This window comes from Amycolatopsis sp. NPDC043887 (assembly GCF_056435665.1).
In genome coordinates, this window is sequence record NZ_JBWKEB010000005.1 from 1 (window position 1) to 54,669 (window position 54,669).

Below are 54,669 nucleotides of genomic sequence, written 5' to 3' on the forward strand. Positions count from 1 at the left end.
GGATGTCGAAACCGACGCTCCACCCGCGGCAACAACGGCTCGATCCGTTCCCACAGACCGTCGTCGACCTCCCACGGACGCCGCTGCCCCACCCAGCCCACCTCTCACCGAAGATCAACGAGACACGGCATCAAACCACACCCCAAAGGTCATTCTGTTAGGACCCCTTAGTCCTCTGAATGCGTAGAGGGGGCGTCCAGATCGCGGGACGCGGAGCCCGCGGATTGGCCGGTCCGGTGCGGGGAGCCGAAGCTCGGAACCGTGACGCTCAAGCTGCATTGGTTCCTCCCCACCACCGGCGACGGCCGGACGATCGTTGAGCACTTCCGCGCCGCCGGGGCGTCCGCGGCCCGCGAGCCGAGCCTCGGCTACCTCGCGCAGGTCGCCAGCGCCGCCGAGGCGAACGGCTTCGAAGGCGTGCTGACACCGACCGGGACCTGGTGCGAGGACGCGTGGCTGACGACGGCCGCGCTGATCCGCGAGACGAGAAGCCTCAAGTTCCTGGTCGCGTTCCGGCCCGGGACGATCTCCCCGACACTGGCCGCGCGGATGGCCGGGACGTTCCAGCGGATCTCGCAAGGACGGGTGCTGCTCAACGTCGTCACCGGCGGCGATACGGTCGAACAGCGCCGTTTCGGTGACTGGCACGATCACGACCAGCGTTACGCCCGCACCGGGGAGTTCCTCGAGATCGTTCGCGGTGTGTGGAGCGGCAAGCCGTTCGACTTCGACGGCGAGCACCTCAAGGTCGAGGGCGCGACCACGCGCGCGGCGCCGGATCCGGTTCCGTCGATCTATTTCGGTGGTTCGTCCGCGGCGGCGCTGCCGGTCGCGGCGAGGCACGCCGACGTCTACCTCACGTGGGGCGAGCCGCCCGCGCAGGTCGCCGAAAAGATCGCCAAGGTCCGCGAGCTCGCCGACGAGCAGGCACGGAAGCTCCGCTTCGGTATCCGGCTGCACACCCTTTCCCGTGACACGTCGGCCGAAACCTGGGCGGAGGCGGGCGAACTGCTGGACGCGATCGACCCGGAGCGGATCGCCCACACCCAGGAACAGTTGTCCGCCAGCGAATCCGTGGGTCAGCAGCGGATGGCCGCGCTGCACCGCGGGAAGACCGGCGGCGGCGTCCGCGGTTTGGAGGTGTACCCCAATCTCTGGGCCGGGATCGGCCTCGTGCGCGGTGGCGCGGGCACCGCGCACGTCGGCAGTCATGGGGAGGTCGCCGACCTCATCGAGGAGTTCGTCCTCTCCGGCTATCCGGATCTGGAGGAGGCGTACTGGTTCGGTGAGGGTGTGCGTCCGGAACTGGTCCGGCGAGGGCTCGTCGCGTAGAACCCCTTACAGGGTGCGGGAAAGAGCCAAGGCGGCGGTCCGCACCGCGGGTGCGACCCGGTTGGTGTGCATGCGGTTCGCCCAGCCGGAGATCGACAACGCCGCCACCGCCACCCCTTGCGCGTCGAGCAGCGGGCTCGCCGCGCAGACGACGCCGACGCCGGATTCCTCCCGTTCGAACGCGATTCCCTCACCGTGGATCTTGGCGAGCTGACGGCGCAGCAGGCCCGCGGCGGTGATCGTCCGTACGCTGACGCGCGGCAATCCGGCGTCGATCACTTGTGTCACCACGGATTCCGGCGAGAACGCGAGGATCGCCTTGCCGACGCCGGTGGCGTGCGCGGGAAAACGGCCGCCGATCCGGGACGGCAATGACGGCGCGTCGGGCCCCCGCAGGATGTCGAGGTAGACGACCTCGGTGCCTTCCAGGACCGCCAGATGCACGGTGTTGCGGGTCGCTTCGCGGAGATCGGCCAGATACGGACGCGCCGCCTCGACGAGTCCCCGGCGCCGTACCGCCAGCTGGCCGATCTCGAACAGTTTCAGCCCGAGCCGCAACGCCGCGCCCTCGCGTTCGAGGAGGGCGGTCGCGACCAGGTGCCCGGTGAGCCGGTGGACGGTCGATTTCGCCAGGCCGGTCCGCCGCGCCAGCTCGGAAACGCCGAGCGCGTCGTCACCGGGACGGAAAGCCGAGAGCAGCGCGGAGATCCGGGCGGCGACGAGGCCGTCCGCTCCGGTTCGTTCCGGGTCGTCGTTCCGCCCAGCGGCACGCATGGGTTGAGTGTGCCCTATCCGCTCGGGGAGCGTCACCTGGCATGGCGCAACGGAAAGCGGTGGCCGCGATCGTCGGTCCCGGGAACATCGGCACCGACCTGCTCGCGAAGCTGAGGCGCAGCGAGCACGTCGAGGTGCGGTACATGGTCGGCGTGGACCCGGAGTCGGACGGGCTGGCCAAGGCCGCGGAACTGGGACTGGAGACCTCCGCCGGCGGCGTCGACTGGTTGCTGTCGCGCGACGAGCTGCCGGACCTGGTCTTCGAAGCGACCTCGGCGAAGGCGCATCTGGCGAACGCGCCGCGGTACGCCACCGCCGGGATCCGCGCGATCGACCTGACCCCGGCCGCGGTCGGCCCGTTCACCTGCCCCGCCGTGGGCTTGCCCGAACGGCTGGACGTGCCGAACGTCAACCTCATCACCTGCGGCGGCCAGGCCACCATCCCGATCGTGCACGCGGTGTCCCGGGTGACGCCGGTGCCCTACGCCGAGATCGTCGCGTCCGTCTCGTCGCGCTCGGCGGGGCCGGGCACCCGGGCGAACATCGACGAGTTCACCGCGACGACGGCGCGCGGGATCGAACTCGTCGGGGGAGCGAGCCGCGGCAAGGCGATCATCATCATCAATCCGGTCGAACCGCCGATGATCATGCGCGACACGGTGTTCTGCGCGATCGACCCGGACGCGGATTTCGACGCGGTGAGCGAATCCATCCACCGGATGGTCGAGACGGTCCAGGGTTACGTGCCCGGTTACACGCTCAAGGCGGATCCCCAATACGACCCACCCCGCCCGGGGTGGAGCGGGCAGGCGCGGGTCGCGGTGTTCCTGGAGGTCGCCGGGAACGGGGACTTCCTGCCGAAATACGCCGGGAACCTCGACATCATGACGGCTGCGGCCGCCCGTGTCGGTGACCTTCTGGCCACTCAGGAGGTGGCGGCATGAGCTGGGACGACGTGAACCGTGAGGTCCGACTGGTCGACACCAGCCTGCGCGACGGCAGCCACGCGATGGCGCACCAGTTCACCGAGAAGAACGTGCGCGACACCGTCCGGGCGCTGGACGACGCCGGGGTCTCGCTGATCGAGGTCAGCCACGGCGACGGGCTCGGTGGCTCGACGTTCAACTACGGCTTTTCCCTTGTGGACGAACGAAAGCTGATCGCCGCGGCGGTCAACGAGGCACGGCACGCGAAGATCGCCGTTCTGCTGCTGCCGGGCCTCGGCACCGTCGGCGACCTGCGGGTGGCGGCCGACCTCGGCGCGGGCGCGGTCCGGATCGCGACCCATTGCACCGAGGCCGACGTGTCCGTCCAGCATTTCGGCGCGGCAAGGGAACTCGGGCTGGAGACCGTCGGTTTCCTGATGCTGTCCCATATGTCCACGCCCGAGGCACTGGCGAAACAGGGCCGGATCATGGTCGACGCCGGGTGTCAGTGCGTCTATGTCGTCGATTCCGCCGGGGCGTTGATCCTGGAGGACGCCGGTGAACGTGTCGCCGCGCTGGTGGCGGAATTCGGCGACGAGGCGCAGGTCGGTTACCACGGACACCAGAACCTGAGTTTCGGTGTCGCGAACTCGGTGCTCGCCTACCGGGCCGGCGCCCGGCAGATCGACGGTTCGCTCGTGGCGCTCGGCGCGGGCGCGGGCAACTCGCCGACCGAGGTTCTCGCGGCGACGTTCGAGCGACTCGGGATCCGCACCGGCGTCGACAAGGACGTGCTGATGGATGCGGCCGAAAACGTCGTGAAGCCCTACATCACGCGGCTGCCGGTGATGGACCGGTCGTCGATCGTGCAGGGCTTCGCAGGGGTGTACTCGAGTTTCCTCCTGCACGCCGAACGCGCCGCCGAGCGCTACGACGTCCCGGCGCACGAAATCCTGTATCGCGTCGGCGCCGCGAAATACGTGGGTGGGCAGGAGGACATGATCATCGACATCGCCCTGCAGCTGGTCGCCGAACGCGGTCAGGGTTGACGGTCGGCCCCGAGCACGAGGCGGACGCAGTGGTCGATCAGGCGCTCGCGGCTCACCTTGAGCGAGCCGTCGAGGTAGGCGATGAACACGTTGCTCAGCGCGCCGACCAGCCCGATCGACGTCATCTGCCGTTCGGCCGCGTCACCATGGGACAGCTGCCCGCTGACCAGTTCGGCGAACGAGGGGAGGAGCGCGATGCCGCGCGTGGTCAGCGCGGGGTCGGTGATCGGCGCGAGCAGGAGCACGCGGCCTTTGCGCGGATCGTCGAGCATCAATTCGACGAAGGCGCGGACCGCGGCCTTCGCTCGTTCGGCGGGTTCGGCCGTGTCGCTGACCGCGTCGACGAGGGCCTGCCGCGCCTGCGCGCCGATGTGCTCGTAGACCGCGACGACGAGTTCCTCGCGGTCGGCGAAGCTCTCGTAGAAATACCGCTCCGTCAGCTTGGCGTGACGGCACACCGCGCGGACGCTCACCCCGGCGCTGCCCTGGGTCCCGAGCAGGTCGAGGCCCGCGTCGACGAGTTGTCCCCGCCGTGCGGCCTTGCGGTCGTCCAGGGTCGTGCCTGCCCAGCTGCGGCCGGCCATGATCGGCTCCTCTTGTTGACTACGGCCGTTGTCAACTTTAACCTGACAACAGTTGTGGTCAATTTAACCAGCTCAGTGAGGAGACCGGGGATGACACAGCCGCGGCCGCTCGGACCGGATTCGCTGACCTGGAAGTACTTCGGGGACTGGCGTGGGCTGCTCATCGCGCTGTGGGCCGGATCCATGCAGAACATGCACCCTGAGCTGGGCGCGGGCGTCGAGGAGCACTCGCGGTTCTTCGAGGAACGCTGGCAGCGTCTGTTCCGCTCGCTGTACCCGATCGGGGGAGTGATCTACGACGGCCCGCGCGCCCGGCAGACCGCGCTGGAAGTGCGTGGCTACCACGATCGGATCAAGGGCGTCGACAAACACGGGCGGCGCTATCACGCGCTCAACCCGGACACGTTCTACTGGGCGCATTCGACGTTCTTCGTGAGCGCGATCCTCATCGCCGACAACTTCTGCGGCGGGATCGGCGAGGCCGAGAAGCGGAAGCTGTTCGACGAGCACGTCCAGTGGTACGAGATGTACGGCATGAGCATGCGCCCGGTACCGGAATCGTGGGAGGACTTCCAGCTGTACTGGAAGCGCATGTGCGAGGACGTGCTGGAGGACAACAAGGCCACGCGCGACGTCCTCGACATCAAGGACCTTCCGAAGCCGAATTTTCTCCCGTGGCTGCCGGACTTCGCCTGGCACCTCGTCCGCGGGCAGGTGGCGCGGAACTTCGTCTGGCTGACGGTCGGCCTGTACGACCCGCCGATCCGCGAGCGGCTCGGCTACACCTGGACCGAACGCGACGAGCGACGCCATCGCCGGGTGGGGAAGCTGATCAACGCGGCGTTCAAGCTGGTCCCGCGAGACCGCCGCTATCACCCGCGTGCCAGGGCGGGCTGGCGCCGGGAGCGTGGCGAACTGGCCCCGGACGCGCCGTTGGTCGAGACTCCCGCGAGGAACCTTCCGCCGCTTTCGGAGCGGGGCAAACCCGAGCACTACTCACCGAACGTCTGACTAGGAGCCTCGATGAAGCTGGGTTACCACCTCGGTTACTGGTCGTCCGGCCCGCCGGAGGGCGCGCTGGACGCGGTCTCGCGGGCCGAAGAACTCGGCTTCGATTCCGTGTGGACCGCCGAGGGCTACGGCTCGGACGCGTTCACCCCGCTCGCCTGGTGGGGCGCGTCGACCAGCCGGATCAAGCTCGGCACCAACATCGTCCAGATGTCGGCGCGTACCCCGACCGCGACGGCCATGCACGCGCTGACGTTGGACCACCTGTCCTGCGGCCGGTTCGTGCTCGGGCTCGGCGCGTCCGGGCCGCAGGTGGTCGAAGGCTGGTACGGGCAGCCCTATCCGAAGCCGCTCGCCCGCACCCGCGAGTACGTCGACATCGTGCGGAAGGTCGTCGCGCGCGAGGCGCCGGTGACCCACGACGGGCAGCACTTCCAGTTGCCGCTGCGGGGCGGCACGGGGCTCGGCAAACCGCTGAAGTCCACAGTGCATCCGTTCCGCAAGGAGATCCCGATCTTCCTCGCCGCGGAGGGGCCGAAGAACGTGGCGCTGTCGGCGGAGATCTGCGACGGCTGGCTCCCGTTGTTCTTCTCGCCCAAGAGCGACGCCTTCTATCGGGCAGCACTGCAGGAGGGCTTCTCGCGTCCCGGTGCCCGGCACGGTTTCGACGACTTCGAGGTCGCCGCGTCCGTCCCGGTGCTCGTCCACGACGACGTCGAGGAGGCCGCGAGCTGGATCAAGCCGTCGCTCGCGCTGTACATCGGCGGCATGGGTGCGAAATCGGTCAACTTCCACCACGACGTCTTCGCCCGGATGGGGTACGAGGACGTCGCCGACAAGGTGCAGGAGCTGTACCTGGCAGGCCGCAAGGACGAGGCGACCGCGGCGATCCCGACGTCGCTGGTCGAGGACACCTCACTGATCGGACCGGCGGAAAAGATCCGTGACGAACTCGCCGCGTGGGACGAGACCGTCGTGACCACGCTGCTTTTGCGGGGCGATGCCGCGACGCTCACGAAGGTCGCGGAGACCCTTTCGTAGCGGTTCTCATGAGAGGTAAGGGCGGTCGTGAGTGGCAATGATCGTTCTAACCCTCTTCGCCACTCACGACCCCCGCGTGGGAACGGACTAGCCCTGGTCTCGGCGTGCGGTCGGCTGGAGCCGAGGCGAACTCGCGTTGATGAAGGATTTGGGACGTTGAGTGTCTCAAATCCTTCATGGACGATCCCAGGGGCCGCCTCGTCGGTAGCGCCCTTCGTCCCGCCTTTCGTGGGGTTGCGACAGTGAGGCCCATCACGTAGCGTCCCGGCCACGAACATGAAGTCGGTTCATGTTCGTGGCCGGGAGGTGCGACTCATGACGGTGAGCCGGAGGCGGGTTCTCGCGGGTGCGGCGGCGTTGCCCATCGCGGCGAGCATGCTCGGCGCCCAGCAGGCGCAAGCGGCGTCGGCGAAGGGTTTCCGTGTCGGCGTCGGCATTTCCGACGTCACCGGACCGGCCGCCGAGAACGGCATGATGGGCTACTCGATGCCGCAGCAGCAGACCGCCGGCATCCACCTCCGCACCCGGGCGCGCGCTTTCGTGGTCGACGACGGCGCCAAGCGGATCGCCTTCGTCACCGCGGACCTCGGCGCGCTGTTCCAGTCCGTCCACCAGGGCGTGCTGCGCAAGCTCCAGGCCGCGTACGGCGACCTGTACACCGAGCAGAACGTCCTCCTCAACGCCACGCACACCCACTCCGCGTGCGGCGGGGATTCCCATTACGCCGCCTACGATCTGGCGATCCTCGGCTTCCAGCAACAGGTGTACGACGCGCACGTCGACGGGATCTTCGAAGCGATCAGCCGGGCACACTCGAACCTCGCGCCAGGGGCGATCCGGCTCGGCCGTGCCGAGCTGACCAAGGCCAGCGTCAACCGCTCGCGCAAGGCCTTCGACCTGAACCCGCAGGCGGACAAGGATCATTTCCCGCAGGCGATCGACCCGGCCGTCACGGTCCTGCGCTTCAGCCAGAACGGCGTCGACGTCGGCGCGATCAGCTGGTTCGCCACGCACGGGACGTCGATGAGCAACGGCAACCACCTGATCAGCGGCGACAACAAGGGGTACGCCGCCTACGAATGGGAACACGACCACGCCGGCGTGCGGTACCTCGACGGGAACCCGCGGTTCGTCGCCGCCTTCCCGCAGACCAACACCGGTGACATGAGCCCGAACCTGAACCTCGAACCCGGCACGCCCGAAACCGAGTTCGAGAACACCCGCACGATCGGTGACCTCCAGTTCCGCGCGGCGAAGAGCGCCTTCGACGCCGCGGCCGAGGCCGTGACGGGCGGCGTCGACCACCGGATGTGCTACGTGGACATGTCCGATGTGGCCGTCGACGCGAAGTACACCCCGAACGGGCGGCCGCAGCGCACCTGCACGGCCGCGATCGGGGTGTCGATGCTGGCGGGCAGCCGCGAGGACGGACCCGGCCTGCCGCTGCCCGAAGGCGTGAAGAACCCGTTCATCGACTGGCTCGGCGGCATCGACGCGCCAATTCCGCAGGCACTCGCCGACGCGCACGCGCCGAAGGTGATCGCGGTGCCGTTCGGCGCGATGAAGCCGTATCCGTGGGTGCCGGAGGTCCTGCCTCTGCAGCTCGTCCGGATCGGGCAGCTGCACCTCGTGGCCGTGCCCGCCGAGCTGACCATCGTCGCCGGACTGCGCCTGCGCCGGACCGTCGCCGCCGAACTCGGTGTCCCGCTGGAGAACGTGCTCGTCCAGGGGTACGCCAACGCGTACAGCCAGTACGTCACCACGCCCGAGGAGTACGACTCGCAGCAGTACGAAGGCGCGTCGACCCTGTACGGCCGGTACACACTTCCGGCGTACCAGCAGGAATTCGCCAAACTCGCGGCCGCGATGAAGGTGGGATCGGCGGTGCCGCACGGGCCGACGCCTCGCGATCTGCGCGGCAAGCTGATCAACTTCCAGCCCGGGGTCGTCTTCGACAGCCCGCCCGCGTTCAAGAACTTCGGTGACGTCCTGGTCGACGCGAAGAGCACCTACGCGCGCGGCGAGCAGGTCGCGGTCGAGTTCGTCACCGGGCATCCGAAGAACGACCTGCGGCGCGGCGGCACGTTCCTGGAGATCCAGCGGCTGGCCGACGGCAAGTGGGTCCGGCACGCCGACGACGGCGACTGGGACACGAAGTACCACTGGGCGCGGACGTTCGTCGCCGAATCGAAAGCCGTCGTCCACTGGAAGATCCCCGCGAACGCCCCGATCGGCAAATATCGCGTGATCCACTTCGGAAACTGGAAGAACGGCTGGAACGGGGCGATCTCCGCGTTCAGCGGGACTTCGCGGACATTCGTCGTCTCCTGACACCGGAAGGGTCTTTCGTGCGGAAGCTCGCCGTACTCGCCATCGCCGCCGCGATGTTCGCCGGAACCGCCGTGCCCGCCCAGGCTGCGGTCTCGGTGAAGGTCATGGCGTTCAACATCTGGCAGCTGCCCTGGATCGCCAGTCCGAACACTTCGGACAAACAGGCCAGGGCTCGCGCGGCGGAGGACGTCATCCGCGCGAACGACGCCGACGTCGTCGTCCTGGACGAGGCTTTCAGCGCCCAGGCGGAGGAACTGCGGAACCGGCTGAAGGACGCCTGGCCGCACCAGACCCCGCTCGTCGGCCAGTACTGTTCCACGTCGCCCGGCTGGACCACGGTGAACGGGAACTGCTCGAATTCCCCCGTAGTGGTCAACGGCGGGGTCACCGTGCTCAGCAAGGCGCCGGTGACCGAGCAGCACCAGCTGGTCTTCCGCAATTCCTACTCGGGCACGGCGGACTACCTTTCCAACAAGGGAGCCGCGCTCGCCCGCCTGGTCGTCAACGGGAAGCCGGTGTGGATCGCGGGTACGCACCTGCAGGCGGACGAGGGACCGGAGACGCTGCCGAAGGCGCACGAGATCCGGATGGCGCAGCTGGGCGAGATCCGGGACCTGGTCACGAAATACGCTCCCGCGCGCGAACCGGTCGTCATCGCCGGCGACCTGAACATCGAGTACTGGGCGGGACAGGCGCGCAAGGATTCCCTCGGCCGCACCCAGGCCCAGCAGGGCGAAGCCTTCCTCGACGGCATCCTCCGCACGACGGGCGAAGGCGCGTACACCTTCGATGCGGCCACCAACCCGAACGCGGCGAAGTCCGTTCCGGCGACCTACCGCGACTCGCTGGACTACGTCGGCGCCGTGCGCGCGGGCGGCCGTCCACTCGCCGCTGTCGGCCCGGTACAGCTCGTGTATTACGACGGTGGCACGATTCCCTCCGACCACTACCCGGTGGTGGCCAAGATCCAATACTGAGGCCTTCATCGGGAGAACCGCCTCGAGGAGGATCATGGCAGCCCTGCCAGCACGGACGAGGTACCGCTACTCGCTCGGCTCGTTCGTCACCGGCCCCTTCGGCACGGTTCCCGGCCTGCTCCTCCTGAAGTACCTCACCGACACGATGGGCGTCGCCGCGGGCGTGGCCGGCGCGATCGTGTTCATTCCCAAGGCGTGGGACGTGCTCTTCAACCCGATCGCGGGAAGGCTGTCGGACGCGGACATGGTCCGCACCGGCAGCCGCCGCCGGTTCCTGCTCTTCGGCGGTATCGGCGTGTCGATCCTCTTCGCAGCCCTGTTCGCCCACCCCGGCTTCGGCGGCCCGGTGCCCGACGCGATCTACGTCGTCGTCGTGTTCCTGTTGTGCGCCACCGCGTACGCGTTCTTCCAGGTGCCGTTCAACGCGTTGCCCGCCGAACTGACCGACAACGCCGAGGAACGCACGAAGCTGACCAGCATCCGGATCGGCTTCCTCGCGGTCGCCATCCTGATCTGCGGCGGCGGGGCCCCGGCGATCACCGAACTCGTCGGCGGCGTCACCGGTTACCGCGTCATGGGCGTGTTCATCGCCGTGATCATCCTGCTGGCGACCCTCGGCGTGTACTTCGGGCTGAAGGACGCGCCGGTCGGCGCACTGCGGCCGAACACGGTGAGTCCGCGTGAACTGCTCCGGACGCTCGCGCAGTGGCGGCCGTTCCGCTGGCTGCTCGGGGTCTACTTCGTCCAGGCGCTCGGAATCGGCACGGTGCTGGCCGCGATCCCGTTCTTCGCCGAACGGATCCTCGGCAGCTCCGGCTATTCCACGGTCCTGTTCGTCGGTTTCGTCGGCCCGGCGCTGCTGACCATGCCGCTGTGGCCCAAACTCGGGGCGAGTGTCGGGAAACTGGTCGGGTTCCGGCTCGCCACCGCCGCGTTCGGCGTCGGTCTGTTCGGGCTTCTCGGCGCGAAGGTGTTCCCGTTCCCCGTCACGATGGTGTTCGTCGCTTTCTGCGGCGTCGGCTACGCGGGGATCTCGGTGTTCCCGCTGGCGATCCTGCCGGACCTGATCAGCGACGAAGAGGAGCGGACCGGGGAGACCAGGGCCGGGGTCGCGGCCGGTGTCTGGACGGCGTCGGAGACGCTGGGGCTCGCGCTCGGACCGGGGCTCTGGGGGCTGGTGCTGCAGTTCGGCGGCTATCAGTCCAGCCTCGACGCCAAGGTCGCGCAGCCGGACAGCGCGCTCACGGCGATCCTGCTCGGCGCGTCGATCCTCCCGGCGGTGCTGATCCTGTTCGGCATTCCGCTGCTGCGGAAGTCGGTACTGGAGCGCCGGTCGTGACCGCCGAGGACATCCTGAAGGAGCTTCGGGAACTGCGGGCGGGCGACCTGCCGACCCACGGCGGCCGGACGCTCGCGTACGTCTACGACAGCGGTCTGTCCGAAGTGGACGAACTCGGCGCGGCCGCGCACGCGCTGGCGTCGTCGGCGAACGGCCTCGACCCGACGGCGTTCCCGAGTCTGCTGCGGATGGAGAACGACCTCGTCGGCGCCGCGGCGCGGCTGCTGGGCGGTACGGCGGAGACGGCCGGTTCGGTGACCTCGGGCGGCACGGAGTCGTGCATGCTCGCCGTCCTGGCCGCCCGCGACGCGCGTCCCGACGTGTCCACGCCGAATATCGTGCTGCCCACGACCGCGCACGCGGCGTTCCACAAGGCGGCGCATTTCTTCGGCGTCCGCGTGGTTTCGGTGCCGATCGATCCGGTGACCTTCCGCGCGGTCCCGGAGGCGATGGCCGCCGCGGTCGACGACAGCACGGTGCTCGTCGTCGCGAGCGCGCCGTCCTACGCCCACGGCGTCCTCGACCCGATCCCCGAGATCGCCGTGCTGCTCGACGGCGTCCGCTTCCACGTCGACGCCTGCATCGGCGGCTGGGTGCTGCCGTACTTGGGGCTCGGCCCGTTCGGTTTCGACGTCCCCGGTGTCACCAGCGTCTCGGTCGATCTGCACAAGTACGCCTACTGCCCGAAAGGCGTGTCGGTTCTGTTGCACGCCAACGCGGACCTTCGCCGGCCGCAGTACTTCGCCAGCGCGGACTGGCCCGGCTACACGATGCTGAACACCACGCTGCAGAGCACGCGATCCGGCGGCCCGCTAGCCGCGGCCTGGGCCGTCGTGCGTCACGTCGGCGACGAGGGTTACCGGAAGCTGGCTTCGGCGGCCCGTGACGCGGCCGTCGAGATCCGGGCCGGGATCGAGGCGCTGGACGGGTTGCGGGTCCTCGGCGATCCAGTGTCGACCCTGCTGGCCCTCACCGTGGAGGACGGCGCGGGTTTCGACTTGTTCACCGTCGCGGACGAGATGCGGGAGCGCGGCTGGTACGTCCAGCCGCAGTTCGCCCACGAGTCGTCGCCCGCGAACCTGCATCTGACCGTGACGGCCGCGAACCGCGGGAGCGAGAAGGACTTCTTGGCCGATCTCGCCGCGTCGGTCGTGGCCGCCCGCGAAGCGGGGCCGGTCGTCGTCGACCCGCAAGTAGCCGAGTTCGTCGCGGCGCTGGACCCGGCGACGTTGACGCCGGAGCAGTTCGCCGGACTGCTGGCGGCCGCGGGTCTCGGCGGCGCGGCCGGATTGCCCACCCGGATGGCGGAGATCAACGCGCTGCTGGCCACGGCACCCGGTCCGTTGCGCGAACGGCTGTTGCTCGAATTCCTCGGCTCGCTGTACGCGGCTTCCTGAAACCAGTCTTGACGCAATCGGCCGGTTGCTATACAAAGTTATAGCAACCGATTGATTGCTACTTGAGGAGGCTGTCGTGGGATTCCCCGACCGAATCGAACGCACCGTCGAGATCGCCCATCCGCCCGCGAAGGTCTGGGCCGCGCTGACCACGGCCGAGGGCCTGGGCACCTGGTTCGGGAACCAGGCGAGCATCGACCTGCGGCCCGGCGGTGAGGCCGAGATGAAATGGGACGAGGGGCACAAGGCGAACATGCGCGTCGAGCGCGTCGAGGAACCGGAGATCTTCGGCTTCACCTGGAACATCTACGGTCTGCCCGACGACGATCCTCGTCGCACCTATGTCGAGTTCACGCTCGTCCGGAACGGGGAAGGTACGCGGCTCACCGTCGTCGAGTCCGGCTTCTCCCAGCTGCCGGACGACGCACACCAGGTCGCGTTCGAAGGGAACACGAACGGGTGGGCGGCCGAGCTGGGCGAACTGATCGAATACCTCGATGCCGCCTGACATCGAAACGATCGCCGAACAGGTCTTCGTCGCCTTGGCCGACCCGAGCAGGCGGAGCATTCTCGCCGTCCTCGCCTCGGGCGGCCCGGCCACGGCGACCGACCTGGCGGACCGGCTGCCGATCACGCGGCAGGCCATCGCCAAGCACCTCGCACTGCTCACCGACGCGGGGCTGGTGATCCCGGAACAGGGGGAGCGGCGCCGCGTCCGCTACCGGCTGCATTCGGCCCCGATGCAGGTCGCCCAGCAGTTCCTCGCCGCGCTCGCCCGTGATTGGGACGGGCCGCTCGCGGCTCTGAAAGACCATCTGGAGGGTTCATCATGAGCTTCACGACGAGTTTCACCGTGGATCAGACGCCGCAACAGGTCTTCGACGCGTTCAACGACGTACGCGGGTGGTGGTCGGAAGAGGTCGTGCACTCCGGCGACGAGTTCGAGTACCACTACGAAGAGGTCCACCGCTGCCGGATCCGGATCACCGAGTCCGTGCCGGGCCGCAAGGTCTCCTGGCTGGTCCTCGAGAACCACTTCGACTTCACCCGCGACGAGACCGAATGGGTCGGCACCACGATCACGTTCGAGATCGGCGAGAAGGACGGCAAGGCCGAAGCGCGCTTCACCCACCACGGGCTGGTCCCGGAGTACGAATGCTTCGATGTCTGCCACAAGGCATGGACCTTCTACGTCGGCACCAGCCTGCGGGAGCTGATCACGACCGGCGAAGGACAGCCGAACCGGCAAAGTGTCCTGCCCGCGGAGCTGGCGGGATGAACACGGTGTCCGCGACCGAATGGGAAGAAGCGCGCCTTCGGTTGCTGGTGAAGGAAAAGGAACTGACCCGAGCCCGCGACGCGCTCGCCGCCGAGCGGCGCCGGATGCCGTGGCTCGCGGTCGAGAAGCCGTACGAGTTCGAAGGGCCGTCCGGCGCGGTGAATCTGCTCGACCTGTTCGAGGGACGCCGTCAGCTGATCGTCTACCGGGCCTTCTTCGACCCCGGTGTGGAAGGGTTCCCCGACCACGCCTGCAAAGGCTGCTCGCTGGTGGCCGACCAGGTGGCGCACGTCGCGCATCTGAACGCCCGTGACACCACCCTGGCCTTCGTTTCCCGGGGCGGGCAACCGGATATCGCGCGGATGAAGGCGCGGATGGGCTGGACGATGCCGTGGTACACGATCGCCGGCGACTTCGACGTCGACTTCGGGGTCGGCGAATGGCACGGCACCAACGCCTTCATCCGTGAAGGCGACCAGGTGTACCGGACGTACTTCGTCAACGATCGCGGCGACGAGGCGATGGGGAGCACCTGGAGCTACCTCGACATCACCGCGCTGGGGCGGCAGGAGGCGTGGGAGGATTCGCCGGAGGGCTATCCGCAGACGCCGCCGTACGAGTGGTGGAACTGGCACGACGCCTACGAGGGTGCCGCTCCGGCCGGTGGCTGCTGCTCGGGGTCTTGACCCTGGGTTAGGGTCCGGCCGGTGGAGAGTCTGTTCTTGACCCGTGTGCTGGCCGCGCTGCGCTCGGGAGGCGACGAGGTGCTGTTCGTCCAGGACGGCGTGGAGACCGGCTACGGGCAGGCGCTCGACTTGGTGCGCCGGATGTACGCGGGACTGCCGGAGGGCGGGGTGGTCGCCATCGACGCCGGAAACCGGCCGGAAACCGTCCTCCTGCAGATCGCCGCACAGCTACGGGGTTCGACGGTGCTGCTCGTGGCGGCGTCGGCGAGTTCGCCGGATCGCCTCGCCGCGGTAAAGGCGGCCGGTGTCACGACCCTGGTGACCGAGCAGCCGGCGGACTGGCCCGTCGACGTCGAGCGGGTGATCACGCTCGACGAACTGATGGACCGCGACGGTACCGACCCGGCGGGGCTGCCGGGTTCGGTCACCGTCATCTTTCCGACCGGGGGTACCACCGGGGCGCCGAAACTCATCCGGCACAGCGGGATCTACGACGGGATGGCGCATATATTCGCGCCGGATCCGGCGGGGCCGGGACGCACGCTGCTGATCGCGCCGATGACGCATATGACCGGCAACGCCACCGTGCTGGGGGCGATCCTGCGGCGGGAGAGTGTCGTCCTGCTGCGGGGCTTCGACGCGGGTACGGTACTCGACGCGATCGTGGAACACCGGATCACCGCGTTGTCCCTCACGCCCGCGCGCCTGGCCGAGGTGCTCGACCATCCGGCCATGACATCGAGCGATGTCAGCAGTGTGCGGCAGCTTTCACTGGGTGCCGCCCCGCTTCCGCCGAGACGGCTGGCTCAGGCGCTCGAAGTGTTCGGGCCCGTGGTCGGGCAAGGATACGGGCTCACCGAGGCGCCGATGATCGCGAGCATCTCCGCGGCGGAGCTCGCCGGGCGGCCGGAGCGGCTCGAGTCCGTGGGCCGGATCGTGCCGGGCATGGAGGCCAGGATCGACGAAGGGGAGGTCCTGGTGCGTGGACTGTCCATGATGGTCGGTTACCACGGGGCGGCGCCGATCGGGGACGGCTGGCTGCGGACCGGTGATCTCGGGCGGTTCGACCACGAGGGGTACCTCTACCTGCTGGACCGGGCGAACGACGTCATCATCACCGGCGAGCACGGCACCAAGGTGTATTCGACCGTGGTCGAGAACGCGCTCGCGCGGCATCCGCTGATCCGCTCCGTGGCCGTGTTCGGTGTGCCTGGCGACGGCGGTGAGGGCGAGCGGGTCCACGCCGTGGTGGTGCCCGCCGTTTCAGGTGCTTTGACCGCCGAAGAGGTCCGGATTCAGGCCAGGGTGTTCTTCGGGCGCGAGCATTTCGTCCCGTCCGATGTGGACTTCGCCGACGCGCTGCCGCTGACGGCGATCGGCAAGGTCGACAAGCGGGCGCTCCGGGAGCCGTTCTGGGCCGGGCACCGCCGCCGCATCGCCTGATCGCGGCGCCTTGACCTCCAGTCGAGTGGAGGTCGCACGATGGGCTCATGAAACTGGGTGTGATCCTCCCGTCCGGCGACCTCCGCGTCTCCGCCCGGCAGGCCGAGGACGCGGGCCTCGACAGTGTCTTCCTCGGCGACCACCTGATGACCGGCCGTCCTTCGCTCGACAGCACGGTCGGGCTGGCGGTCGCCGCCGCGGTCACGACCCGCATCCGGATCGGGCTGAGCGTGTTCGTGCCGGCGATGCGGCCGTTGGCGTGGGCGGCCAAGCAGATCGCCTCGCTGCAACAGGTGTCGGGCGAACGGCTGATCCTCGGCATCGGCTCGGGCGGGGGAGAAGCCCAGTTCGCCGCGGCCGGGGTCCCCTTCGGCGAACGCGGCCCGCGCACCGACCAGGCGCTCCGCTTGCTGCCGGATCTGCTGGCGGGCAAAGAGGTGCGAATCGGCGACGCCGTCGTCGAATTGGCGCCGGCGGTGGCGGTCCCGCCGATCTGGGTCGGCAACCGGGGCAGGCTCGTGCTCCGGCGCGTCGCGGAGCACGGCACCGGATGGTTCCCGTCGCTCCTGCCGCCGGACGCCGTCGACGACGGACGGCGACGGCTGACGGATCTCGGCGTCGCGAACCCGGTGATCGCGGTCGGCGCCACCGGCGCGCTGGGCGAAGGCGCGGACCTGCCGACGGCGGCGGATCTGGCGACAGGGATCAACGACGCCTATGGGATGCCGCTCGAACAGGCGCTCGCCTTGCCGCTGACCGGTTCCGCCGAAGCCGTCGCCGAACGGCTGGCGGTGTACCGGGAGGCGGGAGCGGCCCACATCGTCGTGGGGCTGGCGGGCCCGCGCTGGGCCGACCAGGTGCGGGCACTCGGTCGGGTGAGAGCGCTGCTGGGCCCGTAGACCGGTGCTACGGTCCGCCTGATCAGGCATTCCGATCAGGAAGGACCCGGTGATGACCGCCGCGCACACCGAACACGCCGGCCATACGCACGCTCACGGCGAAGGATGCGGCCATGTCGCCGTGCCCCACGGCGACCACGTCGACTACGTGCACGACGGGCACCTGCACCGCGCACACGACGGGCATTTCGACGAGTGCGAGACCGGCGACCACATCCCGCACCAGGGTCACGACCACGCCCACGGCGAGGGCTGCGGCCATGTCGCGGTGCCGCACGGCGACCACGTCGACTACCTGCACGACGGCCACCGCCACGCCGCGCACGGGGACCACTACGACGACCACTGACCTCGCGCTGGCTTGCCCGCCACAGTGGCGGAAGTGCGCCAGATGAGGTGGTCGTGAGCGGCGAGCGGCATCGCCAAGACCTGACGCGCGTCCTCGACCGTCCACAAGGGACATCTCCCGTGCTCGGCGCGCCCGATTTGATCACTTTGCCCGACTGGGCGAGGGGGTCGTGAGTGATAAAGAGGGTTAGAACCCTCTTTATCACTCACGCCCCCCTGATGGAACTGTGCATACGTGCCTAAATCGGGCATTCGGTGGCCCGGAAGCGTCCCCTGTGGACACTCGGGCCACTCACGACTTCAGTGGACGTGTACCGCTTCCCACTCCGGGAATGGATCCGCTCCGGCCGAACCGGCGGCCAGGCAAGACCGGAGCGAGTCCAGCAGGGCGTCCTCCTCCAGCCCCACGCCGATGAACACGAGCTCCTGCCGAGGCACCTCCTCGACACCCTGCGGTTCGAACCGGGCGACCGAACCCGCCTGCGACCACAGCCCGGTCACCCCGGGCCGCGACGCCAGCGAGAAGAACCCCTTCGACCGCAAGACCGTCCCGAACTCCCCGGAATCGAGCCGCCCGACGAAGTCCCACAGCCGCTCCGGATCGAAAGCGACCTCGGCGCGGAAGACCACGCTGGAGATCCCGTACTCCTCCGTCTCCGGAACGTGATCGCCGTTGAGTTCCGCCACCCAGCCTGGTGCCTCCTGCGCCCGCTCGACGTCGTAACGCCCGGTACCGAGCACCCGGCCGAGCGGCACCCGGCCGTGGGTCGAGACGACGACGTCGGCGGCCGGGTTGAGCCGACGCAGCACCGCCGTCAGCCGTTCGAGCGATGCGGCCGGAACCAGGTCCGCCTTGTTCAGCAGGAGGACGTCCGCGAACTCGATCTGGTCCATCAGCAGGTCGCTGACCGTCCGCTCGTCCCCGTCGTACTGGTCCAGACCGCGTTCGGTCAGCGCGTCCCCGGCCGCCAGTTCCCGCTCGAAGTTCACCGCGTCGACCACGGTCACCATCGTGTCGAGCCGCGCGGAGTCCAGCAGGGTCGCGCCGTCCTCGCGGGCGAAGGAGAACGTCGCCGCCACGGGCATCGGCTCGGAGATCCCACTCGATTCGATGAGCAGGTAGTCGAACCGGCCGTCCTCGCACAGCCGCGAGACCTCCTCCAGGAGGTCGTCGCGCAAGGTGCAGCAGATGCAGCCGTTGGTCATCTCGACGAGCCGTTCCTCGGTGCGGGACAGGCTGTTCCCGTCCCGCACCAGCGCGGCGTCGATGTTGACCTCGCTCATGTCGTTCACGATCACCGCCACGCGAAGCCCGTCCCGGTTGGCGAGGACGTGGTTGAGCACGGTCGTCTTGCCCGCACCGAGGAATCCGGACAGCACCGTGACCGGCGTCGTCATTCCCCACCTTGGTGAAAGTGCTTCATGAGCTTGCGCGGCACGAGTTTCGTCTCACCGTTCACCTTGATCGGCACCAGATCCGGCACGGCCGCCTTCCACTGCGAACGCCGGGACCGGGTGTTGCTGCGCGACATCTTGCGCTTCGGGACGGCCATTACTTCGATCCTCCGCGTCGTCCGTAGCGGCGGTGGAACTTCTCGACCTGGCCGGCGCTGTCCATGATCCGCTGGTTTCCGGTCCAGAACGGGTGCGACCACGAGCTGATCTCGACGTTCACCACCGGATAGGTGTTGCCGTCGCTCCACTCGATGGTCTGGTCCGAGGTGGCGGTGGAGCGCGTCAGGAAGGCGTCCCCGGTGGAGAGGTCCTTGAACACCACGGGGTGGTAGTCGGGGTGGATTCCCGGTTTCACTGCGTTTCGTCCTTTCGGTTCGACGTGTTCACGTCGTGCTTCTCGGGGTCGGTTTCCGTGTCCTCGCACGGTTCTTCGTGCCATTCGCCGAACGGATCCGGGTAACGGAGCCATTCCTGCTCACCTGCGGCGAGTTCCTCCTCGGTCAGCAACGCCCCGTTCAGGGCGGCTTCGATCTCGTCCGGGGTGGCCTGATCGGTGACGACGACCAGTTCCTGCGCGCGGTCGCCGAACAGCGGGTCCCAGCGCAGGGAGGCGAGGGTGCGGCGCTCGGGGGAGACCGCGGCCCAGTCCGGACCGTCCGGGGCGGCGAGCCACGGTCCGGCGTGCCCGACGCCGAGGCCGCCACCCGCGGATTCGATCCACAGCGCCATGTCCGGCTGGCTCGCCACCCAGAGCCGTCCCCGGGTGCGGACGACGCCGTCGAGCAGGACGTCGATCGCGTCGTGGAGGCGCTCCGGGTGGAACGGGCGCTGCGACGTGAAGGTGAGCAGCCCGATCCCGCAGTCGGTGTGCAACGGCGGCTGGCCGCGCAGCAGGGGGCCGTGCATGTCGGTGACCTCGCCGCGCCGGGCGTCGGCGGGGACGGCGTCGAGCACTGTCTTCCCGTCCACGGAGGACAGTTCGACGCGGGGGATCGACGGCGCGACCCGGTCGAGCACGGCCGAGGCCTTCGCCGCGGACCAGGCGTCGGTCGCCGCTCCGGCGAGGACGAGCAGATCGGCGAACTCGACCTGGGACAGCGCGACCTGCGCGACGGTGCGCTCGTCCTCGGGGCTGGCCCGCAGGTTCCGCTCGGCCAGCGTGTCGTCGCCGGTGCTGTCGGCCAGCCAACCCGCGCAGTCGACGACCGTCAGCACGGCCCGCAGGTCGACGTCTTCGATCACCGGACGCTCACCGACGAGAACGTTGTGCAGTGCCCAGCTGACCGGCTCGGGCTCCATCGCCTCGTCGAGCCGCACCACGATCCGCCGCACCTGCGGCATCTGGGAGAGCTTGCGCAGCAACGGCAACAGGTCTTCGCGCAGCGTGCACGAAACGCAGCCGTGCGCCAGTTCGAGAACCGTCAGCTGGTCGCGGTCGCCGAGCCGGATCCGGCGCCGGACCACTCCGGAGTGAATCTGCCTCAGGTCGTGATGCACGACGGCGGTGCCGGGTTCGGCGAGGCGCAGCCGCTCGGCGAGATCGGCGTTCGGTCCCGGTGCGAGGCCACTGATCAGGACGAGGGGCACACGGGGGTTGTCGGTCACTGAAGCTCCGGGGCGTCGAGGGCGTTCTGGTTCGGCTGTGTAGAGTAAATGAAAACGACAACCGATATCAACTTGGGAGGGTATATGTCCGCCGTGTGCCAGGTCACCGGCCGTAAACCGGGCTATGGGAAGCAGGTGTCGCATTCGCATCGGCGCACGTCCCGGCGCTGGGAGCCGAACCTGCAGGCCAAGCGGTACTTCGTGCCGAGCGAAGGACGCTGGGTCCGCCTGCGGGTCTCGGTGAAGGGCATGAAGACCATCGACAAGCGGGGGATCGAGGCCGTCGTGGCCGAGCTCCGTGCGAAAGGGGTGAAGCTCTGATGGCCAAGAGCACCGACATCCGGCCGATCATCAAGCTCCGCTCGACCGCCGGCACCGGCTACACCTACGTCACGAAGAAGAACCGCCGCAACGACCCGGACCGCATGGTGCTGCGCAAGTACGACCCGGTCGCGCGCAAGCACGTCGAGTTCAAGGAGGAGCGCTGATGGCCAAGAAGTCGAAGATCGCCAAGAACGAGCAGCGCAAGGTCGTCGCCGCCCGTTACGTCGAACGGCGGCGTGAGCTGAAGGCCACCATCGCCTCGCCGTCCGCGTCGCCCGAGGAGAAGGCGGCGGCCGTGTCGGCCCTGCAGGCGATGCCCCGCGACGCGAGCGCGACCCGGATCCGCAACCGCGACGCCGCCGACGGCCGTCCTCGTGGCTACCTGCGGAAGTTCGGGCTCTCGAGGGTCCGGATGCGGCAGATGGCGCACAACGGCGAACTGCCCGGCGTCACGAAGTCGAGCTGGTGAGCGCGATGGGCAAGGCGAACCGCGACCGTCCCTTCAAACGCAAGACGAACCTGTTGCACGCCAACAAGATCACCGAGGTCGACTGGAAGGACGTCGATCTGCTGCGGAAGTTCATCTCCGACCGCGGCAAGATCCGCGCCCGCCGGGTCACCGGGCTGACGCCCCAGCAGCAGAAACAGGTCGCCACGGCGATCAAGAACGCCCGCGAGATGGCGTTGCTGCCCTACCCCAACGCGGGGCGCTGACGCCGCCGGTCCGGGCGGTGCGGCCCGCCGCCCGGACCGCGTTCCTGTGGAAGAATCGGCCGCATGACGGAGAACCCCGGACAGGCCGAGGAATTCGATCCCGAACTGCTGGAGTTGTGGGCCAAGGTGTTCGGCTTCGCCCGCTCGGGCGCGACGGCCGAGATCGTCGCGTACGTCGACGCCGGCATCCCGGCGAACCTGACCAACGACCGGGGCGACACGCTGGTCATGCTCGCCGCCTACCACGGTCACGCCGAGACCGTCGCGGCGCTGATCGAACGCGGCGCCGATCCGAACCGCGAGAACGACCGTGGGCAGAGCCCGCTGGCCGGCGCGGTGTTCAAGAACGAGCCCGAGGTCGTGAAGGCGCTCCTGAAGGGCGGCGCGGACGCCACGGCGGGGGAGCCGTCGGCGATCGACGCGGCCAGGATGTTCGGCAACACCGAGCTGCTGGCCCTGCTGGAGAGCTGAGGCGGTTCTCACTCGGATCGCGGTCAGGGGCTCTGAATCCTTACACTGCCCCGCATGGATGACCCGCATTACCTCTCCGGCCTCGACCTGGCCGGCCGTCGTGTCGTGATGATCGGTGGCGGGACGGTCGCCCAGCGCCGCCTGCCGCGGTTGATCAGTGCCGGCGCGCGGGTCGAACTGGTCTCGCCGCACACCACGCCGTCGGTGAGCGCCATGGCCGACGCAGGCGAGATCGTCTGGCACGAGCGCCGCTACGCCGAGGGCGACCTCGCCGACGCCTGGTACGCGCTGGCGTGCACGAACGATCCCGAGGTCAACGCCGCCGTGTGCGCCGAAGCCGAACGCGCGCGGGTGTTCTGCGTCCGCGCCGACGACGGGGACCTCGGCAGCGCGGTCACCCCGGCCTCGGGCAGGCACGGCGGGCTGCTGGTCGGCGTGCTCTCCGGCGGCGAGCCGCTGCGGTCGGCCACCGTCCGGGACAGCATCCTCGACGGCCTCCGCGCCGGCACCGTCGCCGACGGCCGCGTCCCGGACGTCCACGGTGACCTCCCGGGTGTCGCCCTCGTGGGCGGTGGCCCCGGCGACCCGGAACTGATCACCGTCCGCGGCCGCCGCCTGCTCGCCAGGGCCGACGTCGTCGTCGCCGACCGGCTGGCTCCGCGCGAACTGCTCGACGAACTCTCGCCCCACGTGGAGATCGTCGACGCCGCGAAGATCCCGTACGGCCGCGCCGCCAGCCAGGAAGTGATCAACTCCACGCTGATCGAGCGGGCCAAGGCGGGCAAGTTCGTCGTGCGGCTCAAGGGCGGCGACCCGTACCTGTTCGGCCGCGGCTTCGAAGAAGTCCTCGCCTGTGCCGAAGCGGGTATCCCGGTGACGATGGTCCCCGGCATCACGAGCGCGTTCTCCGTTCCCGCCGCGGCGGACGTTCCGGTGACCCATCGCGGCGTCGCCCACGAGGTCGTCGTGGTATCCGGCCACGTCGCGCCGGACGACGAGAAGTCGCTGGTGGACTGGGATCTGCTGGCGAAGATGCGCGGCACGATCGTGTTGATGATGGGCGTCGAGCGGCTCCCGCTGTTCGCGAAGGCGCTCCAGGCCGGGCGCCCGGGCGACACGCCGGTGGCGATCGTCGAGGACGGCACCATGCGCACGCAGCGGGTTCTCCGTTCCACTTTGGACAAGGTGGTCGAAGACGCCGCCACGGCCGGGGTGCGGCCCCCCGCGGTGATCGTCTTCGGCCCGGTGGCGGGGCTGGCTCAGCCCTCGTAGCCGGGGTCCGAGACGTAGAACCAGTCGGTCCCGTCCTCGCCGGGGGAGTCGAGGTGCTCCGCCCGGACGAGGCCGGCCCGCAGCGCCACCCGCTGCGACGCCACGTTCCCCGGCCGGACGCGGGCGATCACGAGGTCGTCCGGCCGGTGGACACGGGTCCAGTCCACCGCCGCTGCGGCGGCCTCACTGGCGTAGCCGGAACCCCAGGACGAGGGGAAGAAGCGGTAGAAGAGGTTCAGGACTGGGCGTCGCCGGAAGCCGACGATCTTCACCCCGCAGAACCCCAGCGGTTCCGCCGAGTCGTGCCGCCGGATCGTCCAGTACCCGAAGCCGTACCGGTTCCACTGATGCGACCAGCGGAGCAACAGCAACTCCGCCTCCTTCCGCGTCTCCAGCAGATCCGACGGGTTATGCGCGCACGCCTCCGGATCGGTGTGGAGGGCGAAGATCGCGTCGAGGTCTTCGGGACCCGGGCGGCTCAAGAGCAGGCGCCCGGTCCGGAGTTCTTCCGCGCCCACGTCCCGGGTCGGCGCCGGATCAGTGGTCATGACAGCGCGCGGAGAACTCAGCGATGGTGTCGGTCAGGCGAGTCGGATCGAAGCGCAACTCGACCGGGCTGCGGGCCTGGACGAACTCGGCCGCCGGCATGTCCGCGGCCAGTGTGTCGGCGTCGCCGAAGGGGTGGATCGGATCGCGTTCGTGCCCGATGACCAGCGCCGCGGTCTCGATCTTCCGCCGGATGGACTTGGGCGGCGCGATCCGGCCGAAGAGCACGCCGTGCAGGAGCGCGGCCATCGGCGCGGGCTCCTGGGACAGCGTGTCGGTGACGACGTCGACCCACTGGTTGCCGTGCGGCACGAGTTTCGCCGCCAGCGCCACCCCCTGCACGGTCACCGGCAGGAACCGGGCGGCCATGAGCAGCGGCGCGAACGTGATCAGCCCGGCGACGATCGCGTTGTCCAGCACGGGCATCTCGACGACCAGGCCCAGCGCGCGCTCGGGGGCGGCGACGCCCACTTCGAGTGCGACGTTGGCACCCAGGGACGTCCCGCCGATGACGGCGGCGTCGATCTCCAGGTGGTCGAGCAGCGCGACGGTCTGCTCCGCGAATGCGGGCATCGAGTACAGCCACGAGTCGGTGGGCCGGTCCGAATCGCCGTGACCGAGCAGGTCGAGGGTCACCGCGCGGAAACCGGCCCGCGCCAGCCTGCGGGCGAGCGGAGCGTGCATCCGCCTCGTCAGCATGATGCCGTGGGTGAGGACGACCACCCGGTCGCCGGAGCCGAACTCGGTGTAGGCGAGCCGGTGACCCTCATGGGTGAAGGATCCCGACAGCTCGATCGGCCGGGAGGATCGTTCGTGCCCGCGCGTGGTGCTCGGAGCGGGCAGGTCGGCGACCGCGGTGGCGCTGCTGGCCGGGCTCATATCCCACCGTCCTTCGTCGATCGTCGGTACTCACCGGTAGTACTCGCTGGTACCAGGAAAGCATCTCAGGGGCGGCCGGGCACAGTGGCCGTTGGCAGCCTGTCAATCACATGAGTCAAGATGACCCCATGACCGCTACAGCTGACAGTCTTCCCGATCTCGTTTCGCTCAAGGTGGACATCGACGGGCACGTCGCCGAAGTGACGCTGCTCGGTCCGTCCAAGGGCAACGCGATGGGCCCCGATTTCTGGCGAGAGCTGCCGATCGTCTTCCGTGCGCTCGACGCGGACCCGCAGGTCAGGGCGGTCGTGCTGACCGGGAGCGGCAAGCACTTCTCCTACGGGCTCGACCTGCCCGCCATGATGCCCAGCTGGGGCGAAATGCTCGGCGGCGACGCTCTCGCGGGCCCACGGACGAAGTTCCTCGACGAGGTCAAGACCCTCCAGGCGAGCGTGTCCTCGATCGCGGAATGCCGCAAACCGGTCATCGCGGCCATTTCCGGCTGGTGCATCGGCGGCGGTGTCGACGTGATCGCGGCCGCGGACATCCGCCTGGCGAGCGCCGACGCGAAGTTCAGCGTGCGCGAGGTCAAGGTCGCGATCGTGGCCGACCTCGGCAGCCTGCAGCGGCTCGCGCCGATCATCGGCGAAGGACACCTGCGTGAACTGGCCCTGACCGGCAAGGACATCGACGCCGCCCGCGCCGAGAAGATCGGCCTGGTCAACGACGTCCACGCGGATCAGGACACCTTGCTGGCCGAAGCTCGCAAGCTGGCGGCGGAGATCGCCACGAACCCGCCGCTGGTCGTGCAGGGCACCAAGAACGTGCTCTCGGCCAACACCGAACGCCAGGTCGCGGACGGCCTGCGTTACGTCTCGGCCTGGAACGCGGCGTTCCTGCCCAGCAAGGACCTCGGCGAGGCCGTCCAGGCGTTCCTCGAGCGCCGCGCGCCCGAGTTCAAGGGGGAGTAAAAAGAACCGGCGGCCCTATCAGCGGACCAGGAGGACGATCGTGAGCGCTTCGGAGGCATACCGCACGTTCCGCGAGGCACGGGACTACCTGCAGGCCCATCGCGAGGACTACGAGACCGCCTATCGCGACTTCACCTGGCCCCGGCCCGCCGAGTTCAACTGGGCGCTGGACTGGTTCGACGTCGTCGCGGCCGACCCGGCCAACCAGGACCGGTACGCGCTGTGGATCGTCGAAGAGGACGGCATCGAGAACCGCTGGACCTATCCGGAGATGGCGCGGCGGTCCAACCAGGTCGCGAACTGGCTGCGCTCACTCGGCGTGGCCAGGGGCGACCGGCTGATCCTGATGCTCGGCAACCAGGGCGAGCTGTGGCAGACGATTCTCGCCGCGATCAAACTGGGCGCCGTCATCATCCCGGCCTCGACGCTGCTCGGCCCGGCGGACCTCACCGACCGGGTCGAGCGGGGCGCGGCGAAACACGTGGTGATCCGGTCCGTCGACGCGCACAAGTTCGAGAACGTCGAGGGCGGCTACACGCGCATCGCCGTCGGTGAACCGGTCGAGGGCTGGCGGTCCTTCGTGGACGCCTACGAGGAAGCGGACATCTTCACGCCCGACGGCCCGACTGCGGCGGAAGACCCGCTCCTGCTGTACTTCACCTCGGGGACCACCGCGAAGCCGAAACTCGTGCAGCACACGCAGGTCTCGTACCCGGTCGGCCATCTGTCCACAATGTACTGGATCGGCCTCGAACCGGGCGACGTCCACCTCAACATCTCGTCGCCCGGTTGGGCGAAACACGCGTGGAGCAACGTTTTCGCGCCGTGGAACGCCGAGGCGACGGTGTTCCTCCACAACTACGCGCGGTTCGACGCGGTCTCCTTGATGGCGCAGATGGACCGGTGCGGCATCACCAGTTTCTGTGCCCCGCCGACGGTGTGGCGGATGCTCATCCAAGCGGATCTGACCGTGCTGAAGACGCCGCCGCGCAAGGTGGTCGGCGCGGGCGAACCGCTCAACCCCGAAGTGATCGACCAGGTCGAAAAGGCTTGGGGCGTAACGATTCGCGACGGTTTCGGCCAGACGGAGAGCAGCGTCCAGATCGCCAACACGCCCGGGCAGGACGTCGTGCCGGGGTCGATGGGCCGCCCGTTGCCGGGCTTCACCGTGGCGCTCGTGGACCCCGTCACCGGCGAACGCGCGCAGGAGGGCGAGATCTGCCTCGACCTCGAGAAGCGACCGGTCGGCCTGATGGCCGGATACGCGGACGACGAGGAACGTTCCGCCGCGGCCTTCGCGAACGGCTTATACCACACCGGGGACGTCGGATCGATCGACGAACGCGGCTACATCACCTACGTGGGCCGCACGGACGATGTCTTCAAGGCGTCGGACTACCGGATCTCGCCATTCGAGCTGGAAAGTGTCCTGCTGGAACACGAGGCGGTCGCCGAAGCGGCGGTCGTCCCGGCGCCGGACCCGATCCGGCTCGCGGTGCCGAAGGCCTACGTCGTCCTGACGAACGGGCACGAGCCCACGGCAGACACCGCGGTGTCCATCCTGGCCTTCTGCCGGGAGCATCTGGCGCCGTACAAGCGAATCCGGCGGCTGGAGTTCACCGAACTGCCGAAGACGATCTCCGGCAAGATCCGGCGCGTCGAGCTGCGCGGGCGGGAGAACGAGGCCGACGGACGGCCGGCGGGGGAGTTCCGCGAGGAGGACTTCCCGCAGCTGAAGGGCTGACGGCCCGGCCCCGAACTCCGAACTCGCGTGTTCGGAGCCGGAACTCGCGTGCTTGGACACGGAACTCGCCCGGCCCGGAGTGTTCCGCCTCCAAGCACGCGAGTCACGTCTTCAAGCACGCGAGTTCCGGCTTGGGCGTGTGGGTCGAACGACCCACAGCGCGGTAACCGGAACCGCGTTAGCATCCTCGGCAGTGAATCGTTGACAACCCGTGGGGGTCACGGGTCTCACCTTCCCTGCTTGAAAGGTGTTCCTGTCATGCGCATTCGTTTCCTCCTGCCGATGCTCGCCCTGGTGGCCGGGCTCGGTACCGCGGTGGCCACTCCGGCCGCCGCCGATCCGGGCCCGGTGACGGCGGGCGAAGTGTCCGTCGCCGACGCCTGTTACTCCTGGGGACGCACGTTGTCCCAGGGCGCGTCCGGTGAGGACGTCCGGCAACTGCAGATCCGGGTCGCCGGGTACCCCGGTTACGGTGGTGTGCTCGCCCTCGACGGCCAGTTCGGCGCGGGGACCAAGGCCGCGGTCACCCGCTTCCAGCAGGCGTACGGGCTGGCCGCGGACGGCATCGCCGGTTCGGCCACGTTCTCGAAGCTCTACGCGTTGCAGGACGACGACTGCACGCCGATCAACTTCACCTACGCGGAACTGAACCGGTGCAACTCAGACTGGTCGGGCGGCAACGTCACACCGGCGACGGCGAAAGCCAACGCGCTGGTCTCGATGTGGAAGCTGCAGGCGATGCGGCACGCCATGGGCGACCGGCCGATCGACGTCAACGGCGGCTTCCGCAGCGTCGCCTGCAACAACGCGGTCGGCGGCGCGACCAACAGCCGTCATCTCTACGGTGACGCCGTCGATCTCGGTGCCGGCTCGCAGGGCTTCTGCGGATTGGCGAAGCAGGCCCGTAACCACGGGTTCGCGGAGATCCTCGGGCCGGGCTACCCCGGCCACAACGATCACACCCACGTGGCACACCGGTCGACGCGGTTCTGGTCGGCCTCCTCCTGCGGGATCTGACCTCGTCACTCCCAGCGCCACAGCGACGGCGGCCGTCCTCCCTTGGGGAGGGCGGCCGCGTGTTCGGTGGTGCGCCGCAAACCGGGGACCCGCTCCATGGTCCGGCCGAGGTTGGCCGGATAGGGGCGGTCCCCGGTCAGCGCTTCGGTCGCGTCCAGCGCCTGGGCCGTCGTGAAGATCGGACCCAGCAGCCCGGCCGTGAACGCCACGTCCCGCCACAGCCGCTCGGCCAGCATCGGGCGGCAGTCCGCCACGATCCGGTCGTGGTCGAACGCCAGCGGAGGGACCTCGTCCAGCGGAACCCACACCACGTTCCCCGGCTCGTCGAGCGCGGGATCCACCGTTGCCCACAAGGCGACGGAGAGCGTGGGACCGCGGGGATCACGGTTCGGCTCGTCGAAGGTGGCGAGCTGCCCGGCCGCCGAGAGCGCGTCGGACGGCAGGCCGAGTTTGCCGGCCACCGCCCGGTGCGCCGCCTCCCTCAGCCGTTCCCCGAGCCCGAGCAGCACCCCTGGCAGGGCGAGTTCTCCCGCGAAGGGCTCGGCGGCTCGTGGCGCGATTCCCAGCAGCACGTTCCTGGTGCCGGGGGCGAACCGCACCACGAGCACGTCAACGGACACCGGCGTCGACTCGATCACGCGTAGATTGTCGACCTTGCCTCCGCGACCCGGTAACCGGCCCTGTCCGGGCCGTACCCGGTGACGGCCACCGGCAGCCGCGCACCGAACCACGCCAGCGGATCCGTCAGGTCGACGGCGGGAGAGCCGTCCTTGGGGACGACCTCCAGCCCGGTCGCGTCGAGGTGGGTCACCGCGAGCGCGTCGACGCCGTCGCAGGCCGCGATCGCGTAATCGAGCAGGGCCGCGTCGAGATGACCCGCCCGCCACGCGCCCTGGAATTCGCCGGTTTCGTTGTGCGCCTCCGGAAAGCGGGCGAGCACGGCGGCGGACTCGGTCGGCAGCGGTCCCGCGCCGTGCCGGGTGAGGTACGTCCGCGTGACACCCAGGACGGCGTGCGGGCGCCCGCCCAGCAGGTCGCGGGCGTTGTGCGGCGTGGTGGTCGACCAGGTCGTGTGCGGATGGAACCCGTGGTGCTGGTCGAGGAGAGCCCCCTGCGCTCCCTCGAACACCAGCCGCCCGGAATCCGCCAGCCGTCCCGTTTCGTCCCCGTCGGTGATCCGCACCGCGTCCGCGAAATCGCGGTACAGCGCCACCAGTTCGTCGACGCCGTGCGGTGGTGTGGCGAGCGGGGCATAGAACCGCGCGAGCGCGTCCAGCTTGCGCCGCAACACCGACGGCCGGGCACAGTCGGCGACCGTGGGCGCTTCCCCCGGCGTCCCGATCACCTCCTGGCTCTCCACCACGTCACCCGGCTCGGCCCCGGGCAGCAGCGAGTACCAGACGGTCTCGCCGATGCCCTTCCCGCACGAGCCGTGCCGGTTCACGCCCCGGGCCTCCTCCCTTGCCCGGTTGGCGTGGATGTGGAACGGGGTGGTGAGCAGGGCCTGGCCGTCCATACTCAGCAGCGAGAGCGGATTCCGGACACCTGCCGCTTCCAGCCGCCGCGCTTCGGCGGCCAGCGCGAACGGCTCGACCAGCACGAACCGCGACAGATGGGTGGGCACGCCGGCGAACGTGCCCGCCCCGAACTGGCTGAACGTGTGGTGCCGCCCGTCCACGACGACGTTGTGCGCGGCCTGCGCGCCCCCGTTGAAGCGGACCACGGCGGTAGTGGGCCGGTCGGCGCAGAGCGCGTCGACAACCGCGCCCTTGCCTTCGTCGCCGAAGCCGAGCCCGACCACCACCACGTGACCGTCCAGGCGACTCATCGCAGCACCACGTCGCTCGGCCCCTCGGCCTCGGGCACCGCCGACGTGACGACCGTCTTGGTGCCCAGCTTCGCCAACGCCTTGCCGACCGCCTTGCTTTCGGCGACCGAGCCGACGTCCGCGAGATCGGCGAGCGCACGGTCGACGTCGACGACCCGCTCTTCCAGCCCGATGGTGGCCGCGATCAGTTCGCACACCGCGCCGGGATCGTCGAGCTTCAGGAAGTTCTGGCCGAGCAGGCCGCTCCAGTGTTCGCCGATCTCCGGGTCGTTGTAGTACGACGACTGGTTCGGCAGCACGAAGAAGACGTGCCACTTACGGGAAAGCTCCCGGTACACCGAAGCCGGGTCGATGTCCTCCCGCACGTCGTCCCCGATCACCCGGCGGATGTGGCGCGCCTCCAGCGCGGGTTTGTTCAGCTCGTCGCCGATGATGAACAGATAGCCCTTGCGGCCGCGGTTCTGCCACGCGTCGGTCACGACGTGCCGGGCCATGAAGTAGGCGGCCAGTTCGTAGGACTCGCTCTTCTGCCCGCCGCCACCGCCTTCGAGGAAGATCGTGCGCAGCTGCTCGTCCATCCGGTTGTCCGATTCGAACTGCCCGACCTGCAGCGGGACCCGGTCGCTGTCGGCGTCACCGATCGCGCCGAACATCACCTGCGGGTCGGCCAGGTAGCCCCGGCGCTTCAGCAGGCCGTGCAGTTTGCCGAGCTTGCCCTGCATGACCCGCGGCACCCGGCGCATCGAGCCGGTGACGTCGAACAGCACCGCGATCGGCGTCGAATCGGTGTGGTCGGCCGAATCCCGGCATTCCCGGACGGCGTTCAGCGGGTCGAGCGCGGGCGCGACCTTCCAGTCTTTCGCGGGCTTGGAGCGCAGATCGGCGGTGTAGCCGAAGTCGTCCTCGCCCTTGGCCCGCCGGAAAGTCTTCGCGGCGGCGTAGGCGTTGTCGTCCCAGTGTCCGTGTCCCATGGTCAGGCTCCTGTCTCGGGGATGGTGAAGGGGCGGAAGGCGCGGGGGCCGTACAGGTCGTCGAGCAGCGCGTCGTACTCGTCGAGCAGGTCGGCGGCGTCGGGTCGTTGTGCCGGGGCTTCCTGTGTGCACCAGGTCGCGAATTCGCGTTGGCGGGTTTCGTGCGGTGCCAGGAGTTCCAGCATCATGCGGTGGAGCATGTGGACGTCGGTGGCCACGGTCACCGGTAGTCCTTTGTGGACTTCCGGCGGGTAGTCGACGGACTTGTCCGCCGCCAGCGGGAGCACACCGTCTTCGACGGCGAAGGACCAGCCGACGACGACGATGCCGTGCTGTCCGGGATGGACGAGCACGTTGTCCGCGGTGAGGTGGCCGTGGACGACACCCGCCCGGTGCGCGCCCGCCACGGCACGCAGGAGGCGGCGGTGCATCCACGCGTAGTCGCGGCCGTCGAGCCCGCCGGGGAAGGCTTTCCCGATATCGGCGAGGGTGACGAAACCGTCGACGAGCGGATCGAGGACGCTGAACGCGCGGTCACCTCTGGCCACCGGACCGGAAGTGTCCAGCAGCCGCGGGTAGTAGGGGCGCAGCCACCGGTGCCGTTCGGTGAAGCCGTCGAGCGCGCGCAACGCGTCCCATTCGGCGTGGATCAGCGGATTGAGCGCCGGGTCGCGGACGAGTTTCACCAGGTGTGGCCCGGTGGTCCGGTACGTCGTCGCGACACTGCCCACCGCGTGCGGCGCGGTGAGGGCGTACGCCGACGTCGCCGTGGTGACCGTCTGGCGCCTGGCGCGTTTCCAACTGTCGTGAAGGCGGTTGAGGGTGGCGGCGGCACGGTGGGCGCGCTCGTCGCCGGGGTTGCGGTCGGGGTGGAGCGCGGCCGCCAGTTCGCGGTAGCGATGGCGGGCGAACAGAGCGGCCGCGTCGACCGCGTTCTCGACCGCCTTCACGGCGTCTTCCCTGGTGAGCATAGTTTGAGTCTAGACGACTCTTACTTCGGATCGCAAGGGGTGGGTACAAATCCCGTGCCGTGCGGCGGCCTCGGCCTATAGGCTGGGCGAGCCGGACAGGGGGTGTTGGTGGTCTTCCTCGAACTGGATCGGAAAGACGGGCAGCGCACGAACGCGATGATCATCGCGTTCGTGATCGGGATCGTCTGGGGTTCAGTCGCGGCCTTCGCCGGACGATGGGCCGTCGAAGGATTGGCCGGCACCTACGATGTGCGCGCGGTGATCTCCGAAACGAACTCCACGACCACCGAAGGACAGCACGGCCCGCGTACCTCCTACGAGGTTCTGGCGATCACCGAAGACGGCCGCGCGATCGAAGTGCCGACAAGAGACGCGTTCGGCCTCGCTGATCCGGTGGTCGCCCGGCTTTCGTCGGTGACGGACCGGGTTCTGTCCGTGCGCGGGGCCGCCGACGTCGTGGAAGCCCACCATCCGTGGGAGAAGATCACGGCGATGTCCCTCGGCTGGGCGCTCCTGGCGCTCGCGGCCATCGTGCTGGTCAGAGTGGCGAGACCGGGGATCGCGTGGAAGTCCCTGCCGTTCCTGGCCGGGCTGGCCTTCGCCGCGTTAGTGGTCCTGACGCCGGTCGGCTTCGGCGGGAAGGCCTACCGTGAGGCGGCCGACCCCGTCCCGAATCTCTGGGAACACCGTCGCGACTTATGGGGACCGCCGCCGGTGTTCGCCCGTGGGCAGACCGCCGTATCCGGGGAGGCGGTCGTGCGGGTGCTCGACAGCAGGACCGGGCCGCCCGAGGGAGCCGAGGCGTGGTTGAGCGGATTCCACGTCCTCACCTTGCGGATCGAGGCGTCCCGCCTCGGCGACACGCCGCTGGAACTGTCGGCCGACGAACACGGTGAGCCGGAGCGGGTCAAGGACTGCGCGGGCGCTCCCGGCGCTTTCGGCGGCACCACGGGTCTCGTCTGTTTCGTGGTCCCGCCCGGATATCGGCCCGAGTACCTTCTCGTCGGCAAACTCGAACACGAAGTCCTGCTGAGGCTCCAGTGAACGACGAAAGGACTCGTGTGTCGGAAAAGGCGCGGAAACCCGGAGGCCTTTCCCAGGTACGCGAGCAGCCACAGCGGCCGCGGGTGAAGGACCCTTCCCTCGGCTGAGCCGAGGAAACTCGACCTTCATGTACCTCAGACGGAAACCGGCGCCGGTACCGCGCCCATCGACACACCTTCGAGTTCGTGAAGGGTGACGATCTGTCCGGTTTCGGCCTCGCCTTGCGCGACCTTCTCTCCGGCGGCAAGCAGGGCGGCACGGCCCTGGTGGGCAAAACCGCCGACTGCGGCAAGGTGACGTGTCGCGGGACGGCGGGTTCTCGAAACCAGGACAGAGGTTCGAGGCCTGCACCATGTACGGCCAACTGGGGCGACTGAGGCTCAGGAGCGGGTCGCTTCGATCTGGCGCTCGTCTTCGGTCGAACAACTCGTCACCGGATCGTTCGGCCCGCTCCCGCACGTCCAAGCCCCGACCACCACGGGGCCGGGCCCTTGCGGTGACGCCGCCTCGGCGGGCGTCAGCTTGGCGAAGTAGTCCGTGAGCACCTGCGTCGCTTCGGCGCACTCGGCCTTCCCGCGCACGACGACCTTGTTCTTCGCGCCCTGGAACCCGGTGACCTCGCCACACGGCGTACCGGCCAGGACCTGGTCGGCCGTGGGGGCGGGGGAGGGCGGCGGCGCGGCCGCGGGAGCGGGATCGGCGCCGCAACCGCTCAGCAGGACGACGGCGAACGCGGCGGGGAGCACGGCGAGGCTCTTCATGGGCCCTTCTTCTCGAGGATGGTTCATTCGACGGGGACGACGGCGGCGAACACGTTCTGTTCGCCCTTGCTGCAACTGGTGCCGCCTTGCGCGGCGGGAGCGCCGGAGACGCACAGCCAGCCGTCCACGGTCTCGCTGACCGGTTCGTCCGAGCCCGCGGACTGCCGTCCGGCGATCCTCTGGTGGAACGAACCGACTATCCCGGTCGCGTCCGCGCACGAGACCCCGGGGCCGTTGAGCACCTGGAGGGTCAGCCCGCTGGCCGCGGTGACCGTGCCGCACGAACCCTGAACCGGTTCAGCGGGTTTCGGCTGGGAAGTGGGAGGCGGGGCGGCGGAGGGACTCGGCGGGGTCCGCGACGGGATCGGCGGCACCGGCACGCTGGACACCACTGTGGGGAGTGAGGGCGGCGAGACCGACATCGAGGTGACAGGCGGTGGCGGATCTTCGCCCGAACAGGCGGCGAGCGTTCCGGTGACGGCGCAGGCCGCGAACAGGCGCCGCCACGTTCCCGTGGTGGTCGAGACGCGCAAGGCGATCCTTTCGTCGGCCGGTCGTGGCCGGCCCATTCTGACCCGGCCGGGCCCGATGCCGTGGCATTGAGCCACGTTCGATTCGCGGGAGGCTATCGCGACCCCGCCGCCGCGGTACGCGAGGACCGCCCACTGACTGTCCATTGTGGACGATTAACATGCCGTTCACAGCGCGACAACATCCTGCTGTCGTCGCGAACCGATCGGACGAATCCATGCCGGATCCGTTAACGCGCGGACCCGTCCTGCCGAAAACAAAGGTAGCGCTCCGGCGTGTCCCAGTCCCCGTCACGAAACCGTGAGAGTGATGAAGACCGACGAACAGACCGACCCCGCGTCACCCCAGGCCGCCGCGCCGGCGAGCGCGGAGCTGCCACCGACGGCGCCGTGCACCGTCGTCTGGTGTAGTGGCCGCCCGTACGTCCTCGAGACCTCCGCCGGCCACAACCGCTGGATGGGCACCGACCACCGAGGCAGGCCCGTGGCGCTGACCAGCGCGGACCTGCAACGCCGCGGCTGGACCCACACCCGGGCCAGCTGACGGGGGAGGACCTGCCGCCGCTGGATAGGCTGAGCGGGTGAGTACGCCCCCCGAACCGAGCGTGACCAGCGAAGAGCCTTCCCTGCTGCGGCAGGCCCTGAACGTTCCCAACATGCTTTCGATCCTCCGGCTCGCCGGGGTGCCGGTCTTCCTGTGGCTGCTCCTCGGCCCGAAGGAGGACGGCTGGGCGCTCGCGCTGCTCGTGTTCAGCGCGCTCACCGACTGGCTCGACGGCAAACTCGCCCGCTGGCTCAACCAGATGTCGCGGCTCGGCCAGCTGCTCGACCCCGCCGCCGACCGGCTCTACATCCTCGCGACCCTCATCGCCTTCCTGATCCGCGACATCATCCCGTGGTGGCTGGTGGTTCCGCTGGTCGTCCGCGAGGCGGTACTGGGCGTCTGCGTGTTGCTGCTCCGGCACCGCGGCTTCGCCCCGCCGGAGGTCACCTACATCGGCAAGGGCGCCACTTTCGTGCTGATGTACGCCTTCCCGTTCCTGCTGCTCACCCAGGGCGGTTCCGACATCGCCGCGATCGCCAGGCCGATCGGCTACGCCTTCACGGCGTGGGGTGCGGTCCTGTACGTCTATTCGGGCGTGCTGTACGTCGTCCAGACCGCACGGGCGCTACGACCGGCCGGACCCGTCGAGTTGCGGGAGGCGCCGGGCGCGTGACCCGGCGGGATGCGAAACTGCGCGCGTCGGTTTCGAGCGAGGGCGTCAGAAAGGGGAGCGGCGTTGTCCACTCCAGAAGAACTGCGGTACACCGAGGAACACGAGTGGGTCTCCGTGCGCGACGGAGGGCTCGTGCGCGTGGGCATCACGGAGTACGCCCAGGACCAGCTCGGTGACGTGGTGTTCGTCGAACTGCCCGAGGTCGGCAAGCAGGTCGGTTCGGGCGACGCGTTCGGCGAGGTCGAGTCGACCAAGAGCGTTTCGGAGCTGTTCGCCCCGCTCGACGGCGAGGTGGTCGCGGTCAACGACGCGGTGACCGAGTCGCCCGAGCTGATCAACAGCGACCCCTACGGCGAGGGCTGGCTGATCGAGCTCCGGCTCGACGACGCGAGCTCGGTGGAATCCCTGCTGGAGGCCGAGGCGTACCAGGCCCTGATCAAGGAATAGCCGCAGGCCGCGGCCCTTCGGGAAGAGTAGGGGGAGCCGCGGGCCGGAGATTCGATCAGGCACGGTACGTTTGACCTCCACACGTTCTTGAGTAGTGGCAACACACATGCGTTAGGAGAGCTCAGGTGAGCACGAACGACGGGCCCGGCGTTCCCCCGGAGCAGTCTCCGGAGCGGACTTCTGTCTTCCGGGCCGACTTCCTGGCCGACGTCGAAGGCACTGAGGCTCCTCCGGCTGCCGAGGCCCCCGTCCAGGGTGTGGACGCGCTGCCCGCGGGTTCCGCGCTGCTGGTCGTCAAGCGGGGTCCGAACGCGGGCTCGCGCTTCCTGCTGGACCGCGACACCACCAGCGCGGGACGGCACCCGGACAGCGACATCTTCCTCGACGACGTGACGGTCTCCCGGCGGCACGCCGAGTTCCGCCGTGAGGGTGGCGAGTTCGTCGTCATCGACGTCGGCAGCCTCAACGGCACCTACGTCAACCGCGAGCCGGTCGACCAGGCCGTCCTCGCCGGTGGCGACGAGGTGCAGATCGGCAAGTTCCGCCTGGTCTTCCTGACCGGCCCGGGTCACGGGGGCCAGGGGGCACGGTGACGGCGGCCGGGCGGCCTGATCGGGACGCGTCGCAGCGCGATGGGTTGAGCATCGGAGCCGTGCTGGCACAGCTGCGCGGCGACTTTCCCGATGTCACCATCTCCAAGATCCGGTTCCTCGAGGCGGAGGGTCTGGTCCAGCCGGGCCGGACCCCGTCGGGGTACCGGCAGTTCGCTCCGGCGGACGTGGAGCGGTTGCGGTTCGTCCTTTCCGCCCAGCGGGATCACTACCTCCCGCTGAAGGTCATCAAGGAACAGTTGGACGCGGCGGATCAGGGCGCCGCGCCCTCGGCGGCGATGCCGCGGCCGCCGCGGAAACTCGTGTCACTCGACGCCCCCGGGGAGAACGGCGGACTGCCGTCCCCGGGGGACTTCGAGACCGACCGCGAGATCAGGCTGACCGAGGAAGATCTGCTCCGCCAGGCCGGCATCGACGCCGCCACCCTGGCTGAGCTGCGGCAATACGGTCTCGTCCGCCCCGGGGCGGCGGGGTTCTTCGACCCGGACGCGGTGCTCGTGGCGAAGACCGTGAAGGCGATGACCGAATTCGGTATAGAGCCGAGACATCTGCGTGCCTTCCGGGCCGCGGCCGACCGCGAGGTCGGCCTGCTGGAGCAGATCGTGACCCCGGTGTATCGGCATCGTGACGAGGACGCCCAGGCGAGGGGTGACGAGGTCGTCCGGGAGCTGGCCGCCTTGACCGTGGCGTTGCACACGCTCTTGGTGAAGGCCGGAATACGGGCTGTCACGGGCGGTTGAACGGCTTCGGGGGCCGGGAGCGGTTGTGCGGTCACTTGTCAATGCCTGAATGTTCGGCACCCTATGCCGTACCGTGAGAGTCGGGTTTGCCACGGGCGAACCGAGAATGTCGGAGACAGCGAGCACAGCGCTCGGAAGACGGGTAGCGTCGGGACTACCGTCGCTTGGTCGTCGAGACAAGCGTTGCAGCCCGTGCGCACGAGAGGGAGGCGAAGCCCGATGAGCGAGATGCGCGTCGTCGGCGTGCGGGTGGAGCTACCCGCGAATCAGCCGATCTTGTTGCTGCGGGAAACCGAAGGCGAGCGTTACCTGCCGATCTGGATCGGCTCGGTCGAGGCCACCGCCATCGCCTTGGAGCAGCAGGGAGTCCGCCCGGCCCGTCCGCTCACCCATGACCTGCTGAAGGAGGTCATCGGAGCGTTGGGCCGTGAGCTGGAACAGGTCGTCATCACCGATCTGAAGGAAGGCACGTTCTTCGCGGAACTGGTCTTCGACGGGGACATCCGGGTTTCGGCGCGGCCGAGCGATTCGGTGGCGCTGGCGCTGCGGGTGGGAGTGCCCATCCACGCCGTGGACGCGGTGCTGGAGGAAGCGGGTCTCATCATCCCCGACGAGCAGGAGGACGAGGTCGAGAAGTTCCGCGAGTTCCTCGACTCGGTCTCGCCGGAGGACTTCCGCGGCGCCGACACCTGATCACATCCTGGGATTCCGCGCGAAGGGGCGGTGCCGGTGGCGCCGCCCTTCTTCGTGCGTGCGTTTAGTCCTCTGAATGCGTGGCGCGGCGGCCGGCCGCGCCTCAAGTACGTGAAGGACCCCTTTCCTCGGCTGAGCCGAAGAAAGGGGTCCTTCACGCGCGGTTGCTGTGACTGTTGGTGCACCTGGGGCCAACGTCCGGTCACGGCGACCGTGAGGGCCTCCTTCACTACCTTCAGGGTAGGCAAGGAGGCCTTCACGGACTTCTCCGATCGGGGCGAGCCGACCTCAGGCGGACCGAAAGGTGCCCTTCGCCTCGCACTCGCGACTCACGCGACCCAGTCAGGCGGCGGTCGCCTTGACGAACAGGTCCGCCAGTTCCCGCCCGTACCGCTCCAGGTCCAGTTTCGGATCCGCCGCGAACTTCGCCGCGACACCGTCGATGGCCTGCGCGATCGACAGCGCCATCACGTCCGGCGCGAACTCGCCGAAAGCGCCTTCCTGCTGCCCCTGCCGGAGCTGACGTTCGAGCCTGCCGGTCCGGAACTCCTCGACCAGCGGTGCCGACATGAACCAGCCCTCGGCGTCCGAGCCGCTCGAGCCCATCTCGACCATGACCCGCACCAGTTCCGGGTACGAGCCCAGGAACGCGATCTCCGACTCGATGTAGCCGCGCAGCAGCCCGGCCCGGTCGGTCGTGCCCTGGATCCGCTCCTCGAGGAACTTGTCCTTCATCCCGGTCGCGGTGGTGACCACGGCCTGCATCAGGCCTGCCTTGTTGGTGAAGTGGTACGAGATGATCCGGGTGCTGGACAGCCCGGCCCGCTCCTTGATCTTCGCGAACGACGTCTTGTGGTAGCCGAGGTCGGAGATCGTCGCGATCGTGGCTCCGATGATCTGGGCCCGCCTGGCCGCCTCGGCGACCGACAGCCCCAGCTCCGCCTGGACCTCTTGCATGGCGCTCTGAGTGGAGGGAGTTACTTGCATGAGTAAAAAATAACACGGCTGAGTAAAAGTGGCAACCATGCGGCCGAATGGGGGACTGTGCTCGACAAGCCTCAAGAAGAGCTTGAGGTGGCCCGCGCGTCGCGTTGACCGCTTTGCCGGACGCGCTTACCGTCAATGAAGGTGAATCGCCAAGGTGTGATTCGGATGTCTGGGGCATTCGTCTTGACGAGGAACTCCGGTGCGGACTCACGTGGGTCCGCGCGGCTTTGTTCGCCGGCCGCCAGGTCGGGCGAGGGGAGGCATGGCGTGGTCGAGGCTGGTAGCCCTCAAGAGCCGCTCGTTCCGGTCGCTGACGGCGAGCAGGGCGAGCTGTTCCCCGACTCTTCCCTCCCGGACGAACTCGTCGGCTACCGAGGCCCCGCCGCCTGTCAGATCGCCGGGATCACCTACCGGCAGCTCGACTACTGGGCCCGCACGAAGCTGGTCGCGCCGAGCATCCGCACGGCGCACGGCTCCGGTTCGCAGCGGCTCTACTCGTTCAAGGACATCCTCGTCCTGAAGGTCGTCAAGCGGCTGCTGGACACCGGTGTCTCCCTGCAGAACATCCGCGTCGCCGTCGACCACCTGCGTCTGCGCGGCGTCCGTGACCTCGCCAAGGTCACCCTGTTCTCCGACGGCACCACCGTCTACGAGTGCACCTCGCCCGAAGAGATCGTCGATTTACTCCAGGGTGGGCAAGGTGTCTTCGGGATCGCGGTCAGCGGCGCGATGCAGGAGATCAGCGGCACCATCCACGAGTTCCCGGCCGAGCGGGCCGACGGCGGCGTGATCGAAACGGTCACGCCGGACGAGCTCACACAGCGCCGTAACGCACGTCGCACCGGCTGATCATGAAGCCGTGCGGGCGGCAGGGTAGGCTCACTTCCGCGGTCGACGAATCCGCGCGGGAGAGACCGAGCCGATAACCGTTGAGCTCGGCGCCGAAGGAGCAAGTCCTCCCCGGAACCTCTCAGGCACCCTGGACCGCGCGGAAGAGACGCCTCTGGAAAGTGGTTCGCCAGGTCACAGCCTGGCGGCCCCGCCGACGGTGCAAGCCCGGCTCAACACTCGGGCGAAACTCTCAGGCGCCCCCTCGGGGGTACGGACAGAGTGGGGAGGGCCAGGACAATCGTCCCGGCCCCACCCCCGCGTCTTGGGAGGTCCCCGATGGAGCCCGTATCACTGGCCGCTCTCGAATCCGGGACCCCCTTCGCGGACCGGCACATCGGTCCCGGCGCCGAGGAGCTCGCGCGCATCCTCGACGTCGTCGGCGTCGCTTCCCTGGACGAGCTCGCCGAGCGGGCCGTCCCCGCGTCGCTGCGGGAGTCCGCGACACCGCCGGATCTGCCGCCGCCCGCCACCGAGACCGGCGCGCTCGCCGAACTCCGCGCGCTGGCCGCGCGCGACCGGCCGATGGTCCAGATGATCGGCCTCGGCTACCACGGCACCGTGACCCCGCCGGTGATCCGCCGGAACGTGCTGGAGAGCCCGGCCTGGTACACCGCTTACACGCCGTATCAGCCGGAGATCTCGCAGGGCCGCCTCGAAGCGCTGCTGAACTTCCAGACCATGGTCGCCGATCTGACCGGCCTGCCGATAGCCAACGCCTCCATGCTGGACGAGGCGACCGCCGCGGCGGAAGCGATGACGCTGGTCCGCCGGGCGGGCAAGGCGAAGTCGAACCGGTTCGTGGTCGACGAGGACACCCTTCCGCAGACGATCGAGGTCCTGCGCACCCGAGCCGAACCGCTCGGCATCGAGCTGGTGACCGCGGATCTGTCCCAGGGCATCACCGGACTGGGCCTGGGCGGCGACTTCTTCGGGGTGCTGCTGTCGTATCCGGGCGCGTCGGGAGTCGTCCGCGAATGGGACCACACGATCACCGAGGCCAAGGCACTGGGCGCGGCGGTGGTGATGGCCGCGGATCCGCTGGCGCTGACCCTGTTGCGGTCGCCCGGTGAGCTCGGCGCCGATGTCGCGATCGGATCCACGCAGCGGTTCGGGGTCCCGATGGGCTTCGGCGGGCCGCACGCCGCGTACCTCGCGGTTCGGCAGGGTCTCGAACGGCAGCTGCCCGGCCGTCTGGTCGGGGTGTCGAAGGACGCCGACGGCGCTCCGGCGTACCGGCTCGCGCTCCAGACCCGTGAGCAGCACATCCGCCGCGAGAAGGCGACGAGCAACATCTGCACCGCCCAGGTGCTGCTGGCGGTGATCGCGTCGATGTACGCGGTGTACCACGGTCCCGAAGGCCTGCGCGCCATCGCGAACCGCGCGCACCGGATGGCCACCGTGCTCGCGGCAGGACTCGCCGAGAGCGGTGTCGACGTCGTGCACTGCGAGTTCTTCGACACCGTGATGGTCGCCGTCCCCGGCCGCGCGACCGGGGTCGTCGGCACCGCCCGGGAACTCGGGGTCAACCTGCGGCTCGTCGACGCGGACCACGTCGCCGTCGCCTGCGACGAGACGACGTCCCGTGAGCACCTTTCCCTGGTGTGGAAGGCGTTCGGGGTCGCGGTGTCCGATGTGGACTCGCTCGACGCGGACACCGCGGACGGTTTCCCGCCGGATCTGCGCCGCACCAGCGACTACCTGACGCATTCGGTCTTCCACGCACACCGCTCGGAGACGGCACTGCTCCGGTACCTGAGGTCGTTGTCCGACAAGGACGTCGCGCTCGACCGGAGCATGATCCCGCTCGGCTCCTGCACGATGAAACTCAACGCCACGGCCGAAATGGAGCCGATCACCTGGCCGGAGTTCGCCGGCCTGCACCCGTTCGCGCCCGCCGAGGACGCGGCAGGGCTGCTCACCGTCGTGAAGGATCTGGAGCGGTGGCTCGCCGGCATCACCGGCTACGACGCGGTCTCACTGCAACCGAACGCCGGCAGCCAAGGCGAGTTCGCCGGATTGCTGGCGATTCGCGCCTATCACCGCGAGCGCGGGAACGAGGCGCGTGACGTCTGCCTGATCCCGTCCAGCGCGCACGGGACGAACGCCGCCAGCGCGGTCATGGCGGGGATGCGCGTGGCCGTGGTGAAATGCGACGACGAGGGCAACATCGACCTCGGCCACCTCAGGTCCACTGTGGACGAGCACGCGGACGACCTCGCCGCGATCATGATCACCTATCCCTCGACGCACGGCGTCTACGAGGACACCGTCCGCGAGGTCTGCGCGCTGGTGCACGACGCGGGCGGTCAGGTGTACGTCGACGGGGCGAACCTGAACGCGCTGATCGGAGTCGCGCAGTACGGGAAGTTCGGCGCCGACGTCTCCCATCTGAACCTGCACAAGACCTTCTGCATCCCGCACGGTGGCGGCGGGCCGGGCATCGGCCCGATCGGTGTCCGCGCGCATCTGGCGCCGTATCTGCCGAACCACCCGCTGCAACCGGACGCCGGCCCGGCCACCGGCGTAGGCCCGATCAGCGCCGCGCCGTGGGGGAGCGCGTCGATCCTGCCGATCTCCTGGGCCTACGTCCGGATGATGGGCGCCGACGGCCTGCGGAGGGCGACGCTGACCGCGGTCGCGAACGCCAACTACGTCGCGAAACGTCTCGCCGCGCATTATCCAGTGCTGTACTCCGGGCACGAGGGACTCGTGGCGCACGAGTGCATCCTCGACCTCCGCGCGATCACCAAACGCACCGGCGTCACGGTCGACGACGTCGCCAAACGGCTGGCCGACTATGGCCTCCACGCGCCGACGATGTCCTTCCCGGTCGCGGGGACACTCATGGTCGAGCCCACCGAGAGCGAGGACCTCGGCGAACTCGACCGGTTCTGCGACGCGATGATCGCGATCCGCGCCGAGATCGAGAAGGTCGCCGCAGGGGAGTGGCCGGTGACCGAAAGCCCGCTGCGCAACGCCCCGCACACCGCGCGCTGCCTCGCTGGGGAGTGGGATCGCCCGTACAGCAGGGAGATCGCGGTCTTCCCGGCCGGGTTCACCGCGTCGAAGATCTGGCCCCCGGTGCGGCGGATCGACGGGGCCGCGGGGGACCGCAACCTCGTCTGCTCCTGCCCGCCACCGGAGGCCTTCGCCTGAACCCGCTCCCGATCGCGGTCGCGGGTTCACTGGCATACGCTGCAGCTCAGCCGGGCATCTTGTCGAGAAATCCCAGCACCTGCTTGATCCGCCCGTCCTCGACGGTGATGACGTCGAAACCGATCGCCAGCGGCTCTTCCGCGCCCTCCGGGCCGAGGTGCCACTGGAACCGCGCGATGTCGTGATGCGCGTCGGGCGCCGACGGCAGGCTGAACTCCAGGCCCGCGAACTGGGCTTGCGCGCCGGCGATGAAGCCGTCGACACCGTCGTGGCCGGTGACCGCGCCGAGCGGGTCGGTGTAGGCGGCGTCCTCGGTGAACACTTCGGCGATGAGCGCGCGGCGCTTGTCCGCGTCGGTCTCGTTCCACACGGCGATGTACTGCTCGGCGACGCGCTGGATGTCCGACATGGTGTCTCCTCGTTCTGTTGTGGGGTAACCGATGCCGCAACTCTGTCGGCTGAAGGTGGGGCCCGTCGATTACGCGGGAGGTAATGGCGGCTCCGCGCGCGTGGCCGTAGGTTCGTGATCGTGACGACCACAGTGACCGCGAGCCGTGCGGGCCGCCCCGTCGGCGAACTCCTCCGCGAATGGCGCGACCGCCGCCGGATCAGCCAGCTGGATCTCGCCATCTCGGCGGACATCTCCACCCGGCACCTGAGCTTCGTGGAGACGGGCCGGTCCAAGCCCAGTCGCGAGATGGTGCTGAGGCTCGGCGAGCACCTGGAGGTGCCCTTGAGGGAACGCAATCAGCTGCTGCTGGCGGCGGGTTACGCGCCCGCGTACGCCGAAAGCGGTCTTGGCGCCCCGGAAATGGCGGCCGTCCGCAAGGCGGTCCGTCAGCTGATGACGAGTCACGAGCCGTATCCGGCCGCCGTCGCCGACCGCTGGTGGAACCTGGTCGATGCCAACGCGAGCATCTCGATCATGACCAGCCTGGTCTCGCCCGCCTTGATGACGCCTCCGGTCAACGTCCTGCGGGTGACACTGCATCCGGAGGGGATGGCGCCGCACGTGCTGAACCTGGGGGAGTGGCGCGCTCATCTGCTCGGCAGGCTGCGGCGGCAGGTGACCCAGACGGCCGACCCGGCGCTGACCGAGCTTCTGGAGGAACTGCTGTCCTATCCGTGCGCGGATCCCGTCCCCGAGGTGGAGGTCCCCGGACCGGGCGACATCTTCGTCCCGTTGAAGCTACGCCACGAGGACGCGGAACTCACGTTCTTCAGCACGGTCTCCACCTTCGGGACGCCGTTGGACGTCACGGTGGCCGAGCTGGTGATCGAGTCCTTCTTCCCGGCCGACGCGGACACGGCGGAATATCTGCGCGCGTACGCCGCGCGCGGGGTGGAATGATGCGGGACAAGAAGTCCTGCCACAGACTCCAGTGAGGATTCCTCTTCCATGGCCGTGCCTTCCGTCGTCCTGAACAACGAGGTAGCCATCCCCCAACTCGGTTTCGGTGTCTGGCAGGTCCCCGCGGGCGACACGGCCAAGGTCGTCCGGACCGCCATCGAGGCCGGGTACCGCAGCATCGACACCGCCGCGTCGTACCGGAACGAAGCCGGTGTCGGCGAGGCGATCCGCTCATCGGACGTGCCCCGCGACGAACTGTTCATCACCACGAAACTGCCGAATCCGGGCCACGGCTACGACGAGGCGCTCCGTGCGTTCGACACGAGCCTCACGGAACTCGGCCTGGACCGCGTGGACCTGTACCTGATCCACTGGCCGACGCCTGCCCGCGGGAAGTACGTCGAAACCTGGCGTGCGCTGGAAAAGCTCTACGCGGACGGCCGGGCGCGCGCCATCGGGGTGTCGAACTTCCACGTCCCGCATCTGCGGCGGCTGTTCGACGAAACCGGGATCGTGCCCGCGGTCAACCAGGTCGAGCTGCACCCGCGGCTCCAGCAGAAGGCGCTGCGGGAGTTCCATGCCGAGCACGGCATCGTCACCGAGGCCTGGAGCCCGCTCGCGCAGGGGTCGCTGCTCTCGGACCCGACACTGACCGCCCTCGCCGCCAAATACGGGAAGAGCCCCGCGCAACTGGTGCTGCGCTGGCATCTGCAGCTCGGCACGGTCGCCATCCCGAAATCCGTGACCCCGTCCCGGATTCGCGAGAACTTCGACGTCTTCGACTTCGAACTGGCCGAGGATGATCTCGCGGCTCTCGCCGAGTTCGACGACGGGACGCGCACCGGCCCGGACCCGGACACCTTCGGCTCGTGAGTGGTAACGACGGTTCTAACCGTCCTTACCACTCACGAGACCGATGTGACCGCTGCTGCGCGTGGGAGTCCCAGAGGTAGTGAAGGCCTCCTTGCCTACCCTCAGGGTAGGCAAGGAGGCCTTCACGGACCGGCTGCGGCCAAGTCCTGAGCACGGTTGGCCCTAACGTCCTTGCCGCTCACGAGAGTCGAGGTACGGGAAAGGCCCCTTCCCGAGCGGTGAAGGGGCCTTTCCCGTAGGTTCGTGGACTCTCAGGTGGCCTTGATACCGGCGGCGGCGAAGTCGGCCTGCTGGGCGGGTTGCTGCAGGTACTGCCGGAACGTCTGCGAGGCGCGCATCTGGACCTCGTCGATGCTCTTGCCGGCGAGCCCGACGAGCGGGTAGTCGGCCGAACGCGCCGTCGCGACCGACTGGGCGGGTGAACCGACCAGCTCGGGCTTGGCGGTGTTCAGTTCGGTCACCCAGTAGGTGGACTCTGGGATCCAGGCGGCGGGGAGGCCGCCGATCGAGTCCAGGTTCGTCCGGCCGATGAGGCCGTCGAGCACGGAAGCGGAGGACAGCGCGTCGACCTGGATGACCACGCAGTGGTCGCGGACCACGGTCGCGGCGTTGTTCCACCGCTCGGCCGCCGCTCGCACGGGCTTTTCGATACTGGGGGTGACGATGATCCGCATCGGGGTGTCGCCGGCGCTGCACGCCTTGGCCTGGGCTTCGGCGCGGGTGTTGAGCTCACCGTCGGCCCAGTTCCAGCCGAAGACGCCGATCGCGACCAGGACCACGAGGACCAGGCAGGCGATCGGCCACTTGGCGATCCGGCGCCGCGGGGCCTTCTTCCCGACGATCCGGTGTGAACCGGTCGCCTCACCGCGACCCTGAGGCCGCTTCGGCGGGTCGAGGGGATGCGGCACCGGCTCCTCGGCCACGCTGTGTCGCCCCATCGTTGTCCTTTCGAAACGTGCGCGCTCGCGCTGCGTATGCAATCAAACCGTTATCACTCTAACAGGGGAGGATGTTACGGGGAATGCGACGACTCACAGTTGTTTGCCGCGTGTCGCGGGCACCTTCTTTAACTCGGCGAGGAGCCGTTGGCAATGCGCTATCAGGTGCTCACGCAGCGGCGCCGCCCGGCGGGCGAAAGCGGCTTGCGCGCGGGCGTACTCGGCCCGGCCATCCGGGCTCTCGATCCGCACGGGCGAGTACCCGAACTCCGCCAGATCGTACGGGCTCGCCCGCATGTCCAGTTCCCGGATGTCCGCCGCCAGCTCGAAGCAGTGCCCGACCAGCTCGGCGGGCACGAACGGATCGAGTTTGTACGCCCACTTGAACAAGTCCATGTTGGCGTGGAGGCAGCCCGGTTGCTCGAAGTCGATCTGGTTCTCCCGCTCCGGTCGCAGGGCGTTGAGCGGCCGGGCGGGCTCGGTGAAGAACCGAAACGCGTCGAAATGTCCGCATCGGATCTCCAGCGACTCGACCACGCCGTCGGTGCCGGCCGAACCGAGCCGGAGCGGAAGTTGTGAATGACGAACCTCGTTCGCTGATTCCCGGTAAACCATTGCCCATTCGTGAAGGCCGAAACAACTGAGTCTCGGAGAGCGGGACGCGGTCGCGGAAAGCAGTCCGAGGACGAATTCGGCGGTCTTGGCGCGGCCCTCGGTGAAGCCCGCCGGATCGAGCATGACGCCCTCCGGCGTCTCCACGTAACCCTTCCTCTCCAGGAACTGCCGGGCGGACGCGCCTTCGAGCACGACCCCGGGGCCCGGTTGCCAGCGTTCGAGATGCCCGGGCCGGTGCGAGTAGTAGGTGAAGAGGAAGTCGAGCACCGGATGCTTCTCGCCCCGCGAGCGGCGCCGCTGGTGCGGTGTCGTCCAGCGCCGCATCCGCGTGACGTGCTCGGCTTCCCGAGCCCGCCAGACGGGCTCGGGAAGGACGATCGGGCCGGTCATGATCTGACGTGGGTACCGTCGCGGACAGTTCCCACGTATTCCTCGACGAGGTCCTCCAGCGCGACGACGCCGACCGCGGCCCCGGCCGGGCTGAGCGCCCGCGCCAGGTGACTGCCTTCCTTGCGCATCGCCGACAACGCCTCGTCGAGCCGGGCGTCGGCGTGCAGTTCGGTGAGCGCCCGCGTCTTGTCCGGCGGTACCACGGTGGTCGGGTCCTCGCCCACGAGGTCGAGGATGTCCTTGACGTGGATGTAGCCGGTCAGTGTCCCGTCGTCGGTGCACACCGGGAAGCGGGAGAACCCGGTCGAGGACACCGCGCGCTCGACGTCGCCCAACGTGGGCGAGCAGGGCAGCGTCGTCAGCTGAGCGGTCGGGACCAGCACGTCGGCCACCGTCTTCTCCACCGAGGACAGCGTCTTGCTCAGCCGCTGGTGTTCGGAGTGCTCCAGCAGCCCCTCGCGCCGCGACTCACTGAGCAGTTCCGCGAGCTCGTCGGAGGTGTAGGCGGTTTCGAGTTCGTCCTTCGGTTCGACCTTGAACACCCGAAGCAGGGAGTTCGCCACGAAGTTCAGCAGCCAGATGAACGGGTTGGCGAGCTTCACCCACGCCACGTGCACCGGCACCAGCCACAGCGCCAGCCGCTCCGGCTCGGCGATCGCGAGGTTCTTCGGCACCATCTCGCCGATGAGGACATGCAGGATGGTGATGAACGCCAGCGCGATCGCGAACGAGATCGGGTGCAGCAGGACCTCGGGAATCCCGAACAGCTCGAAGAAACCGGCCAGCCGGTGCGCGACGGCGGGCTCGCCGAGCCGTCCCAGCAGCAACGAGCAGATGGTGATGCCGAGCTGCGCGCCCGCCAGCATCAGCGAGACGTTCCTGCTCGCGTTGATGACGATCCTGGCGCGGGTCTTTCCCTGCTCCAGCAAGGCTTCCAGCCGGTCGCGCCGCGACGAGATGAGCGCGAACTCGGCGCCGACGAAGAACGCGTTGGCCAGCAGCAGGACCACGACGAGGAAGATGTTGAACCAGTCGCTCATCGGGCGGGCTCCTGCTCGGCGGACGTGGCGGTCTCGCTGATCCGCCGGACTTCGACCTCGGCGATGCGCAGACGGTCCATCCTGGTCACCGTGAGCCGCCAGGCGTCGAGATCGGTGGCGTCGCCGGGGGAGGGGATCCGGCCGAGGCGCTCGAGGATCAGCCCGGCGATGGTCTCGTAGTCGCCGTCGGGCATCCGGAACCCGGTCTCGTCGGTGACCTCGTCGGCGCGAAGCTGCCCGGACACGAGCCAGTTGTCGGCGCCGACCTGCTGGGAGGACGGCGCTTCCCGCTCGTCGTGTTCGTCGCGGACGTCGCCGATGATCTCCTCGACCACGTCCTCCAGGGTCACCAGTCCCGCGGTGCCGCCGTACTCGTCGACGACGATCGCGAGCTGGAACCGGGAATCACGCAGCCGGTTGAGCAGCGAGTCGCCCGGCAGGGATTCGGGCACCGTCGGGATCGGCCGCATGACCGAACCGATCCGTACCGTGGCGCGCTGGGCGGCCGGGACGGTGAACGCCTGCTTGATGTGCACCGCGCCCTGCACGTCGTCGAGATCCTCGGTGTAGACCGGGAAGCGCGAAAAGCCGGTGCGGCGCGAGATCTCGATGAGGTCGGCGATGGTGTCGTCCACGGTCAGCGATTCGAGCTGGACGCGGGGCGTCATCAGCTCGTCGGCCGTCCGTTCGCCGAAGCGCAGCGACTTGTCCAGCAGTTCGGCCGTCGAGGTGTCGAGCGTGCCGCTTTCCGCGCTGGACCGCACGATCGAGCCGAGTTCCTGCGGCGACCGGGCCGACCGCAGTTCTTCCTGCGGCTCGACGCCGAACTTGCGGACGAGGAAGTTGGCGCTGTTGTTCATCAAGGTGATGAGCCAGCGGAACAGCGACGAGAACCGCGAGTGGTACCCCGCGACGGCGCGCGCGGTCTGCAGCGGCCGGGCGATCGCGAGGTTCTTCGGCATCATTTCGCCGAGGATCATCGACAGCGACGTGGCCAGGATCAGCGCGACCGTGAGCGACACCCCGTTCGCCACGCCTTCGGAGAACCCGATGGCGGTGAACAGCGGGTGGAGCAGGTCACCGATCACCGGCTCCGCGAGGTAACCGGTGATCAGGGTGGTGATGGTGATCGCCACCTGCGCGCCGGAGAGCTGGAACGAGAGCGTGCGGTGCGCCTTCTGCACGGTGTGTGCGCGCTTGTCGCCGACCTGGCGGACGTTCGCGTCGACCGTGCTGCGCTCGAGCGCGGTGAGGGAGAACTCGGCGGCGACGGCGAGGCCGGTGCCGACGGTCAGCAGGAGGAACAGGAGAATGCCGAGAACGGCGAGCAGGATTTCCATCATTCCCTGCCGGCGGGGTCGGCGGGAAGAGCCACGGAACAGCCGGGTGTGCCACCCGGCTCGATACTGTCACCAGGTGACTGCGCGTCGCGCACGAAAAGAGTCACTCCTCGATCGGAAACCAACAGACACCGCCGCTGTACTGCGACGATGGGACAATCTTAACGCGTTCCCCCGGCCGCGTGGGCCCGGTGCCGCCGCACGCTCTCTTCGACCAGGTCGAGCACGGGGCCGAGATCGTCACCCGGCTGGCCCATCGCGAGATGGGAGACGAGACCTTCGAGAACGAGCTCGAGGTACGCGGTCAGGACGTCGACGTCGACGTCGTCACGCAGGATCCCGGCGTCGCGCTGACGGAGCAGACGACGGCGGGTCGCGGCGGTCAGCTGGTGGGACCGCTCGGCCCAGCGGGCGCGGAACTCGGGGTCGGTGCGCAGCCGCCGGGAAACCTCCAGCCGCGTGCCGAGCCAGTCCGCGGGGTGCTCGCTGCGGTTCGTCAGCAGCTCGCGCATCACCTGGACGAGACCCTGCTCGGCGACGATGTCGGCCATGCGCACCGCGTCGTCCTCGGCCAAGGCCAGGAAGAGGGACTCCTTGTCCCGGAAATGGTGGAAGATCGCACCACGGGAAAGGCCGGTGGCTTCCTCCAGCCGCCGGACAGTGGCACCCTCGTAGCCATAACGTGCGAAGCACACGCGGGAGCCGTCGAGGATCTGGCGCCGGCGTGCGTCGAGGTGATCCTGGCTGACCCGTGGCATTCTGGAATCCTGTCACCGGGAACCCGGTCAATGCAATCCGTACGTACGTACTGTGACCAGTTCGCGGGATGATCGCCCGGCACGGGAACCAAACGGCTACGCGACACGTCGGACTACTCGGCCGGATCGGCTGACACGCCGTCCGCCGCTTGGCTACGCTTTGTCCGTCACGGTGCGTGAATGCTGAGGGGAAGGTGCGGGCGTGAACATCATCGACGACGCCGCGAGCGCGATCAAGGCCGTCTGGGGTGACTTGACCACGCCGAAGGAGCCGACCGTTTACGGCGGCGGCGGTGGCGGCGGCGGGTTCGAGATGAGCCCCGAGGAGTTGAAGACCGTCATCGGGCTGTGGCAGGACGAACTCAAGAAGGTCATCGACGACGGCAAGAAGATCGAGTCGATCATGCAAGACCTGATGCCGCCCGGCCAGGACGAAGCCAGCTCCAGCTATGTGAACTCCGGTGTCGACTCGCTGCTGTCCCTGCAGAAGCAGAACGACTCGATGAAGGCGTACATCGAGGGTTACATCGAGAAGCTCGAGATCGCCCGCACGAAGACGATGGCGACCGACCAGGCCAACACCCTGCGCACGACCTGAGGATGCCGAACGTGTTGAGGAATCGCGTCGCCGCGGCGGCGCTCGTGCTCTTTTCAGTCGCGGTCGCGGGCTGCTCGGGAGAGAACCCCGGGACACCGTCGCCCAGCAGTGGGACGGCTTCGTCGCCGGAGTCGTCAGCCGCACCGCAGGACCCGAACGTTCCGAAGGTGGCGAATCCGCTGGATGCCTCGGCGTTCGTCGGCGACGTCTGCAAGCTGCTTCCGGCCGCCGAGGCCGCGGAATTGGGGTTCACGGAGCCCGGCGAACCGGGGAGCGAGACCAGCAACCCCGATTGCAGCTGGAACATTCGAGGCAAGGCGGACGGCCTGCATCTCATTCTCGGTAGCGGTAACCGAGAAAAGGGCATGGGCGGCCTGGCTGGCCTGCACAAGGCGAAGAAATCCGGGCAGCTGCGGTTCCTGGAGCCCGGCCCCGATGTCGACGGCTATCCGACCGTCTATTTCGGCCTGCAGGACCGGCGGGCGAGCGGCAACTGCGACCTCGCCGTCGGCGTCGCCGACGACCTCTCCGTCAGCGTGCACGCCGGGGGCTACGACAACGAACAGCAATCCTGCGGGAACGCGCAGAAGGCCGTGTCGGCCGTGATCAAGACACTCAAGGGGGCATGAGGGTGGACGGCAAGCAGATCTACGAGAACTTCACTCAAGGCGACACCCGCAACCTGCGTTCGGCGGCCGATCGTATCGCCGAACTCTCGGATGCTTATGTCGAGCGCGGCATGGGCATCAAGTCCCTGCAGTCGCGGATGACGTCCTCCTGGACCGGGTCCGCCGCGGACGCGGCCAACGCCGGTGCGGGCCCGCTCGAGCAGGCCTTCAAGGAGACCGCGGACCCGCTGTTCACCACGAAGGCCTCGGTCACCATGCAGGCCGACAGCTTCGACGACTCCGGGTCGTCGGTCGTGCCCGTGCCGCCCAAGCCGGACAAGCCCAACCCCTGGACCACCGGCCTGAAGGGCGCGATCCCGATCGCCGGGCCGTTCATGGTCAACAACGACATCAAGAACTACCAAGAGGGCGTCGCGAAGCACGAGGCGGCGAACCAGAACAACGTCCGCGTGATGGACCAGTACGACTCGGTCACCAGCAGCACCAGTTCCAGCCTGCCGACCGATTACGGCGTGCTGAAGAACGACGGCGCGAACGTCAGTGTCAAGACCCCCGGCGGTACGCCCCCGATCGTGACGCCGCCGACCATCCCGGTGAGGCCCGGCAGGAACGGCGGCGGGGACGACAACGACGGCACCGACACCAGTGGCACGGACGACAACGGCACCAACCAGAACAAGCCGGGCGGCGACCAGAACCAGAACAGGCCGGGCACCAACGAGGACCGCCCGGTGCCCCCGAGGGACAGGCCCGACGGCAACATCACGACGCCGACGCGGAAGCCGGGTACCGGGGACGACGACACCACGCGCCCGACCGGCGGCGGCAAGGGCAAGCCGGGACCGACGACCGAGATCCCGGGCAGGACGCCCGGACGCGGACCGGGTGACTCGGACAACGTCATCGGCCTCCCGAACGGGCAGGGCCAGAGCTACAACCCCGGCGGTGGCACTGGCCAGAACCCGCCCGGCGGCACCAGCGGACGCAACGTTCCCGGACCCAACAGCGCGGCGGGCAGGCTTCTCGGTGGCGAGGGCGGCGCCGGTGGCCGTGCGGGCGGTCCCGGTGGGCCCGGTTCCGGCGGTCTGGGGGCGGGCAGGGGGTCCGGCATGGGCGGGCTCGGCGGCCTGGGCGGCGGAGACCTGGCCGGTGGCCGCGGTGGTGCCGGCCGTGGTGGCGCCGGAGCGATGGGCCCGATGGGGGCAGGCGGCAGGCGTGCCGATGGTGACGAGGACGACGAGCACCAGCGTCCCGACTACCTGATCGAGGCCGACCCCGACGCGATCTTCGGCACCGACCAGCGGACCAGTCCGCCGGTCATCGGCGAGTAGCGGATGACGGTGAGAACGGGCCGGGTGGACGTCCCGGTCGAAGCCTTGGCGGCGCTCGCCGAACGCGAACGCGTCGGCGACCTGCACATCACGTTGCGTCCCGAACCGCGCTGGCTGTCCAGGACGGCCCGCGCGGAGGCGGACAGGCGAGTGGAAGCGGCGTTGGCGCAAGCCGGGCTGCTGGACTCGAGCGGCCGTGCGTCGGTCGACTTCCTGGACTGGCTTCCGGTGCTCACGAAACCGGCCATCGAGTACTACGGCTGGGTGAACACCGGAGGCGAGACCTACGGCGTCCTGGCCGCCTCGCTGGGCCTGCAGGCGGTGCTGGCCGTGGCGTCCGGTGACTGGGTCGGGCTGCAGGAGATCGATCGGCGGCGGCTGCCCGAAACGCTGATCGAACAGCTGCCGCCCGTTCCAGCGGGCGGCGGCAGGCTTCGCACGGTTCGCGCATATGAGCTCGAAGAGGCGGCCCGGCGCGGCCCGGACACGCATTCGCTGCCGCCGGTGATCGCGGACATCGTCACCCTCGTGCAGCGGCCGGTCGAGGGGAGCGGCGAGCTCTACGTCGGCAAGCGGGACGAAATCGGCAGGCACGTGGCCGTCGAGGATCCGCTCCACTTCGCCGACACGGACTGGGGCCGGTACCTCAGCTACACGACCGGACACGGCAACGACGCGGTGGTCCACATCGGCCCCGCCGGCCCGGCGGAGCTGGCTGACGCGCTCCGGCACGTCGCCGCGGCCCTGCCAGGCTAGCCACAGGCAAGTACATGAAGGGCCCCCTTCCTTGCGCCAGACGCAAGAAAGGGGGCCCTTCATGTACTTGAAGCACGCGCGCCCAGGCGCCCAACCCGGCTATTGTGACAGCGCTGTTGTATTTCTGGCGGGGTCTGGGAGGACGAGAACGTGACACGGCTGTATCCGGAAATCGAACCGTACGACCACGGGATGCTCGACGTCGGCGACGGGCACCTCGTGTACTGGGAGGTCTGCGGGAACCCCGACGGCAAACCCGCCGTCACGCTGCACGGCGGCCCGGGGACCGGGTGCAGTACCGGCCTGCGCCGGTACTTCGACCCGGCCAAGTACCGGATCGTGCTGTTCGACCAGCGCGGCTGCGGCCGGAGCACCCCGCACGCGGGCGAGCCCGAGGCAGACCTTTCCACCAACACCACCGACCACCTGATCGCGGACATGGAACGCCTTCGCGAGCATCTGGGAATCGAGAAGTGGCTGCTCTTCGGTGGTTCCTGGGGCTCGGTGCTCGCGCTGGTCTACGCCGAGCGCCATCCGGACCGGGTCTCGGAGATGGTCCTGATGGGCTTGGCCACCGGACGCCGGAGCGAGACCGACCTGCTCACCCGTGGCCTCGGCGGCGTCTTCCCCGAGGCGTGGGCGAAGTTCCGTGACGGCGTTCCCGAAGAGGATCGCGACGGTGACCTGGCGGCGGCTTACCTGAAGTTGCTGATGGACCCCGATCCGGCGGTGCACGAGAAGGCGGCGGCCGGTTGGTGTGCCTGGGAGGACGCGATCATCCCGACCTCCCCG

Annotated in this window: 62 protein-coding genes, 1 pseudogene and 1 riboswitch (1 of these 64 only partly in view); of the genes and pseudogenes, 41 read left to right on the forward strand and 22 right to left on the reverse strand. The window is 68.9% G+C overall.

What is annotated here, in order from left to right:
- Positions 1–92 (reverse strand): annotated as a pseudogene (locus AC069H_RS14390) (IS5/IS1182 family transposase); the annotation flags it as partial.
- A gap of 169 nt (positions 93–261) precedes the next feature.
- Here AC069H_RS14390 and AC069H_RS14395 point away from each other — a divergent pair.
- Entirely contained in the window at positions 262–1,332 is a 1,071-nt protein-coding gene (locus AC069H_RS14395; protein ID WP_478232580.1) for an LLM class flavin-dependent oxidoreductase, read from the forward strand.
- Between the two features lie 6 nt (positions 1,333–1,338).
- Here AC069H_RS14395 and AC069H_RS14400 read toward each other — a convergent pair whose 3' ends face one another.
- Complete coding sequence (locus AC069H_RS14400; protein ID WP_478230766.1) at positions 1,339–2,106, reverse strand: IclR family transcriptional regulator; 768 nt, start codon at positions 2,104–2,106, stop codon at positions 1,339–1,341.
- Between the two features lie 41 nt (positions 2,107–2,147).
- On the opposite strand from AC069H_RS14400, the gene AC069H_RS14405 reads away from it, so the two are divergent.
- Positions 2,148–3,050 carry an acetaldehyde dehydrogenase (acetylating) gene (locus AC069H_RS14405; protein WP_063273523.1) on the forward strand — a complete coding sequence of 301 codons (903 nt, stop codon included), beginning with the start codon at positions 2,148–2,150 and terminating at the stop codon, positions 3,048–3,050.
- On the forward strand, positions 3,047–4,081 hold the full coding sequence (gene dmpG / locus AC069H_RS14410) for a 4-hydroxy-2-oxovalerate aldolase (protein ID WP_340682185.1): 1,035 nt from the start codon (positions 3,047–3,049) through the stop codon (positions 4,079–4,081). Before AC069H_RS14405 ends, dmpG begins: the two co-directional genes overlap by 4 nt.
- On the opposite strand, the gene AC069H_RS14415 is transcribed toward dmpG, so the two are convergent.
- Complete coding sequence (locus AC069H_RS14415) at positions 4,072–4,665, reverse strand: TetR/AcrR family transcriptional regulator (RefSeq protein WP_478232581.1); 594 nt, start codon at positions 4,663–4,665, stop codon at positions 4,072–4,074. The genes dmpG and AC069H_RS14415 overlap by 10 nt on opposite strands.
- A 90-nt stretch (positions 4,666–4,755) precedes the next feature.
- Between AC069H_RS14415 and AC069H_RS14420 the strand changes: the two genes are divergently transcribed.
- From AC069H_RS14420 to AC069H_RS14480, 13 genes are all read left to right on the forward strand, one after another.
- Positions 4,756–5,676, forward strand: a complete 921-nt coding sequence (locus AC069H_RS14420) for an oxygenase MpaB family protein (protein ID WP_340682184.1) — start codon at positions 4,756–4,758, stop codon at positions 5,674–5,676.
- A 12-nt stretch (positions 5,677–5,688) separates the two neighbouring features.
- Entirely contained in the window at positions 5,689–6,714 is a 1,026-nt protein-coding gene (locus AC069H_RS14425) for an LLM class F420-dependent oxidoreductase (RefSeq protein ID WP_478232582.1), read from the forward strand.
- Between the two features lie 315 nt (positions 6,715–7,029).
- Entirely contained in the window at positions 7,030–9,045 is a 2,016-nt protein-coding gene (locus AC069H_RS14430) for a neutral/alkaline ceramidase (protein ID WP_478232583.1), read from the forward strand.
- Positions 9,046–9,062: 17 nt separating this feature from the next.
- On the forward strand, positions 9,063–10,022 hold the full coding sequence (locus AC069H_RS14435) for a sphingomyelin phosphodiesterase (protein WP_478232584.1): 960 nt from the start codon (positions 9,063–9,065) through the stop codon (positions 10,020–10,022).
- A 34-nt stretch (positions 10,023–10,056) separates the two neighbouring features.
- The gene (locus AC069H_RS14440) at positions 10,057–11,361 is read left to right on the forward strand and encodes an MFS transporter (RefSeq protein ID WP_478232585.1); all 1,305 of its coding nucleotides are present in this window, start codon (positions 10,057–10,059) and stop codon (positions 11,359–11,361) included.
- Entirely contained in the window at positions 11,358–12,758 is a 1,401-nt protein-coding gene (locus AC069H_RS14445; RefSeq protein ID WP_478232586.1) for a pyridoxal phosphate-dependent decarboxylase family protein, read from the forward strand. The genes AC069H_RS14440 and AC069H_RS14445 overlap by 4 nt, the downstream gene beginning before the upstream one ends.
- Positions 12,759–12,834: 76 nt before the next feature.
- On the forward strand, positions 12,835–13,266 hold the full coding sequence (locus tag AC069H_RS14450) for an SRPBCC domain-containing protein (RefSeq protein ID WP_478232587.1): 432 nt from the start codon (positions 12,835–12,837) through the stop codon (positions 13,264–13,266).
- Positions 13,256–13,591, forward strand: coding sequence for an ArsR/SmtB family transcription factor (locus AC069H_RS14455; protein ID WP_378441724.1), 336 nt, complete (start codon positions 13,256–13,258; stop codon positions 13,589–13,591). Before AC069H_RS14450 ends, AC069H_RS14455 begins: the two co-directional genes overlap by 11 nt.
- A complete protein-coding gene (locus AC069H_RS14460) occupies positions 13,588–14,037 on the forward strand; it encodes an SRPBCC family protein (protein WP_478230755.1) in 450 nt (149 codons plus the stop codon). Before AC069H_RS14455 ends, AC069H_RS14460 begins: the two co-directional genes overlap by 4 nt.
- Positions 14,034–14,723 (forward strand): DUF899 domain-containing protein, encoded by a 690-nt coding sequence (locus AC069H_RS14465; RefSeq protein ID WP_478232588.1) that lies wholly within the window; start codon positions 14,034–14,036, stop codon positions 14,721–14,723. Before AC069H_RS14460 ends, AC069H_RS14465 begins: the two co-directional genes overlap by 4 nt.
- A 21-nt stretch (positions 14,724–14,744) precedes the next feature.
- Positions 14,745–16,166, forward strand: coding sequence for a class I adenylate-forming enzyme family protein (locus tag AC069H_RS14470; RefSeq protein WP_478232589.1), 1,422 nt, complete (start codon positions 14,745–14,747; stop codon positions 16,164–16,166).
- A 47-nt stretch (positions 16,167–16,213) separates the two neighbouring features.
- Entirely contained in the window at positions 16,214–17,065 is an 852-nt protein-coding gene (locus tag AC069H_RS14475) for an LLM class flavin-dependent oxidoreductase (RefSeq protein WP_478232590.1), read from the forward strand.
- Positions 17,066–17,117: 52 nt separating this feature from the next.
- Complete coding sequence (locus AC069H_RS14480; protein ID WP_125794207.1) at positions 17,118–17,414, forward strand: hypothetical protein; 297 nt, start codon at positions 17,118–17,120, stop codon at positions 17,412–17,414.
- A 299-nt stretch (positions 17,415–17,713) separates the two neighbouring features.
- Here the strand turns inward: AC069H_RS14480 and AC069H_RS14485 are convergent, their stop codons facing one another.
- Genes AC069H_RS14485 through mrf form a run of 4 tightly spaced genes read right to left on the reverse strand, consistent with a single transcriptional unit; the run spans position 17,714 to position 20,473 of the window.
- Positions 17,714–18,811, reverse strand: coding sequence for a GTP-binding protein (locus tag AC069H_RS14485; RefSeq protein ID WP_478232591.1), 1,098 nt, complete (start codon positions 18,809–18,811; stop codon positions 17,714–17,716).
- A complete protein-coding gene (gene rpmF / locus AC069H_RS14490; protein WP_005149940.1) occupies positions 18,808–18,966 on the reverse strand; it encodes a 50S ribosomal protein L32 in 159 nt (52 codons plus the stop codon). The genes AC069H_RS14485 and rpmF overlap by 4 nt, the downstream gene beginning before the upstream one ends.
- Positions 18,966–19,223 carry a type B 50S ribosomal protein L31 gene (locus AC069H_RS14495; protein WP_007032638.1) on the reverse strand — a complete coding sequence of 86 codons (258 nt, stop codon included), beginning with the start codon at positions 19,221–19,223 and terminating at the stop codon, positions 18,966–18,968. Before AC069H_RS14495 ends, rpmF begins: the two co-directional genes overlap by 1 nt.
- Positions 19,220–20,473, reverse strand: coding sequence for a ribosome hibernation factor-recruiting GTPase MRF (mrf, locus tag AC069H_RS14500; protein ID WP_478232592.1), 1,254 nt, complete (start codon positions 20,471–20,473; stop codon positions 19,220–19,222). The genes AC069H_RS14495 and mrf overlap by 4 nt, the downstream gene beginning before the upstream one ends.
- A gap of 84 nt (positions 20,474–20,557) precedes the next feature.
- Here mrf and rpmB point away from each other — a divergent pair, with 84 nt between their 5' ends.
- The 6 genes from rpmB (at position 20,558) to cobA (ending at position 23,254) form a co-directional block, all read left to right on the forward strand.
- Positions 20,558–20,794, forward strand: a complete 237-nt coding sequence (gene rpmB / locus AC069H_RS14505) for a 50S ribosomal protein L28 (RefSeq protein ID WP_005149951.1) — start codon at positions 20,558–20,560, stop codon at positions 20,792–20,794.
- Positions 20,794–20,961: a 50S ribosomal protein L33 gene (rpmG, locus tag AC069H_RS14510; protein ID WP_005149953.1), complete on the forward strand. Its 168-nt coding sequence runs from the start codon at positions 20,794–20,796 to the stop codon at positions 20,959–20,961. Before rpmB ends, rpmG begins: the two co-directional genes overlap by 1 nt.
- Complete coding sequence (gene rpsN, locus AC069H_RS14515) at positions 20,961–21,266, forward strand: 30S ribosomal protein S14 (protein ID WP_016334058.1); 306 nt, start codon at positions 20,961–20,963, stop codon at positions 21,264–21,266. The genes rpmG and rpsN overlap by 1 nt, the downstream gene beginning before the upstream one ends.
- A complete protein-coding gene (gene rpsR / locus AC069H_RS14520) occupies positions 21,263–21,511 on the forward strand; it encodes a 30S ribosomal protein S18 (protein WP_465422176.1) in 249 nt (82 codons plus the stop codon). Before rpsN ends, rpsR begins: the two co-directional genes overlap by 4 nt.
- A 63-nt stretch (positions 21,512–21,574) precedes the next feature.
- Positions 21,575–21,982, forward strand: coding sequence for an ankyrin repeat domain-containing protein (locus tag AC069H_RS14525; protein WP_478232593.1), 408 nt, complete (start codon positions 21,575–21,577; stop codon positions 21,980–21,982).
- A gap of 54 nt (positions 21,983–22,036) precedes the next feature.
- On the forward strand, positions 22,037–23,254 hold the full coding sequence (cobA, locus tag AC069H_RS14530) for a uroporphyrinogen-III C-methyltransferase (protein ID WP_478232594.1): 1,218 nt from the start codon (positions 22,037–22,039) through the stop codon (positions 23,252–23,254).
- Here cobA and AC069H_RS14535 read toward each other — a convergent pair.
- Both AC069H_RS14535 and AC069H_RS14540 read right to left on the reverse strand, forming a co-directional pair.
- Complete coding sequence (locus tag AC069H_RS14535; protein WP_478232595.1) at positions 23,242–23,802, reverse strand: GNAT family N-acetyltransferase; 561 nt, start codon at positions 23,800–23,802, stop codon at positions 23,242–23,244. The genes cobA and AC069H_RS14535 overlap by 13 nt on opposite strands.
- Positions 23,792–24,679, reverse strand: coding sequence for an alpha/beta fold hydrolase (locus AC069H_RS14540; RefSeq protein WP_478232596.1), 888 nt, complete (start codon positions 24,677–24,679; stop codon positions 23,792–23,794). Before AC069H_RS14540 ends, AC069H_RS14535 begins: the two co-directional genes overlap by 11 nt.
- Before the next feature lie 128 nt (positions 24,680–24,807).
- On the opposite strand from AC069H_RS14540, the gene AC069H_RS14545 reads away from it, so the two are divergent.
- From AC069H_RS14545 to AC069H_RS14555, 3 genes are all read left to right on the forward strand, one after another.
- Entirely contained in the window at positions 24,808–25,650 is an 843-nt protein-coding gene (locus tag AC069H_RS14545) for a crotonase/enoyl-CoA hydratase family protein (protein ID WP_478232597.1), read from the forward strand.
- Between the two features lie 40 nt (positions 25,651–25,690).
- Entirely contained in the window at positions 25,691–27,394 is a 1,704-nt protein-coding gene (locus tag AC069H_RS14550; RefSeq protein ID WP_478232598.1) for an AMP-binding protein, read from the forward strand.
- 258 nt (positions 27,395–27,652) lie between these two features.
- Positions 27,653–28,411, forward strand: coding sequence for a D-Ala-D-Ala carboxypeptidase family metallohydrolase (locus tag AC069H_RS14555; RefSeq protein WP_478232599.1), 759 nt, complete (start codon positions 27,653–27,655; stop codon positions 28,409–28,411).
- A gap of 5 nt (positions 28,412–28,416) precedes the next feature.
- Here AC069H_RS14555 and AC069H_RS14560 read toward each other — a convergent pair whose 3' ends face one another.
- The 4 genes from AC069H_RS14560 to AC069H_RS14575 are packed head-to-tail and all read right to left on the reverse strand — an operon-like array spanning position 28,417 to position 32,181.
- Positions 28,417–29,049, reverse strand: a complete 633-nt coding sequence (locus AC069H_RS14560; protein WP_478232600.1) for an NUDIX domain-containing protein — start codon at positions 29,047–29,049, stop codon at positions 28,417–28,419.
- Positions 29,046–30,239 (reverse strand): adenylosuccinate synthetase, encoded by a 1,194-nt coding sequence (locus tag AC069H_RS14565; RefSeq protein ID WP_478232601.1) that lies wholly within the window; start codon positions 30,237–30,239, stop codon positions 29,046–29,048. The genes AC069H_RS14560 and AC069H_RS14565 overlap by 4 nt, the downstream gene beginning before the upstream one ends.
- Positions 30,236–31,210: a hypothetical protein gene (locus tag AC069H_RS14570; protein WP_478232602.1), complete on the reverse strand. Its 975-nt coding sequence runs from the start codon at positions 31,208–31,210 to the stop codon at positions 30,236–30,238. Before AC069H_RS14570 ends, AC069H_RS14565 begins: the two co-directional genes overlap by 4 nt.
- 2 nt (positions 31,211–31,212) lie before the next feature.
- Positions 31,213–32,181: an adenylate cyclase gene (locus AC069H_RS14575; RefSeq protein ID WP_478232603.1), complete on the reverse strand. Its 969-nt coding sequence runs from the start codon at positions 32,179–32,181 to the stop codon at positions 31,213–31,215.
- A 102-nt stretch (positions 32,182–32,283) separates the two neighbouring features.
- Here AC069H_RS14575 and AC069H_RS14580 point away from each other — a divergent pair, with 102 nt between their 5' ends.
- Positions 32,284–33,225: a hypothetical protein gene (locus AC069H_RS14580; protein ID WP_478232604.1), complete on the forward strand. Its 942-nt coding sequence runs from the start codon at positions 32,284–32,286 to the stop codon at positions 33,223–33,225.
- 380 nt (positions 33,226–33,605) lie between these two features.
- Here the strand turns inward: AC069H_RS14580 and AC069H_RS14585 are convergent, their stop codons facing one another.
- Both AC069H_RS14585 and AC069H_RS14590 read right to left on the reverse strand, forming a co-directional pair.
- Entirely contained in the window at positions 33,606–33,986 is a 381-nt protein-coding gene (locus AC069H_RS14585; protein WP_125678293.1) for a hypothetical protein, read from the reverse strand.
- A 23-nt stretch (positions 33,987–34,009) separates the two neighbouring features.
- Positions 34,010–34,519, reverse strand: coding sequence for a hypothetical protein (locus AC069H_RS14590; RefSeq protein ID WP_478232605.1), 510 nt, complete (start codon positions 34,517–34,519; stop codon positions 34,010–34,012).
- A 307-nt stretch (positions 34,520–34,826) separates the two neighbouring features.
- Here AC069H_RS14590 and AC069H_RS14595 point away from each other — a divergent pair, with 307 nt between their 5' ends.
- From AC069H_RS14595 to AC069H_RS14620, 6 genes are all read left to right on the forward strand, one after another.
- A complete protein-coding gene (locus tag AC069H_RS14595; RefSeq protein ID WP_340682159.1) occupies positions 34,827–35,060 on the forward strand; it encodes a hypothetical protein in 234 nt (77 codons plus the stop codon).
- A gap of 37 nt (positions 35,061–35,097) precedes the next feature.
- A complete protein-coding gene (gene clsA, locus AC069H_RS14600) occupies positions 35,098–35,733 on the forward strand; it encodes a cardiolipin synthase ClsA (RefSeq protein ID WP_425341935.1) in 636 nt (211 codons plus the stop codon).
- Positions 35,734–35,796: 63 nt separating this feature from the next.
- On the forward strand, positions 35,797–36,180 hold the full coding sequence (gcvH, locus tag AC069H_RS14605; protein WP_005150021.1) for a glycine cleavage system protein GcvH: 384 nt from the start codon (positions 35,797–35,799) through the stop codon (positions 36,178–36,180).
- Positions 36,181–36,305: 125 nt separating this feature from the next.
- A complete protein-coding gene (gene garA, locus AC069H_RS14610) occupies positions 36,306–36,773 on the forward strand; it encodes a glycogen accumulation regulator GarA (protein ID WP_005150023.1) in 468 nt (155 codons plus the stop codon).
- Positions 36,770–37,531, forward strand: coding sequence for a transcriptional regulator FtsR (ftsR, locus tag AC069H_RS14615; protein ID WP_478232606.1), 762 nt, complete (start codon positions 36,770–36,772; stop codon positions 37,529–37,531). Before garA ends, ftsR begins: the two co-directional genes overlap by 4 nt.
- A gap of 219 nt (positions 37,532–37,750) precedes the next feature.
- Positions 37,751–38,224: a bifunctional nuclease family protein gene (locus AC069H_RS14620; RefSeq protein WP_005150031.1), complete on the forward strand. Its 474-nt coding sequence runs from the start codon at positions 37,751–37,753 to the stop codon at positions 38,222–38,224.
- A gap of 342 nt (positions 38,225–38,566) precedes the next feature.
- Here the strand turns inward: AC069H_RS14620 and AC069H_RS14625 are convergent, their stop codons facing one another.
- Positions 38,567–39,181 (reverse strand): TetR/AcrR family transcriptional regulator, encoded by a 615-nt coding sequence (locus AC069H_RS14625; protein WP_478232926.1) that lies wholly within the window; start codon positions 39,179–39,181, stop codon positions 38,567–38,569.
- A gap of 297 nt (positions 39,182–39,478) precedes the next feature.
- Between AC069H_RS14625 and AC069H_RS14630 the strand changes: the two genes are divergently transcribed.
- Positions 39,479–40,060: a MerR family transcriptional regulator gene (locus tag AC069H_RS14630; RefSeq protein WP_005150040.1), complete on the forward strand. Its 582-nt coding sequence runs from the start codon at positions 39,479–39,481 to the stop codon at positions 40,058–40,060.
- A 46-nt stretch (positions 40,061–40,106) separates the two neighbouring features.
- A riboswitch (glycine riboswitch) is annotated at positions 40,107–40,208 on the forward strand.
- 170 nt (positions 40,209–40,378) lie between these two features.
- The gene (gene gcvP, locus AC069H_RS14635; protein ID WP_478228270.1) at positions 40,379–43,258 is read left to right on the forward strand and encodes an aminomethyl-transferring glycine dehydrogenase; all 2,880 of its coding nucleotides are present in this window, start codon (positions 40,379–40,381) and stop codon (positions 43,256–43,258) included.
- A gap of 46 nt (positions 43,259–43,304) precedes the next feature.
- Here the strand turns inward: gcvP and AC069H_RS14640 are convergent, their stop codons facing one another.
- Complete coding sequence (locus AC069H_RS14640) at positions 43,305–43,667, reverse strand: nuclear transport factor 2 family protein (RefSeq protein WP_478228271.1); 363 nt, start codon at positions 43,665–43,667, stop codon at positions 43,305–43,307.
- Positions 43,668–43,781: 114 nt separating this feature from the next.
- Here AC069H_RS14640 and AC069H_RS14645 point away from each other — a divergent pair, with 114 nt between their 5' ends.
- Both AC069H_RS14645 and AC069H_RS14650 read left to right on the forward strand, forming a co-directional pair.
- On the forward strand, positions 43,782–44,609 hold the full coding sequence (locus tag AC069H_RS14645) for a helix-turn-helix domain-containing protein (RefSeq protein WP_478228272.1): 828 nt from the start codon (positions 43,782–43,784) through the stop codon (positions 44,607–44,609).
- 48 nt (positions 44,610–44,657) lie between these two features.
- A complete protein-coding gene (locus tag AC069H_RS14650) occupies positions 44,658–45,482 on the forward strand; it encodes an aldo/keto reductase (RefSeq protein WP_478232607.1) in 825 nt (274 codons plus the stop codon).
- Between the two features lie 251 nt (positions 45,483–45,733).
- Here the strand turns inward: AC069H_RS14650 and AC069H_RS14655 are convergent, their stop codons facing one another.
- The 5 genes from AC069H_RS14655 to AC069H_RS14675 form a co-directional block, all read right to left on the reverse strand.
- Positions 45,734–46,420, reverse strand: a complete 687-nt coding sequence (locus AC069H_RS14655; protein ID WP_478228274.1) for a hypothetical protein — start codon at positions 46,418–46,420, stop codon at positions 45,734–45,736.
- A gap of 93 nt (positions 46,421–46,513) precedes the next feature.
- A complete protein-coding gene (locus tag AC069H_RS14660; RefSeq protein WP_478232608.1) occupies positions 46,514–47,425 on the reverse strand; it encodes a 3-methyladenine DNA glycosylase in 912 nt (303 codons plus the stop codon).
- A complete protein-coding gene (locus AC069H_RS14665; protein WP_340682149.1) occupies positions 47,422–48,465 on the reverse strand; it encodes a hemolysin family protein in 1,044 nt (347 codons plus the stop codon). Before AC069H_RS14665 ends, AC069H_RS14660 begins: the two co-directional genes overlap by 4 nt.
- Positions 48,462–49,808: a hemolysin family protein gene (locus AC069H_RS14670; protein ID WP_478232609.1), complete on the reverse strand. Its 1,347-nt coding sequence runs from the start codon at positions 49,806–49,808 to the stop codon at positions 48,462–48,464. The genes AC069H_RS14665 and AC069H_RS14670 overlap by 4 nt, the downstream gene beginning before the upstream one ends.
- Before the next feature lie 158 nt (positions 49,809–49,966).
- Positions 49,967–50,563 carry a TetR/AcrR family transcriptional regulator gene (locus AC069H_RS14675; RefSeq protein WP_125678272.1) on the reverse strand — a complete coding sequence of 199 codons (597 nt, stop codon included), beginning with the start codon at positions 50,561–50,563 and terminating at the stop codon, positions 49,967–49,969.
- Positions 50,564–50,765: 202 nt separating this feature from the next.
- Here AC069H_RS14675 and AC069H_RS14680 point away from each other — a divergent pair, with 202 nt between their 5' ends.
- The 5 genes from AC069H_RS14680 to pip all read left to right on the forward strand — a co-directional run.
- Positions 50,766–51,161: a hypothetical protein gene (locus tag AC069H_RS14680; protein WP_478232610.1), complete on the forward strand. Its 396-nt coding sequence runs from the start codon at positions 50,766–50,768 to the stop codon at positions 51,159–51,161.
- Positions 51,162–51,163: 2 nt separating this feature from the next.
- Positions 51,164–51,790, forward strand: a complete 627-nt coding sequence (locus AC069H_RS14685; protein ID WP_478232611.1) for a DUF3558 domain-containing protein — start codon at positions 51,164–51,166, stop codon at positions 51,788–51,790.
- Entirely contained in the window at positions 51,787–53,121 is a 1,335-nt protein-coding gene (locus tag AC069H_RS14690) for a hypothetical protein (RefSeq protein WP_478232612.1), read from the forward strand. Before AC069H_RS14685 ends, AC069H_RS14690 begins: the two co-directional genes overlap by 4 nt.
- A 24-nt stretch (positions 53,122–53,145) precedes the next feature.
- The gene (locus AC069H_RS14695; RefSeq protein WP_478228364.1) at positions 53,146–53,877 is read left to right on the forward strand and encodes an ESX secretion-associated protein EspG; all 732 of its coding nucleotides are present in this window, start codon (positions 53,146–53,148) and stop codon (positions 53,875–53,877) included.
- A gap of 192 nt (positions 53,878–54,069) precedes the next feature.
- Positions 54,070–54,669 carry the 5' portion of a prolyl aminopeptidase gene (pip, locus tag AC069H_RS14700; protein WP_478232927.1) on the forward strand. The gene runs 306 nt beyond the window's last position, so 600 of the gene's 906 nt are visible here — the first part of the coding sequence; its start codon is at positions 54,070–54,072; its stop codon lies beyond the right edge, outside the window.

What these genes read in the sequence shown, in the direction of transcription:
- AC069H_RS14685 (WP_478232611.1), top strand. Translation starts at nt 51,164, where the DNA reads ATGCCGAACGTGTTGAGGAATCGCGTCGCCGCGGCGGCGCTCGTGCTC.
- AC069H_RS14625 (WP_478232926.1), bottom strand. Translation starts at nt 39,181, where the DNA reads ATGCAAGAGGTCCAGGCGGAGCTGGGGCTGTCGGTCGCCGAGGCGGCC.
- cobA (WP_478232594.1), top strand. Translation starts at nt 22,037, where the DNA reads ATGGATGACCCGCATTACCTCTCCGGCCTCGACCTGGCCGGCCGTCGT.
- AC069H_RS14565 (WP_478232601.1), bottom strand. Translation starts at nt 30,239, where the DNA reads ATGAGTCGCCTGGACGGTCACGTGGTGGTGGTCGGGCTCGGCTTCGGC.
- AC069H_RS14455 (WP_378441724.1), top strand. Translation starts at nt 13,256, where the DNA reads ATGCCGCCTGACATCGAAACGATCGCCGAACAGGTCTTCGTCGCCTTG.
- AC069H_RS14575 (WP_478232603.1), bottom strand. Translation starts at nt 32,181, where the DNA reads ATGCTCACCAGGGAAGACGCCGTGAAGGCGGTCGAGAACGCGGTCGAC.
- AC069H_RS14405 (WP_063273523.1), top strand. Translation starts at nt 2,148, where the DNA reads ATGGCGCAACGGAAAGCGGTGGCCGCGATCGTCGGTCCCGGGAACATC.
- AC069H_RS14670 (WP_478232609.1), bottom strand. Translation starts at nt 49,808, where the DNA reads ATGATGGAAATCCTGCTCGCCGTTCTCGGCATTCTCCTGTTCCTCCTG.
- AC069H_RS14425 (WP_478232582.1), top strand. Translation starts at nt 5,689, where the DNA reads ATGAAGCTGGGTTACCACCTCGGTTACTGGTCGTCCGGCCCGCCGGAG.
- AC069H_RS14540 (WP_478232596.1), bottom strand. Translation starts at nt 24,679, where the DNA reads ATGAGCCCGGCCAGCAGCGCCACCGCGGTCGCCGACCTGCCCGCTCCG.
- rpsN (WP_016334058.1), top strand. Translation starts at nt 20,961, where the DNA reads ATGGCCAAGAAGTCGAAGATCGCCAAGAACGAGCAGCGCAAGGTCGTC.
- AC069H_RS14690 (WP_478232612.1), top strand. Translation starts at nt 51,787, where the DNA reads ATGAGGGTGGACGGCAAGCAGATCTACGAGAACTTCACTCAAGGCGAC.
- rpmG (WP_005149953.1), top strand. Translation starts at nt 20,794, where the DNA reads ATGGCCAAGAGCACCGACATCCGGCCGATCATCAAGCTCCGCTCGACC.
- AC069H_RS14555 (WP_478232599.1), top strand. Translation starts at nt 27,653, where the DNA reads ATGCGCATTCGTTTCCTCCTGCCGATGCTCGCCCTGGTGGCCGGGCTC.
- AC069H_RS14440 (WP_478232585.1), top strand. Translation starts at nt 10,057, where the DNA reads ATGGCAGCCCTGCCAGCACGGACGAGGTACCGCTACTCGCTCGGCTCG.
- AC069H_RS14480 (WP_125794207.1), top strand. Translation starts at nt 17,118, where the DNA reads ATGACCGCCGCGCACACCGAACACGCCGGCCATACGCACGCTCACGGC.
- AC069H_RS14535 (WP_478232595.1), bottom strand. Translation starts at nt 23,802, where the DNA reads ATGACCACTGATCCGGCGCCGACCCGGGACGTGGGCGCGGAAGAACTC.
- AC069H_RS14620 (WP_005150031.1), top strand. Translation starts at nt 37,751, where the DNA reads ATGAGCGAGATGCGCGTCGTCGGCGTGCGGGTGGAGCTACCCGCGAAT.
- AC069H_RS14400 (WP_478230766.1), bottom strand. Translation starts at nt 2,106, where the DNA reads ATGCGTGCCGCTGGGCGGAACGACGACCCGGAACGAACCGGAGCGGAC.
- AC069H_RS14430 (WP_478232583.1), top strand. Translation starts at nt 7,030, where the DNA reads ATGACGGTGAGCCGGAGGCGGGTTCTCGCGGGTGCGGCGGCGTTGCCC.
- AC069H_RS14420 (WP_340682184.1), top strand. Translation starts at nt 4,756, where the DNA reads ATGACACAGCCGCGGCCGCTCGGACCGGATTCGCTGACCTGGAAGTAC.
- AC069H_RS14675 (WP_125678272.1), bottom strand. Translation starts at nt 50,563, where the DNA reads ATGCCACGGGTCAGCCAGGATCACCTCGACGCACGCCGGCGCCAGATC.
- AC069H_RS14415 (WP_478232581.1), bottom strand. Translation starts at nt 4,665, where the DNA reads ATGGCCGGCCGCAGCTGGGCAGGCACGACCCTGGACGACCGCAAGGCC.
- gcvP (WP_478228270.1), top strand. Translation starts at nt 40,379, where the DNA reads ATGGAGCCCGTATCACTGGCCGCTCTCGAATCCGGGACCCCCTTCGCG.
- rpmF (WP_005149940.1), bottom strand. Translation starts at nt 18,966, where the DNA reads ATGGCCGTCCCGAAGCGCAAGATGTCGCGCAGCAACACCCGGTCCCGG.
- AC069H_RS14525 (WP_478232593.1), top strand. Translation starts at nt 21,575, where the DNA reads ATGACGGAGAACCCCGGACAGGCCGAGGAATTCGATCCCGAACTGCTG.
- AC069H_RS14570 (WP_478232602.1), bottom strand. Translation starts at nt 31,210, where the DNA reads ATGGGACACGGACACTGGGACGACAACGCCTACGCCGCCGCGAAGACT.
- rpmB (WP_005149951.1), top strand. Translation starts at nt 20,558, where the DNA reads ATGTCCGCCGTGTGCCAGGTCACCGGCCGTAAACCGGGCTATGGGAAG.
- AC069H_RS14655 (WP_478228274.1), bottom strand. Translation starts at nt 46,420, where the DNA reads ATGGGGCGACACAGCGTGGCCGAGGAGCCGGTGCCGCATCCCCTCGAC.
- AC069H_RS14665 (WP_340682149.1), bottom strand. Translation starts at nt 48,465, where the DNA reads ATGAGCGACTGGTTCAACATCTTCCTCGTCGTGGTCCTGCTGCTGGCC.
- AC069H_RS14650 (WP_478232607.1), top strand. Translation starts at nt 44,658, where the DNA reads ATGGCCGTGCCTTCCGTCGTCCTGAACAACGAGGTAGCCATCCCCCAA.
- AC069H_RS14640 (WP_478228271.1), bottom strand. Translation starts at nt 43,667, where the DNA reads ATGTCGGACATCCAGCGCGTCGCCGAGCAGTACATCGCCGTGTGGAAC.
- AC069H_RS14585 (WP_125678293.1), bottom strand. Translation starts at nt 33,986, where the DNA reads ATGAAGAGCCTCGCCGTGCTCCCCGCCGCGTTCGCCGTCGTCCTGCTG.
- AC069H_RS14465 (WP_478232588.1), top strand. Translation starts at nt 14,034, where the DNA reads ATGAACACGGTGTCCGCGACCGAATGGGAAGAAGCGCGCCTTCGGTTG.
- dmpG (WP_340682185.1), top strand. Translation starts at nt 3,047, where the DNA reads ATGAGCTGGGACGACGTGAACCGTGAGGTCCGACTGGTCGACACCAGC.
- AC069H_RS14485 (WP_478232591.1), bottom strand. Translation starts at nt 18,811, where the DNA reads ATGACGACGCCGGTCACGGTGCTGTCCGGATTCCTCGGTGCGGGCAAG.
- AC069H_RS14545 (WP_478232597.1), top strand. Translation starts at nt 24,808, where the DNA reads ATGACCGCTACAGCTGACAGTCTTCCCGATCTCGTTTCGCTCAAGGTG.
- AC069H_RS14460 (WP_478230755.1), top strand. Translation starts at nt 13,588, where the DNA reads ATGAGCTTCACGACGAGTTTCACCGTGGATCAGACGCCGCAACAGGTC.
- AC069H_RS14595 (WP_340682159.1), top strand. Translation starts at nt 34,827, where the DNA reads ATGAAGACCGACGAACAGACCGACCCCGCGTCACCCCAGGCCGCCGCG.
- AC069H_RS14475 (WP_478232590.1), top strand. Translation starts at nt 16,214, where the DNA reads ATGAAACTGGGTGTGATCCTCCCGTCCGGCGACCTCCGCGTCTCCGCC.
- AC069H_RS14660 (WP_478232608.1), bottom strand. Translation starts at nt 47,425, where the DNA reads ATGACCGGCCCGATCGTCCTTCCCGAGCCCGTCTGGCGGGCTCGGGAA.